This window comes from Staphylococcus sp. GDX8P114P-2, assembly GCF_017892945.1.
GTDB lineage: Bacteria > Bacillota > Bacilli > Staphylococcales > Staphylococcaceae > Staphylococcus > Staphylococcus arlettae.
On the sequence record NZ_JAESMB010000018.1, the window covers coordinates 173015 to 220976 of the forward strand.

A 47962-nucleotide genomic window follows, 5' to 3' on the forward strand; every position below is an offset into this window, starting at 1 on the left:
CATGTATACAAAAGAACTATCAGAAAATTTAAATGTATGTTTTAATTGTGACCATCATATTGCACTAACTGCATATAAAAGAATAGATGCAATTTCGGATGAAGGCACATTTACGGAATTTGACAAAGGTATGACCTCTGCAAATCCGCTTGATTTTCCAAGCTATGAAGAAAAATTGCAAAAAGACCAGCAAAAAACAGAATTAAATGAAGCAGTTGTTACCGGAACAGCTGAATTAGATGGTATGCCATTTGGCGTTGCAGTGATGGACGCAAGATTTAGAATGGGCAGTATGGGATCAGTAGTTGGTGAAAAAATATGCCGAATTATTGAATATTGTACTGAACATCGTATGCCATTTATTTTGTTCTCTGCAAGCGGCGGAGCAAGAATGCAAGAAGGTATCATTTCTTTAATGCAAATGGGTAAAACAAGTGTATCCTTAAAACGTCATTCAGAAGCTGGATTGTTATACATTTCTTATATTACTAATCCAACAACTGGTGGTGTGTCGGCGAGTTTTGCATCTGTTGGTGACATTAATATAGGAGAACCTAAAGCACTCATTGGATTCGCAGGTAGACGAGTAATTGAACAAACGATTAATGAAAAATTACCGGATGATTTCCAAACAGCAGAATTTTTATTAGAGCACGGTCAATTAGATAAAGTGGTGCATCGAAAAGAAATGAAAGATACACTTACCACGATATTAAAAATGCATCAAGAGGTGAAAACGAATGCTTGATTTTGAAAAGCCACTTTTTGAAATTAGAAATAAGATAGATTCATTAAAGGAATCGCAAGAGAAAAACGATGTCGACTTATCTGAAGAAATCGAAATGTTGGAAGCATCACTTGAGCGAGAAACAGAAAAAGTATATACAAATTTGAAGCCTTGGGATCGTGTGCAGTTAGCACGTTTACAAGAACGCCCGACATCTTTAGATTATATACCTTTAATCTTTGATTCATTTATCGAGTTACATGGTGATCGTAATTTTAGAGATGACCCAGCCATGATAGGTGGTATAGGTTATTTAAACGGGCAAGCAGTAACAATTGTTGGTCAACAACGTGGGAAAGACACAAAAGATAATATTTATCGCAACTTTGGCATGGCTCATCCAGAAGGTTATCGAAAAGCATTACGCTTAATGAAGCAAGCAGAAAAGTTCAATAGACCAATTATAACTTTTATCGATACAAAAGGAGCTTATCCTGGTAAAGCTGCAGAAGAACGTGGTCAAAGTGAATCTATTGCTAAAAATTTAGTTGAAATGGCAGCATTAACAGTTCCAGTAATATCAATTGTCATTGGTGAAGGTGGTAGTGGAGGTGCTTTAGGATTAGGTATTTCTAATCGAGTGCTCATGCTTGAAAACAGTACGTACTCCGTTATTTCACCAGAGGGTGCTTCAGCATTATTATGGAAAGATAGCAACTTAGCTAAAATTGCAGCAGAGACAATGAAAATTACTGCCAAAGATTTACAAGAGTTAAATATTGCTGATGATGTTGTGGCAGAACCACTTGGTGGTGCACATCATGATGTATCAACGCAAGCAGCAAATATTAAAGCTAAATTTGAAAATCATTTAGCTGCATTAAGTAACTTAGATGAACAAGCTTTAGTGCAAGATCGCTATGAAAAATTTAGAAATATTGGTTCGTTTAATGAATAGAATATTGTATACTAAAACGCTCTATGCACTGTCATAGAGCGTTTTAGTGCGAAGAAAGCGTTTTATTAAAAAGATAGCGCTTTAATTGTAAAAATTTTAAATTTATTGTTTCAAAATTTTAAATTAATGGTAAAGTGTATAAGGGTCAATTTGATTAATTTAAAAATGAATTTTATATTTGTTTTTAAAACGCTTCCTTCTGTTTTGGACAACGGTATTGTAACTAAAACGTTTACATTGATTGATACACCTTATTTTAATGGCGACTTATGTGAAATTATGGTATTTTTAAAGTAAGAAATTAAGTTAGAAAGGTATGTCGTCATGAAAAAAATTGCGGTTTTAACAAGTGGTGGAGATTCACCCGGGATGAACGCGGCAGTTAGAGCTGTTGTGCGTAAAGCGATATATAATAACATCGAAGTTTATGGAGTTTACCAAGGTTATCAAGGTTTAATTAACGATGATATTCATAAACTAGAATTAGGTTCAGTCGGGGATACAATCCAGCGCGGAGGCACTTTCTTGTACTCAGCCCGCTGTCCAGAATTTAAAGAACCTGAAGTACGTCAAAAGGGTATTGCTAATTTACGTAAACACGGTATTGAAGGTCTAGTAGTAATTGGTGGAGACGGAAGTTACCGAGGTGCACAACGTATAAGTGAGGAATGCACTGAAATTCAAACAGTAGGAATTCCAGGTACAATTGACAATGATATCAATGGCACAGATTTTACTATTGGTTTTGATACAGCGTTAAACACAATTATTGAATCAGTAGATAAAATTCGTGATACAGCATCTAGTCACGCGCGAACATTTATTATTGAAGTTATGGGACGAGATTGTGGAGATCTAGCACTGTGGGCAGGTTTGTCAGTTGGTGCAGAAACAATTATCGTGCCAGAAGTTGAAACAGATATTAAAGAAGTAGCAGAACGTATCGACCATGGTATAAAACGTGGTAAAAAGCATTCCATTGTTATGGTTGCGGAAGGTTGTATGACTGGTGAAGCATGTGCGCAAGAATTATCTAAATATGTTAATGTGGATGCACGTGTTTCTGTATTAGGACATATCCAACGTGGTGGAAGCCCAACTGGGCAAGATAGAGTATTGGCATCACGTTTAGGTGGTCATGCAATTGATTTACTTATGCAAGGAGAAACAGCAAGAGGCGTAGGTATTAGAGATAACGTACTAAGAAGTACTCCGTTTGATGAGATTTTCAGAGCGGACGAACATCAATTTGACTATAATATTTATGAACTAACAAAAGAATTATCTATTTAACTATTTGGGAGGCATTTACAATGAGAAAAACAAAAATTGTTTGTACTATTGGACCAGCATCTGAATCAGAAGAGATGTTAGAAAAACTAATGAAAGCAGGAATGAACGTTGCAAGACTGAACTTTTCACATGGTGATCACGCAGAGCATCAAGCTAGAATCGATTCAATTCGCAGAGTATCAAAACGTTTAGGTAAAACTGTAGCAATTTTATTAGACACAAAAGGTCCTGAAATCCGTACACACAACATGAAGAATGGTGGCATCGAATTAGAAAAAGGTACTGAAGTTATTGTTAGTATGACTGAAGTAGAAGGTACACCAGAAAAATTCTCAGTAACGTATGATAATCTTATTAATGATGTCGACGAAGGTTCATATATTCTATTAGATGATGGTTTAATTGAATTACAGGTAAAACAAATTAATAAAGATCAAAATGAAGTAGTTTGTGATGTGTTAAACACTGGCGAACTTAAAAATAAAAAAGGCGTTAACTTACCAGGTGTTAAAGTTAATTTACCAGGTATTACAGACAAAGATGCAGAAGACATTGTATTCGGTATCCAACAAGAAGTTGACTTTATCGCTGCAAGTTTTGTGCGCCGTCCAAGTGATGTATTAGATATCCGTAAATTACTTGAAGATAATAACAATGAAACAATCAGCATTATTCCAAAAATTGAAAACCAAGAAGGTATCGATAATATCGAAGCGATTCTTGAAGTTTCTGATGGTTTAATGGTTGCACGTGGTGATATGGGTGTTGAAATTCCACCTGAATCAGTACCAATGGTGCAAAAAGACTTAATTAGAAAATGTAATAAATTAGGTAAACCAGTTATTACTGCAACGCAAATGTTAGATTCAATGCAACGTAACCCACGTGCTACAAGAGCAGAAGCTAGTGACGTAGCAAATGCTATCTATGATGGTACAGATGCAGTAATGTTATCTGGAGAAACTGCAGCTGGTTCTTATCCAGAAGAAGCTGTTAAAACAATGAGAAATATTGCGGTTTCAGCTGAAGCAGCACAAGACTACAAAAAATTACTTTCTGACCGTACCAAATTAGTACAAACGTCATTAGTTAATGCTATCGGTGTTTCTGTGGCACACACTGCTTTAAACTTAAATGTAAAAGCAATTGTTGCTGCAACTGAAAGTGGTTCAACAGCACGTACAATTTCTAAATATCGTCCTAAATCAGACATTATTGCTGTAACTCCAAAAGGATCTACAGCTCGTCAGTGTGCTTTAGTATGGGGCGTTTATCCTGTAGTTAAAGAAGGACGTAAAACAACTGATGCATTATTAAATAATGCAGTTGCTACTGCAGTTGAAACTGAACGCGTAAATAATGGTGACTTAATTATTATTACTGCAGGTGTACCAACTGGTGAACAAGGTACTACTAATATGATGAAATTACACTTAATAGGCGATGAAATTGCAAGTGGTCAAGGTATTGGTAGAAACTCAGTAGTTGGACATACATTGGTAGTTAATAGTGCAAGTGATTTAGAAGGTAAAGATTTGTCTGATAAAATCATTGTAACGAAATCTGTAGATGAAACATTAGTACCTTATATAGAGAATGCTATTGGTTTAATTACAGAAGAAAATGGTATTACTTCACCTAGTGCGATTATTGGTTTAGAAAAAGGAATCCCAACAATTGTAGGTGTTGACAATGCAACTACTGAAATTCAAGATGATGCATTTGTTACTGTAGATGCGAACCAAGGTAAACTTTTTGAAGGTTACGCAAACGTACTATAATTAACAATTAATTAAGAGAAAAATTGAGTTGAAAGCTCATACTGAAAAACGACTAATCCGTTTAAATGCGGATTAGTCGTTTTTTTATTAAATATTATATTTATGTTGAAAATTGTCTTGTTGCACATGTACATAGACTTATTAATTAAAGTAGGGACTGTACAAAAACCCCCTATACTTAGACCAAACATAAGATCTAAGTATAGGGGACAAATTATAATTTATTTTGCAGATTGATTTAGCATTCGTTTGTAACGTAAATACATTAATGCAAGTATGATAAACCAAATTGGTGTTAAGAATACGGCTATTCTAGTATCAACATTGACAAATAATAGGCAAAATACAAGGAAAAAGAACAGTAATATTGCATAGCCCATATATTTACCACCTTTTAATTTATATTGTGCTGTTTTATGTTGTTCTGGGTTGTGACGATGATAATTAATATAAGCGATAGTAATCAATGCCCATACAACAATAAATAGTACGGTTGAAACGGTTGTTACATAAGTAAATACTGTTGTTGCATTTGGAACAATATAATTCAATAACGCTGCAATTAGTAATAACGCTGAAGAAACAATAATTGCGATGTGTGGAACACCGTTTTTATTCGTCTTAGTGAAAATAGGTGGTGCTTGTTCTTGATTAGATAGACCGAATAACATACGACTATTTGAAAATATTCCACTATTACAAGATGAAGCTGCAGCTGTTAAGACAACAAAATTAATAATACCCGCTGCGAAAGGAATACCTACGATAGCAAATAATCTAACGAATGGACTTTCTTCAGGATTAACTTGCGCCCAAGGAATAATTGACATGATGACAGCTAATGCTCCTACATAAAAGACTAAAATTCGTAATGGAACACTGTTGATCGCTTTGGGTATTGTTTTAGTTGGATCCTTTGTTTCACCTGCAGTCACACCAATTAACTCTATTCCAACAAATGAGAATACCGCCATTTGGAAAGACATCATAAAACCGCTAATACCTTTAGGGAAAATCCCGTTATTATAAAGGTTTGTCAGCGATGCATGTCCGAATTCTGTTTTATAAGCCATAACAATCATCACTATACCAACAATAATTAATGCAATAATGGTCACAATTTTGATAATGGCAAACCAAAATTCAAGTTCACCGAATAAACGAGCGCTTAATAAGTTGAAAACCATTAACACAAGGACACAGAATAAAGCACTCACCCAGTTCGGTATTTCAGGAAACCAGAAACTTACATATTGAGCAACTGCAGTAACTTCAGCCATTCCAGTAATAATCCAGCATAGCCAATATGTCCATCCAGTGACGAACCCAGCAAAAGGTCCTATGTATTCATTCGTAACATCAGCAAAAGATTTAAAGCCGGTATTTGAAACTAAAATTTCGCCTAAGCCTCTCATAAACATGAAAAGCATGAAACCAATAATAATATAAGTCAATAAAATTGATGGACCGGTTAATGCTATGGTTTGACCTGCGCCAAGAAACAAGCCTGTACCTATCGCTCCCCCGATAGCAATAAGTTGGACATGTCGGCTATTTAATTCTCTATTTAGTTGTTGTGCCATAGTTTAAACTCCCTTAGTTTATTTGTGTTTATAATTATGCTACTCAAAAGCGAATAATACAACTGTTTTTATAAGTATGTAGCAATTACATTTTAGTAAATCATTTTTTATTGTTATCAAAGATGATAACTATTTAAAAACCTATAAAAATTGAAGAAACCAGTAATTACTATTAAAATGGAGATATAGCAATCTACTATTTTGTGGAAAGTTGAAGATGTAAGTATGTAAAACTAATTTCTTATGAAATTACTCAAGTATACAAACATGGGTATTCACAAATTGTATTTGATTGGATATAATAATGTTTGTAAGCCATTTCATAATGAAATAGAAAAGGGGAATTTTAATATGGCAAACATACAAAGAGGCTTGGAAGGGGTACTTGCTGCCGAAACAAAAGTAAGTTCAATCATTGATAGTCAATTAACATATGCGGGCTATGACATCGATGATTTAGCTAATCATGCCGAATTTGAAGAAGTTGTATTCTTATTATGGCACTATAGGTTACCAAATAAAGAAGAGCTTAGTGAACTAAAATCTAAATTATTTGAATATATGACATTAAATCCTAGAGTGTATAATCATTTCCAAGAGTACGCGACTGATGATGTACATCCTATGACAGCTTTAAGAACTTCTGTTTCATATATTGCGCATTTTGATGAGCATGCTGAAGAGGAAGATGAAAGCCAAACAATGGAGCGTGCGATTCGAATTCAAGCAAAAATTGCTTCTTTAGTCACAGCTTTTGCAAGAGTACGAGAAGGAAAAGAACCTGTAAAACCAAGTGAAGACTTAAATTATGCGGGCAATTTCCTATACATGTTAAGAGGAGAACTTCCAACTGATATCGAAGTTGAAGCATTTAACAAAGCGTTAGTTTTACACGCGGATCATGAATTTAATGCTTCTACATTTACAGCAAGATGTGCTGTATCATCATTATCAGATATGTATTCTGGTATCGTTGCTGCAGTAGGATCATTAAAAGGACCATTACACGGTGGGGCAAATGAACGTGTAATGAGTATGTTATCTGAAGTAAAATCAGTGGATGAAGTTGATTCATATATTGATAAAAAGATTCAAAACAAAGAAAAAATAATGGGCTTCGGTCATCGTGTATATAAAGATGGCGACCCAAGAGCGAAATTCCTTAAAGAAATGAGTAAAAAAATCACTTCTGAAACAGGCCAAAGTGAATTGTTTGATATTTCTGTGAAAATCGCCGATAAAATGAAACAAGAAAAGAACTTAATTGCTAATGTTGATTTTTATAGTGCGACAGTGTACCACAGTTTAAATATCGATCATGATTTATTTACACCAATATTTGCGGTAAGCAGAACATCAGGCTGGATTGCACACATTCTTGAACAGTATCAAGATAATAGAATCATGCGTCCACGTGCACAATATATTGGAGAAACAAACAGAACATACTTACCGATAGAAGAACGATAATAAAAATAAATTATACACACTAAATTTGGAGGTTTTTTGACATGGCAGGAGACAAAATTGTAAAAAATAACGACGGGTTATCAGTACCTAACCAACCAATCATTCCATATATCATAGGTGACGGTATTGGACCAGACATTTGGAAAGCGGCAAGTCGTGTTATTGATGCAGCCGTTGAGAAAGCATACAATGGCGAAAAACAAATCGAATGGAAAGAAGTATTAGCTGGTCAAAAAGCTTATGATGAAACAGGTGAATGGTTACCTAAAGAAACGTTAGATACTATTAACGAATACTTAATTGCTATTAAAGGGCCATTAACTACACCAATTGGTGGTGGGATTCGCTCTCTTAATGTAGCATTACGTCAAGAATTAGATCTATTTACTTGTTTACGTCCAGTACGTTGGTTTAAAGGTGTACCATCACCTGTTAAACGTCCTGAAGATACAGATATGGTTATTTTCCGTGAAAATACTGAAGATATTTATGCTGGTATTGAATTTAAAGAAGGTACTCCTGAAGTTAAAAAACTTGTAGATTTCTTACAAAATGAAATGGGTGCTACTAATATTCGTTTCCCAGAAACATCAGGTCTTGGTGTTAAACCAGTTTCAAAAGAAGGTACAGAACGTTTAGTTAGAGCTGCTATTCAGTATGCTTTAGACAATAACCGTAAATCAGTTACTTTAGTTCATAAAGGTAATATCATGAAATTTACAGAAGGTGCTTTCAAACAATGGGGTTATGATGTTGCACATAATGAATTTGCTGATAAAGTATTTACTTGGCAACAATATGACCAAATCGTTGAAGATGAAGGCAAAGATAAAGCAAATGCAGCTCAAGAAGAAGCTGAAAAAGCTGGTAAGATTATTATTAAAGATTCAATTGCTGATATTTTCTTACAACAAATCCTAACACGTCCTGCAGATCATGACGTAGTAGCTACAATGAACCTTAATGGTGATTATGTATCAGATGCATTAGCTGCACAAGTAGGCGGAATTGGTATTGCACCTGGTGCAAACATTAACTATGAAACTGGACATGCTATTTTCGAAGCAACACACGGTACAGCACCAAAATATGCAGATTTAAATAAAGTAAATCCATCATCTGAATTATTAAGTGCAGTATTAATGTTAGAACATTTAGGTTGGCAAGAAGCAGCAGATAAGATTACAGATTCAATTGAAAAAACAATTGCATCTAAAGTTGTAACATACGACTTTGCACGTTTAATGGACGGAGCTAAAGAAGTATCAACTTCTGCTTTTGCTGATGAATTAATTAGTAATTTAGATTAATATAATTTTATTTACAAGCCCAACTAAGTAGTTATTATTTAGTTGGGCTTTTTAATGACTTTCTTTATGTAGTTAGGTGATAAATAACCATATCAGTTTAAAAAATTTAAAATAATGTTAAGATATTATTAAGAATTGTTTGAGCTACTACTTCTAGGGAATTATGAAAATAGTAATAAAGCACATACTGTGAGTGTTGCATGGAAATCACGATTATTGTATATATATTGCGAATCATATATTTTGTAAAATTTGTGTAAAAATATTATAATGTGTGTTATTTTTATTAAATTTTAAGTTATAATTAAATTGTAAACATAAATATGGAGGTACACTATGTCACAAAAAGTACTTGTAGTAGATGATGAACAATCAATCGTAACGTTACTGAAATATAATTTAGAACAAGCAGGATACATAGTAGAAGTAGCATATGATGGAGAAGAAGCATTAGAAAAAGTTAGCAACACCAATCCAGATTTAATTGTCTTAGATGTTATGCTACCTAAAAAAGATGGTATTGAAGTGTGTAAATCAATACGAACTGACAAAAATTTAGTACCTATTTTAATGTTAACAGCAAAAGATGATGAATTTGATCGTGTATTAGGTTTAGAGCTCGGTGCAGATGATTATATGACAAAGCCATTTTCACCTAGAGAAGTTGTTGCTAGAGTGAAAGCAATCTTACGTCGTTCTGCAATGATTGCCGAAGCTGAACCGGCTGGTATTGATGAGGATGACATAATTATTGGGTCTATTAGAATAAAACCAGAATATTTTGAAGTTTATCGAAATGATGAATTACTTGAATTAACACCAAAAGAATTTGAATTACTCTTATATTTAATTGAACGTCAAGGCAGAGTAATTACACGTGAGCATATGTTGAATTCTGTTTGGAATTACGAATTTGCTGGAGATTCAAGAATTGTAGATGTACATATTAGCCACTTAAGAGATAAGTTAGAAGAGAACCCTAAACAACCAAAGTTAATCAAAACAGTGCGTGGTTTGGGTTATAAAATGGAAAGACCTAAGGTTTAATGCTTAAATTTCACCAACGGCTATTGTTATTATTATGTACGATTACAATTGTGAGTTTTATTGCTTTAGGAGCAATTATTTCTCATGTGATTTATTCTACTGTTGCAGTAGGACAAGAAGGAGATATGGAAAAGAAAGCACGTCACTTTGTACATTTGTATAAAAACGATAAACAACATGAATTAGAAGCACTTGCTGAAAACGAAAATTTGACTATTAAAATTATGAATAGTAAAAAGTCATTATTTTCGCATCAAGATGACGTCAAAATTAATCAAGCAATTTTAAATGAAGCCAACCCAACAAATTTAATTTATGACGAAGTAAATAGTGACCGAAGATTTACTTTTAAGAGTGATGTGGATGATTATCGTGTATTAATTAGTGGCGTCAATAACGAAATTATTGAATTGCAAATTCAATTGTGGAAGTATATATCGCTCATTGGCTTGTTTGTATTAATTATTATATTTCTAGTCGTGCGCAGTATTGATCGAACTTATATTAGACCAATTAATGAAGTGACGTATGCTACTAATCTGCTTGCAGATGGTTATTACCATGTCCGTGTACCAGAAAGTAATGTGAAAGAAACGCGAGAATTATTTGTTACTACAAATGAATTAGCACGTAAGTTGCAGCGTTTAAATCATAAACAAAAATTACAGTCCAATCGTTTAAAAACTACAGTAGAAAATATTCCAAGCTCTATTTTAATGATTGATAAATATGGTGAAATAGTTGTTGCTAATAAAACGTATTATGAGGTATTTACACCTGAAGAAACTGCAGAACATAAAAGTTATGTAGAGTTTATTGATCCAGCAATACATGAGCTGATTACTGAAGCTTTTAAAGTTGAAAAACCAATTTACGAACAAGTGAAGTTAAATATAGGACAAGTGCATGAAAAATATTTCGATGCAGCGTGTGTTCCAATTTTATCTCGGACTAAAAAGAATTTATATGGCATGGTTATCGTATTACATGACATTACAAATTTGAAGAAATTAGAAAATTTACGACGAGAATTTGTAGCTAATGTGTCTCACGAATTGAAAACACCTATTACTTCTATTAAAGGATTTGCTGAGACGTTATTGGACGGTGCGAAAAATGATCCGCAATCATTAGATGATTTCTTGAAAATTATTTTGAAAGAATCAGATCGAATTGAAACATTAGTTTTTGATTTGTTGGATTTGTCGCATGTTGAGCAACAAACTGAATTGGAAACTGAGTATATTAGTTTGACTGACATTGTAGAAACAACGATTGAAAATGTTTATACTATTGCCGAGCAGAAAAACATTAATATAATCAGAGAAATTACACCTGATATTATAATTGATGCGAATGAAGGAAAAATTGCCCAAGTAGTATTAAACTTGTTATCTAATGCAATTAGCTATTCTACAGTAGATAGTGATATTATAGTACGCGTCTATAAAGATGGACATAAGAGTATATTAGAAGTAGAAGACTTTGGTATGGGCATTAGTGAAGAAGATCAAAAACATATATTTGAGCGGTTCTATCGTGTCGACAAAGCACGAAGTAGAGATTCTGGTGGTACAGGTCTAGGACTATCAATTACGAAACATATTATAGAAGCACATAATGGACGTATTAGTGTGAATAGTCAATTGAATGAAGGATCGACGTTTAAAGTAGTGTTTTTTGATGTGCAATAATTAAATAAGAAAGTTATTAAAATGTGGGAGTAAAACGTGAAATCAAATTGTGACTTTGGTTTCTGTCTTACTCCTGCTTTTTATATAAATTCATATAACGAATCAGTACGGTATCAATTAAGAATATGATAAAATGTATATCAAAACAGTTCTGGAGGTTAATATGGTGAAAAAGTTAATTTTAATAGATGGTAATAGTTTAAGCTTCCGTGCTTTTTATGCATTACCATTATTACAAAATAAAGCTGGCATCCATACAAATGCAGTGTATGGCTTTGCAATGTTATTAGAGAAAATCATAAAAGATGAAGCACCGACACACTTTTTAGTGGCTTTTGATGCAGGTAAAACAACTTTCAGACATGAAACTTATGGAGAATATAAAGGTGGTAGACAAAAAACACCACCAGAATTAAGTGAACAATTTCCTTATGTTAGACAACTTTTAGATGCATATGGTATAACACGTTATGAATTAGACAACTATGAAGCTGATGATATTATCGGTACGTTGAGTAAGGAAGCAAATGATGCAGATTTCGAAACTATTATTGTTACTGGTGATAGAGATTTAACACAATTGGCAACAGATAAAGTAACGATTTATTATACTAAAAAAGGGATAACTGATGTTGATCATTATACTCCAGAGTTTATAGCTGAGAAATATAATGGTTTATCACCTGAGCAAATTGTTGATATGAAAGGTTTAATGGGCGATACATCAGATAATATTCCTGGTGTTGCAGGTGTAGGCGAGAAAACAGCGATAAAATTATTATCGCAATTTACAACTGTCGAAAACTTATATGACCATATAGATGAAGTTTCTGGTAAAAAGTTAAAAGAAAAGCTAGAACTAAGTAAAGACGATGCGTTAATGAGTAAGAAACTAGCAACGATAAATTGTAATAGTCCTCTCAAAGTCTCACTGAATGATACAGCTATGCCACAAGAACAAGATGAAAGTGAAAAAATAGAATTGTTTAAAAAACTTGAATTTAAACAATTACTAGAACAATTAGATGTTGATAGTGGTCAGAGCCAAGAAGAGCAATTAGAGTTAGAGGTAATGACAGATTTTTCAGCAGTTAATTTTTCTCAATTATCAGAGGCGACAATTCATATTGAATTGGAAGATAGCAATTATTTAAAAGATGCTATTTTGAAATTCGGTTTGTATGATGGCGTAAATCATGTTGTGATAGATGCTACAACACTAAGTCAGCACAGTGAGTTAGTAGCATGGCTCGAAAATGAAGAGACTAAAAAAATAGTTTACGATGCTAAAAAAACATACGTTGCTGCCCATAGATTAGACATAAATATTAAAAACATTGTGTTCGATGCGATGTTAGCATCTTATATTATTGACCCATCAAGAGCGATAGATGATGTTCAATCAGTAGTGTCACATTACAATCAACACTTTGTACCATCAAGTGTATCGATTTATGGAAAAGGCAAAAAACGCCAAGTGCCAGAAAGTGAAACGTTAAATGATTATGTCGCAGCTATTATACATGCTGTTTATCAAGCAACGTCACACATGCAAGCACAATTAGAAGAATTTAATCAAGTTGCGCTATTACAAGATATGGAATTACCATTAGCACGCATCTTAAGTAACATGGAAGAGACAGGTATATACACAGATGGACAAGCATTAAAAGAAATGGAAATAGAAATACAACAGAAATTAGATACACTTATTGCCAATATACATGATGCGGCAGGAGAGTCATTTAATATTAACTCACCTAAACAACTTGGAGTTGTGTTATTTGAAACATTAGAATTACCTGTCATTAAAAAAACTAAAACAGGTTATTCAACTGCTGTTGATGTCTTGGAACAATTACAAGGTGAACATCCTATCATAGATTATATTTTAGAGTATCGTCAGTTATCTAAATTACAATCGACGTATGTTGAAGGCTTGCAAAAAGTTATTAGCGAAGATAATCGTATTCACTCTAGATTCAATCAAACATTAGCACAAACAGGTCGTTTGTCCTCAGTAGATCCAAACTTACAAAATATTCCAGTACGATTAGAAGAAGGGCGACGTATTAGAAAAGCGTTTAGACCTACATCAAAAGATAACGTAATTTTGTCTGCGGATTATTCACAAATTGAATTAAGAGTGTTAGCGCATATCACGCAAGATGATAGTATGATTCAAGCTTTTAAAAATAATGAAGATATTCATACTGCAACAGCGGTTAAAGTTTTTGATGTATCACCAGATGAAGTTGATAGTTTGATGCGCCGACAAGCAAAAGCAGTAAATTTTGGTATTGTGTACGGCATTAGTGATTACGGTCTAAGTCAAAGTCTCGGTATTACTAGAAAGCAAGCAAAACAATTTATAGATGATTATTTAGATAGTTTTCCTGGAGTTAAACAATATATGCAAGATATAGTAAAAGATGCTAAAGCTCAAGGATATGTAGAAACACTATTGCATCGTAGACGTTACATTCCAGATATTACTAGCCGTAACTTTAACTTGCGTAGTTTTGCAGAAAGAACGGCAATGAATACACCAATTCAAGGCAGTGCAGCTGATATTATTAAATTAGCTATGGTGAATTATGATCAAGCCATTCAAGATCAAACATTTAACGCAACATTATTATTACAAGTTCACGATGAATTAATATTTGAACTACCACGTGATGAAGTAGAAGAATTTAGTAAATTTATAGAAGATATTATGGATAATGCATTATCACTTGATGTACCACTTTTAGTAGAAACAAGTTACGGTGATACATGGTATGATGCAAAATAGAAAGAAGGAATAATATGCCAGAACTTCCAGAAGTTGAACACGTCAAACGTGGCATACAACCCTATGTCGTAGGTGAAAAGATAAACCGCGTCATATTTTCATCTAAAGTTATCGAAGGTAAAAAGCAACAGCGTGAAACAATTATTAAAGGTATGGCTTTAGATACGTTCCAAACCTTTACGGAAGGTTATGTCATCGATGCTATCGAACGACGCAGTAAATACATTGTATTTCATTTAGAAAAAGATGGCGCGACGCGTATTTTGATTAGTCATTTAGGTATGGCTGGTGGATTCTTTATTGTAAATCATGTAGATGATATACCAGTCGAAAATTATCGTAAGCATTGGCACGTAATCTTTGAATTGAGTAATGGGAAACAATTAGTTTATTCGGATATTCGACGATTTGGAGAAATACGTAATGTTCCATCCTTCGAAGCATACCCGTCATTTTTACAAATTGCGCCAGAGCCTTTTGATCATGACGCGTTAAATTATTATTTAGCGTGTTTTGATCACAAACGTTATTATGATAAACCTATTAAACAAATGATTTTAGATCACCGTGTCATCTCTGGTTGTGGTAATATATATGCTTGTGAAGCGCTATTTCGTGCAGGTATTCATCCAGCTAGAAAGACTCAAGATTTAAATCATCAAGAACGAGAAATGCTGTTTTTATATGTTCGAGAAGTACTTGAAGAGGGTATTAAAAATGGTGGAACAAGCATTTCAGATTATCGTCATGCTGATGGTAATACTGGTACAATGCAACTACATTTAAATGTATATAAACAAAAGACATGTAAGGTGTGTAATTCGATGATTGCTACCCAAGTTATTGCGACGAGAAATAGTCATTTCTGTCCAACATGTCAAAAATAAAGGAAGCGTGAGAAAGATGCCGAAAGTTATAGGACTAACAGGTGGGATTGCAACCGGAAAATCAACTGTAGCTGAATTATTAGAAATCCATGGTTTTAAAATCGTTGATGCAGATGTTGCCTCTCGAAAAGCTGTTGCTAAAGGTAGTGAAGGTTTAGCCCAAGTTAAAGCAGCATTTGGTGATGAGGCTATTGCTGAGAACGGGGAAATGGATAGACAGTATGTTGGCGATATTGTGTTTAATTACCCTGAAAAAAGATTGGAACTTAACGAAATTGTACATCCTATTGTTAGAACAATTATGGATGAAGAAAAAGATCAATTTTTAGCAGAGGGGTACAATGTCATTATGGATATTCCTTTACTTTATGAAAATGACTTACAAGAAACTGTTGATGAAGTATGGTTAGTTTATACATCAGAAAGTATCCAAATAGATCGATTAATGGAAAGAAATGATATGTCACTAGAAGATGCTAAAGCACGTGTGCTAAGTCAAATTTCCATTGATAAAAAACGACGTATGGCTGATCATGTCATCGATAATCGAGATTCTAAGCTCGAACTTAAACAAAATTTAGAGCAGTTATTAATTGAAGAAGGTTATTTAGATAGCAGTGAGTCATAAATTAAAAAATCACTATGGGAAAATGTTATTTCTGTAGTGATTTTTTATTTTTTTGTTTAGAAAACGCTTTCAATTAGCAATATTTATGTTATACTAATCACATAAAGTATAACACATAGGTGAGGAGTGCTTCTTATGACAACGAATATTGCAATTAATGGAATGGGCAGAATAGGTCGAATGGCCTTAAGAATTGCTTTGAAAAATAAAAATTTAAATGTGGTAGCAATTAATGCGAGCTATCCACCTGAAACAATAGCGCATTTAATTAATTATGATACAACTCATGGTACATATGATTTAAAAGTAGAACCAACGGATCACGGCATTAAAGTAGATGAGCATGAAATTAAATTACTTGCTGACCGTAATCCTGAAAATCTACCATGGAAGTTGTTAGATATCGATATTGTTATTGAAGCTACTGGTAAATTTAATCACGGTGATAAAGCAAGTGCACATTTAACTGCTGGGGCTAAAAAGGTGTTATTGACAGGTCCATCAAAAGGTGGAGATGTTCAAATGATCGTTAAAGGCGTGAATAATAACGATCTTGATATTGAACAATATGATATTTTCAGTAATGCTTCTTGTACAACGAATTGCATTGGCCCTGTGGCGAAAGTACTTAATGATAAATTTGGTATTGTAAATGGTCTAATGACAACTGTACATGCAATTACTAATGATCAAAATAATATTGATAACCCACATAAAGATTTAAGAAGAGCACGTTCCTGTAATGAAAGCATAATACCTACATCAACTGGCGCTGCCAAAGCATTAAAAGAAGTAATGCCAGAATTAGATGGTAAATTGCATGGTATGGCTTTAAGAGTACCAACTAAAAATGTATCGTTAGTAGATTTGGTCGTTGATTTAGAAACTGATGTTACAGTAGATGACATAAATCAAGCATTTAAAGAAAACGACTTGCAAGGTGTATTAGCTACAGAAGATGCACCATTAGTGTCAGTTGATTTTAATACAAATCCACATTCAGCTGTTATCGATACTCAAAGCACTTTAGTAATGGGGGATAAAAAAGTTAAGGTGATTGCTTGGTACGACAATGAGTGGGGTTATTCAAATCGTGTCGTTGAAATAGCAGCTCAAATTGGTGAATCATTGAAAGAAAATTCGAAGGTAGTTTCAAGTTAATTCGTAAATATTAGATAAAGATAAAAATAAATGCCAAACCCAGAAGGGATTGGCATTTATTTTTATTTGCTAGTATAAACTAGATAATAATAAGGATTCTTTTGTATCATATTATTTTATAGTATAATAAGGCGTAATCTACAAAAGAGGGTGAAAGTACCATGAAATGTCCGAAATGTAGCGCGACGCATTCCCGTGTTGTTGATTCTAGACATGCGGATGAAGTAAATGCGATTCGCCGAAGAAGAGAATGTGAACAATGTGGTACAAGATATACCACATTTGAACATATAGAAAAACGTCCACTTATAGTGGTGAAAAAAGATGGCACACGTGAACAGTTTCTACGTGAAAAAATTTTAAATGGTTTAGTACGGTCGTGCGAAAAAAGACCAGTGCGATACGAACAATTAGAAGAGATAACAAATAGTGTTGAATGGCAATTACGTGATATAGGACAAGCTGAAGTTTCGTCGAGAGAAATCGGTGAATATGTGATGAATTTATTGATGCATGTAGATCAAGTTTCCTATGTTAGATTTGCATCAGTATATAAAGAGTTTAAAGATGTCGATCAATTATTGCAATCTATGCAAGGTATCTTATCTGAAAATAAACGGAGTGATTCATAAATGGGGTTACAATCTGCTAAATTTGGGCTGAGACCACAAGATGATTTTCAAGTTAAACGAGACTTTCAGCTAACAAACCATAATTTAGCTATTTTAAATCGTTTATTTACGCCATTAGTTGGCTCAAGTGCAATTGGGCTTTTGCATTATTTAAACCAATTTGTTGAGTCAACATCTAATCAAGTAAACACACATTACATTATTATGAGTGAATTGAAAATTAATTTAAAAGAGTTTAGACAACAAATGGATATTTTAGAGGGCATTGGTTTAGTAAAAAGCTTTGTAAAACATGAAGATAACACTTCATCATTTGTTTATAAATTAGTGCAACCACCTACTGCCCGTCAATTTTTCAGTGATCCAATGTTATCTATCTTTTTGTATAATGAAGTCAGTAAGCAACGTTACCATCAACTAAAATCAGATTTTGAAACATCTACTGCTATAGATTTAACTGAATTCCAAGAAATCACACGCAAGTATACTGATGTGTTCAAATTGCCTAAAGGTAATTTAGTAGAAGATGTAAGTCAAATGCCACAAGAATCTACATATAAAGGTCTGGATTTATCGGCAGTGAATTTTGATTTTGAAACGTTGTACGACCTTCTTCAAACACATTTCATTAGCGAAGAAATAATAACTCAAGAAGCTAAACATTTAATTATTCAATTAGCTACATTATATGGTTTAACACCTGAAGCTATGAAACGTATTATCTTAAAGTCAATTACAAGTGCACAACAGTTATCATTCGAAGATATAAGAAAATATGCGCGCACGTATTATTTAATGGAACATGAACAACATTTACCTTCGCTACAACAAAAAGATCAAATTACAGCGCCGAAACCATCAGCAGAACAAAATGATGATGATAAAAATTGGTTACAACAATTAGAAAATACGAGTCCAATAGAAATGTTAGCATCTTGGTCTAGTTCTGAACCAACTACACAACAAAAAGTAATGGTGGAAGAGTTGGTAGAACGAGAAAAAATGTCATTTGGAGTAATTAACATCTTATTACAATTTGTTATGTTAAAAGAAGATATGAAATTACCTAAAGCATATATATTGGAGATAGCTTCAAATTGGAAAAAATTAGGAATTAGTACTGCAGAACAAGCATATCAACACGCACTAAAAGTAAATCAACCTAAACCAGAGACACGCGTTGCCTCATCACAATCACGATACAAAAAGCACCAATTAGCTTCTAAAGAAATGACTCCAAAATGGTTGTTGGAGCGAGAACAACAAGCATCGACTGAAAGTGATGATAATAATAAAAAGGTAGATAATGATAATAATGAAGAGGAAGATCAAGAAAGAGCTGCTTTCTTACAACATTTAAAAGAGAGATGGGGGGAAGATGACGAATGAAACGTTTCGATCAAATAATGGGTGACTCTAATCAGTTGTTTAAACGTATTGCAAAAATTAAACATGATGTAGTAAATGATCATGATGTTAAACAATTTTTAGAACAACATCAGGCTGAATTAACCAATGCGATGATTGATGAGGATTTAAATGTGCTACAAGAATATAAGGACCAACAAAAGCACTATGATGGTCATAGTTTTAACGACTGCCCGAACTTCGTTAAAGGTCACGTTCCAAAATTGTATATAGAGAATCAACATATTAAAATTCGTTATTTGCCTTGTCCTTGTAAAGTTAAACATGACGAAGAAAAATACAACGCTCAGTTAATTACTTCACATCATATGCAACGTGATACATTAAATGCAAAATTAAAAGATATTTATTTAAAAGGTAAACGATTAGAAGTCGCACGTGCAGCAGATGATATTTGTAACGCGATTGCAAATCAAGATGCTAATATCAAGGGCATGTATTTACATGGTGAATTTGGGACAGGTAAATCATTTATTTTGGGGGCAATTGCCAACCAACTTAAAACGAAAAAAATACCATCAACTATTATTTATTTGCCTGAATTTATTCGCACTCTGAAAAGTGGTTTTAAAGATGGCACATTTGAAACAAAGCTAGCTAAAGTGCGAGAAGCTAATATTTTAATGTTAGACGACATAGGTGCTGAAGAAATTACACCGTGGGTACGTGATGAAATTATTGGACCGATTTTACATTATCGTATGGTCCAAGAGTTACCAACGTTCTTTAGTTCTAATTATAACTTCAAAGAATTACAACATCATTTATCAGTGACCCGTGATGGTACAGAACTTACAAAAGCTGCTCGTATCATGGAGCGAATTAAGACATTAGCTACACCTTACTATTTAGATGGCGAGAATTATAGAGATGTTTGAAATTTACAGTAAATGTTGTATAATGTAAGTAAATCTAAATCAAAATAATACAAAATGAGGACATGATAATTAAATCACTAATATACAGCAAGTCATTAGTTGATGAGAATATGACTATTATATTTAGTTATTACTCCCTCCTAGATAGTGTTTGTAATGAACACTCGGCTCAAGACCGTTATCTTATGTAGAGTTAACATATTGTTGTCAGACATATATGTTGAATTAGGGTGGTACCACGAAGACCTCGTCCCTTATTGGGATGGGGTCTTTTTCTATTGTTTTATTTTGATTAAGAACTTGAATTTTTAATGGAGGGTAAATAAACATGGATCAAATAAATATTCAATTTCCAGATGGTAATAATAAAGCGTTTGATAAAGGAACAACAACTGAAGACATCGCACAATCAATTAGTCCAGGACTTAGAAAAAAAGCTGTAGCGGGTAAATTCAATAATACATTAGTGGATTTAACGCGTCCGTTAGAAACTGATGGTGACATTGAAATAGTGACACCTGGTAGTGAAGAAGCGTTAGAAGTGCTACGCCATTCAACAGCTCACTTAATGGCACAAGCACTTAAACGACTATACGGAGATGTGAAATTTGGTGTAGGTCCTGTAATAGATGGTGGATTCTACTACGATTTTGATATGGAACAATCTATATCTTCGGATGACTTCGAACAAATTGAAAAAACAATGAAACAAATTGTTAATGAAAACTTCCCGATTGAACGTAAAGTCGTTTCACGCCAAGAAGCTCAAACGTTTTTCGCAGATGATCCATATAAACTAGAATTAATTGATGCGATTCCAGAAGATGAATCAGTAACATTATATAGTCAAGGTGAATTTACTGATTTATGTCGTGGTGTACATGTACCATCAACTGCAAAAATTAAAGAATTCAAATTGCTATCAACTGCTGGTGCGTATTGGCGTGGTGACAGCAACAACAAAATGTTGCAACGTATTTATGGTACAGCCTTTTTCGATAAAAAAGATTTAAAAGCACATTTACAAATGCTAGAAGAGCGTAAAGAACGTGACCATCGTCGAATTGGTAAGGATTTAGAACTTTTCTCAAACAATCCATTAGTAGGTGCTGGTTTACCATTATGGTTACCAAATGGCGCAACTATTCGTCGTGAAATTGAACGTTATATTGTCGACAAAGAAGTAAGTATGGGTTATGACCATGTCTATACACCAGTGATGGCGAATGTTGACTTATATAAAACATCTGGCCACTGGGACCACTATCAAGAAGATATGTTCCCAACGATGAAATTAGATGAGCAAGAAGAAATGGTTTTAAGACCAATGAACTGTCCACACCATATGATGATTTATGCCAACAAACCGCATTCTTATCGTGAATTACCTATACGTATTGCAGAATTAGGTACAATGCATCGTTATGAATCTAGTGGTGCGGTTTCAGGTTTACAACGTGTGCGTGGTATGACTTTAAATGATGCACATATCTTTGTGAGACCTGACCAAATCAAAGAGGAATTTAAACGAGTAGTAAATTTAATTATGGAAGTTTATGAAGATTTCGGCTTTGAAAATTATAACTTTAGATTAAGCTATAGAGATCCAGCCGATAAAGAAAAGTATTTTGACGATGATGAAATGTGGAATACTGCGGAAAATATGTTGAAAGAAGCAGTGGATGAATTAGGATTAGATTATGTTGAAGCTATAGGTGAAGCTGCATTCTACGGTCCTAAATTAGACGTTCAAGTTCAAACTGCAATGGGCAAAGAAGAAACTCTATCAACTGCACAATTAGACTTCTTACTACCACAAAAATTTGATTTAACATATATTGGTAATGACGGTGAACAACATAGACCAGTAGTTATTCATAGAGGTGTAGTATCAACAATGGAACGCTTTGTTGCTTTCCTAACTGAAGAAACAAAAGGCGCATTCCCAACATGGTTAGCACCTAAGCAAGTTGAAATCATTCCAGTCAATGTAGACTTACATTATGATTATGCACGAAGCTTACAAGATGAGCTAAAATCACAAGGTGTAAGAGTAGAGATTGATGATCGAAATGAAAAAATGGGTTACAAAATTAGAGAAGCACAAATGCAAAAAATTCCATATCAACTCGTAGTTGGAGACAAAGAAGTAGAGAATAACGAAGTGAATGTACGCAAATACGGATCACAAGATCAAGAAACTATTGAACGTGATGACTTCATTTGGAGCTTAATTGATGAAATCAGACTTAAAAAAGCAAGATAGTATTGAAACAGTTTGAGAAATCATGTATATTGAGTGTTAGTGAAATAAATGAATAAAAAAATTGAGTTAGAGGTTGCGTTTTTAATTAGTAACTGTTCAAGTGTTTGATGGAACAATTGTTGAGCAAGTGAAAGGTAAAAATGCCGAAATAAATAATAACCATTAGTATTATTTATTGGGCCAGTTATCGAAAGGAACTGGACTGTCACACATGTGAAGTGCTACCTATATATATGATAAAAAAGGTTGCATATCAAATGGGTATGTAACCTTTTTATATTACATGATTCAACAGTTACAATGGGGAATGAACTGGATGTAATGAAGGAGTAATTATAAAGTCATATCAGTGTAAACCTCTAAGCATTTCAGAAAGGAAGCTTATATGGGAAATAATACGAATCAAAATGGCGGTGTACAAAGAGGACTTAAAGATCGTCATATTTCAATGATTGCAATTGGTGGTTGTATCGGTACTGGATTGTTTATGACTTCTGGTGGTGCAATTCATGATGCTGGTGCACTTGGAGCGTTATTAGCATTTGCAATTATCGGTGCAATGGTTTTCTTCTTAATGACATCATTGGGAGAGATGGCTACATATTTACCAGTGTCAGGTTCATTTAGTACCTATGCTACTCGCTTTGTAGATCCATCTTTGGGATTTGCATTAGGTTGGAATTATTGGTTTAACTGGGTTATTACCGTTGCAGCAGATGTGACAATCGCGGCACAAGTTGTTCAATATTGGTCACCATTACAAGGGCTGCCAGCATGGGGATGGAGTTGTCTATTCCTAATTATAATTTTTGGACTTAATGCATTATCTGTTAGAGTATATGGTGAAAGTGAATATTGGTTTGCTTTAATAAAAGTAGTCACTGTAATTATTTTTATTGTCATAGGACTGTTAACAATAGTTGGTATTATGGGCGGCAAATTTGTAGGATTCGAAACATTCACAGCTGGAGAAGGACCAATTTTAGGTGATGGTTTCAGCGGTAGCTTGTTGACTATTCTAGGTGTGTTTTTAGTTGCTGGATTCTCATTCCAAGGAACAGAATTAATTGGGATAACAGCAGGTGAATCAGAAAATCCTGAACGTGCAGTACCAAAAGCGATTAAACAAGTCTTTTGGAGAATTTTATTGTTTTACATTTTAGCTATTTTTGTAATTGGAATGTTGATTCCATACAACAGTGATGCTTTAATGGGTGGCGATACTAGTGTTGCGACTTCTCCGTTTACACTTGTATTCCAAAATGCAGGGTTAGCATTTGCGGCATCATTTATGAATGCAGTTATTTTAACATCTGTATTATCTGCCGGTAATTCCGGTATGTACGCTTCAACACGTATGTTATATTCTATGAGTAAAGATAAACTAGCATTTCCTATTTTTGGCAAAACAAATAAATATGGTGTGCCATACATGTCATTGTTAGTAACAGCACTTATAGTTATTGCTATATTCTTATTACAACATATTAGTGGCGATGCTTATGAATATATCGTGGCAGCGAGTGGTATGACTGGATTTATAGCTTGGGTTGGAATAGCAGTCAGTCATTATCGCTTTAGAAAAGCGTTTGATAAACAAAATTATGATAAATCTAAATTAAAATATAAAGCGAAACTCTTCCCATTTGGGCCAATATTCGCAGGCGTTTTATGTGTGCTTGTTATTGTAGGACAGGATGTTGATTTCATTAAAACAGGTGATTTTAATTTAAATCGTTTTGTCATCACATACATGGGTATTCCAGTATTTTTAGCATTCTTTATTTATCACAAATTACGCTATAAAACAAAAATGATTCCATTAGATAAAGTAAACTTAAGCCAAGATGTTGATATGAAATCAACTGAAAATAAATAATAAAAACTATTGACTATTGTCGTGGTTACTGGTAATATTAGTAACGTTGAATACGAAACGTACCAAGAAGAAGCTCCCGCTTCTCACCTGTAGCGACGCAACAAGCTGTTGGCAGGTCAATAATACATGCAAAGACATGTGTGAAGCAGAGCGGGTATCTTGTATACTCGCTCTGTTTTTGCTTGGGATAATTTCGTAAAAATCTTGGAGGTGTCAACCATAGCTAAAGATCAGACTCAAGTTAATGAAAAGATTCGCGCAAAAGAATTACGATTAATCGGTCAAGATGGTGAACAAATTGGTGTTAAAGCCAAAAATGAAGCACTTGAAATGGCTGATAGAGTTGGTTTAGATGTAGTCGTAGTTGCTCCTAACGCTAAACCACCTGTTGCAAGAATTATGGATTACGGAAAGTATAAATTCGAACAACAGAAAAAAGAAAAAGAAATGAAAAAGAAACAAAAAACGATTAATGTAAAAGAAATTCGTTTAAGCCCAACTATTGAAGAACATGACTTCCAAACTAAATTAAAGAATGGTCGTAAGTTCTTATCAAAAGGCGACAAATGTAAAGTTTCTATTCGTTTTAGAGGTCGTGCAATTACGCATAAAGAAATTGGTCAACGTCAATTAGAAAAATTTGCAGAAGAATGTAAAGATATTGCTACTGTTGAGCAAAGACCTAAAATGGAAGGGCGTCAAATGTTTATCATGTTAACGCCAATTGCTGAAAAATAATTTTTGAAAACACAGGAGGAATTGTATCATGCCTAAAATGAAAACACACCGTGGAGCTGCTAAACGTGTTAAAAGAACTGGTTCAGGTCAATTAAAACGTTCAAGAGCTTTCACATCTCACTTATTTGCAAACAAAAATACAAAACAAAAACGCCAATTACGTAAAGCTAGATTAGTACACAAATCAGATATGAAACGTGTAAAACAATTATTAGCGTATAAAAAATAATCGAGCGATTTTAGAGTGAAATTTGACATTAAAAAGATCTAACACAATTTTGAGGAGGAATTTATTATGCCACGAGTAAAAGGTGGAACAGTAACAAGAGCTCGTCGTAAAAAGACGATCAAATTAGCAAAAGGTTACTTTGGTTCAAAACGTACGTTATACAAAGTAGCTAAACAACAAGTAATGAAATCAGGACAATATGCATTCCGGGACCGTCGTCAAAGAAAACGTGATTTCCGTAAATTATGGATTACACGTATTAACGCTGCTGCACGTCAACACGACATTAGTTATTCAAAATTAATGAACGGCTTGAAAAAAGCTGAAATCGACGTTAACCGTAAAATGTTATCTGAAATCGCAATTTCAGACGACAAAGCTTTCGGTGAATTAGTTGCTAAAGCAAAAGAAGCTTTAAAATAATATTTACTAAAAAAGAGATGTGGTATGACTGCATCTCTTTTTTATTTTGAGATGTATCAGAGTTTTGATAAAATAACTGTGAAGTCGTATCTTAAGGAGATTATCATGTCAAAGTTTGATGAAATGATTACAGTAGTACCAAGAACTATATTATTTAATAATGAAAAAAATCAATTTAATGGTTTTCTGTCTAACAATGGCCAAAAAGGCTCAAAAATTTTTGAGACATTGTCACAATATGAAGTGAAACGTCGTGGAGATATGGAAGAAGATCCAACGTACAAACAGTTAATATCGTATTGTTTGTTGCAAAATGAAGAGGGTCAAATTTTGGTTTATGATCGCTTGAGTGGTGGAGGCGAATCACGGTTGCATGGACAATCTTCTATAGGTGTCGGTGGTCATATGAATGATATCGTAGGAGCTGCATCAATAAATGAAGTTTTACGTATCAATGCACAACGTGAGTTAGAAGAAGAAATTGGTTTATCTGAACAAAAAACACAAAATTTACAATACATAGGTTTTATTAATGACGATACAAATGAAGTGGGAGAAGTTCATTTAGGAGTCGTGTTTAAAATAACCGTAGATTCAAAAGATGTTGAAGTTAAGGAGACGGATACATTAAAAATCAAGTGGGTAGAACAAGGTAGTATTGAAAATTATGATGATTTTGAAACTTGGAGTGCATTGATTTTAGAAGCATTACAGTAGAGGTGGATTACATGTCTGATATCATTCCTTTTCCTCGGTCAAAAGATAAATTAATTCGTGATATTAAAATAGCTTATAATCAAGATGATTTAGAGGAAATGTATTCTTTGTTTGATAATTATGAGGAGCATTTTGAATTAGACGAAACATTGTCATTATTGAAGTGTTCAATGTTATATCGTATGAATCATTTTTTAGAATTAAGAGAAGAAGCAATTATATTATTAAAGCAAGGTTTTACGAATTATGATGAATTAGTCATATATTATGTGGAAAGTTTAAATGGCTTAGGTCAATATTTTGAAGCCATCGAGGTCATTGACCAAATCATAGATGAAGTACAAAATCATAAAACACGCATGGAATTATTACCTCTCAAGTCTTATGCACTAAGCCAATTGGAGCAACATAATGCGCAAGTAGCTTCACAATTACAACAATTTGATACTTTAGAGATACGTGACCAAATTAACACTATTTTAACATTGATAGACAATAGTCAATATAGTTATAAAGATACAGTAGCCAGTTTATTGAACAACACTGATATTCGGAATAATGTTATTTCTATAATGTTAGAATATTTACGTTTTGCACAATATGAAGAAGTAGTGCATATTAGCAAATTCAATCAAAATTTATCACTAGTTCCTAAAGACTTACCAGGCTTAGAACACACAACCATGAAACAACAAGTAATACCTGAAGTTGTAAAGTGTTTAGATGATGAAGGTACACAATTACTTGAAGAGGCATTACATGTTATGAATAATCATGCAATATTACTCTACCCAATTGACATCCAAACAATTGGTTCTGTTCCACAGTGGATTAAGGCATATGAAAACTACTTTAAATCCATGTTAGGTATTGTACAACCGCAATCAATAGATGAGGTAAGTGAATTTATTCAACGGTTAGATCAACTAGAGTGATTTAATAGAATTCGGGTAGACAATAACCGTTAACATATTTATGCTAAATTATATAATTAAAATAAAATGCAAAGAACGAAGTTCAACATTTGTGTAGGCACAACACGTGTGATATACTAATGTAGTTGAAAAAATAAAATAGGATAATCATGGAGGTTTTTATACATGACAGCAACTTGGGAAAAAAAAGAAGGTAACGAAGGTGTATTATCAGTTACCGTTCCAGCAGAAAAATTAGACAAAGCTTTAGATCAAGCTTTTAAAAAGATAGTAAAACAAATCAACGTACCTGGTTTCCGTAAAGGAAAAGTACCTCGTCAAATTTTTGAACAACGTTTTGGCGTAGAAGCTTTATATCAAGATGCAGCTGATATTTTATTACCAGAAGCATATGGTGAAGCAATTGACGAAACTGGTATTAAACCAGTAGATCAACCTGAAATTGATGTAACACAAATTGAAAAAGGTAGCGACTTCAAATTCGATGCAACAGTTGTTGTAGAACCAGAAGTTCAATTAGGAGACTATAAAGGTCTAGAAATTGAAAAACAATCTACTGAATTAACTGAAGAAGAAATTCAAGAATCAATTGACCATCAATTAGGTCATTTATCAGAAATGGTTGTTAAAGAAGATGCAGCTATTGAAAATGGCGATACTGTAAACATCGATTTTGATGGTTATGTTGATGGTGAGCAATTCGAAGGTGGCCAAGCTGACGGCTATGACTTAGAAATTGGTTCAGGAATGTTTATTCCAGGATTTGAAGAACAATTAGTTGGTGTGAAAGCTGGAGAAGAAAAAGACGTTACCGTTACATTCCCAGAAGAATATCATGCTGAAGAGTTAGCTGGTAAAGAAGCAACTTTCAAAACTAAAGTTAACGAAGTGAAATACAAAGAAGTTCCAGAATTAACTGATGAAATTGCAAATGAATTAGATTCAGAAGCTAACACAGTTGCAGAATACAAAGAAAACACTCGTAAACGTTTAGCTGAACAAAAAGAAACTGACGCTAAAAATGCACAAAAAGAAGAAGCAATTAACAAAGCTGCGAATAATACAACAGTAGATATTCCAGAAGCTATGGTTAATACAGAGCTAGATCGTATGGTTCAAGAATTCGGTCAACGTATGCAACAACAAGGTCTAAATCTTGAAACTTATTTCCAAATTTCTGGTCAAGACGAATCTCAATTAAGAGAACAAATGAAAGACGATGCTGAAGAACGTGTTAAAACAAACTTAACACTTACTGCTATCGCTGAAGCTGAAAATGTAGAAGTTTCAGATGAAGATATCGATAAAGAATTAGAAAAAATGAGTGAACAATTTAATATCTCAGTTGAAGATATTAAACAAACACTTGGCAATACAGATATCGTAAAAAATGATGTACGTATTCAAAAAGTTATTGACTTATTAGTTGACGAAGCTAAATTAGTAGAACCAACTAAAGAAGACGAAGAAGCATAATACAAGTTTAATAAGTTGAGCAGATTATTAGTTGTATAATATGTAAAGCTGTATAATACAAAATTGTTGAGTAGCAGATGCATTAATTATGATGTATCTGCTTCACTATTATGTGCAAATAACTTGTAGTTTTAACTGTTTGCATATTAAAATGCTATCTAGTATAGTCTTTAGGGAATAGGGGTGTAAATAGAATGTTCAAGTTCAATGAAGATGAAGAAAATTTAAAATGTTCTTTCTGTGGCAAAGATCAAGATCAAGTGAAGAAATTAGTTGCAGGAAGTGGCGTATATATTTGTAATGAGTGTATTGAATTATGTTCAGAAATAGTTCAAGAAGAATTAGCTCAAGCTGAACCAGAAGGTTTAACTGAATTACCAACTCCAAAAGAAATTATGGATCAATTAAATGATTATGTAATTGGTCAAGAAAAAGCTAAAAAATCATTAGCGGTGGCTGTATATAATCACTATAAACGTATCCAACAGTTAGGTCCTAACGAAGATGAAGTAGAGTTACAAAAAAGTAATGTTGCTTTAATCGGACCTACAGGTAGTGGTAAAACACTATTAGCACAAACTTTAGCAAAAACATTAAATGTACCTTTTGCGATTGCAGATGCAACAAGTTTAACAGAAGCAGGGTATGTTGGTGATGATGTAGAAAACATCTTATTACGTTTAATCCAAGCAGCAGATTTCGATATTGATAAAGCTGAAAAAGGAATTATCTATGTCGATGAAATCGATAAAATCGCGCGTAAATCAGAAAATACATCGATTACAAGAGATGTGTCAGGTGAAGGCGTTCAACAAGCATTGTTGAAAATACTTGAAGGTACTACTGCTAGTGTTCCGCCACAAGGTGGCCGTAAACATCCAAACCAAGAATTAATCCAAATTGATACTTCTAATATTTTGTTTGTACTTGGTGGTGCATTCGATGGTATTGATGAAGTTATTAAACGTAGATTAGGTGAAAAGGTTATTGGCTTTGCAAGTAGTGAAGCTTCTAAATATGATGAAGATGCAATTCTTGAACAAATTAGACCAGAAGATTTACAAGCTTATGGTTTAATTCCAGAATTCATTGGTCGTGTCCCAATTGTAGCTAACTTAGAAACATTAGATGTTGAAGCGTTGAAAAATATCTTAACTCAACCAAAAAATGCATTAGTAAAACAATATGTTAAAATGCTTGAATTGGATGATGTTGAGTTAGAATTTACCGACGAAGCATTAGCTGCGATTAGTAACAAAGCTATAGAACGTAAAACAGGTGCTCGTGGTTTACGCTCTATTATTGAAGAAGCATTGATAGACATCATGTATGATGTGCCATCTACTGACGGCGTTGTTAAGGTTAAAATTACTGAAGAGACTATCAATGAAGAAAAAGAGCCTGAATTGTACGACAAAGAAGGCAATTTAATTAATAATGAACAAACATCAGCATAAGCGCTATATAGTCTAATGATGATGTTATATAGAAGTGAGAATAGGAACTCAAATGATTTTTATTTGATTCCTGTCTCACTTCTTTTTTATTTTGTGAACATGTTATGATTAATTGTGATAAGCCATCGCATTCTGAGATGTTCTATACTATAATTAAATGGTTAAATTAGATGAAAGTGGGTCAATTATGAATATTAATCCAAATGAAATAGAAATACTGATTAGTGCAGTAAAATCAGAGCAATATCCTGAAACAGGACTAAGTGAAGTAGCATTAAGTGGACGCTCTAATGTTGGAAAATCATCATTTATTAACAGTATGATTGGTCGCAAAAATATGGCACGCACATCACAACAACCTGGTAAAACACAAACACTCAACTTTTATAATATTGATAATCAATTGGTTTTTGTAGATGTACCAGGGTATGGTTATGCTAAAGTAAGTAAAAAGCAACGTGAAGCTTTTGGTAAAATGATAGAACAATATATAACTGAACGTGATAGTTTGAAACTGGTAATTCAACTTGTTGATTTACGACACAATCCTACTGAAGATGATATTTTAATGTATAACTTTTTAAAATATTACGAGTTGCCAACGTTGGTAATTGCTACGAAAGAAGACAAAATTGCCAAAGGCAAAGTACAAAAGCATTTAGATAACATTCAACAAAAATTAGAGATGGAACCCGAAGATCAAATAATAAGCTATTCAGCAGTGAAAAATAATAAGCAAAAAATTATTTGGAATACTATTGCTTCTTATTTATAATCATTATTAAAAGATACTTAAAATTATGAAATAATGGCCGTTAGGGCAGTAATTATGACAAATATTTGAATTTACTTTATAATTCTTCTAATTTAAAGGCGCAACATACTTAACTCACAAATTAGATGTGTTATAATTTAATTATTGGATTATGTATGGAGGGCGTTATAGATGCATTTTATTGCAATTAGTGTAAATCATCGTACTGCCGATGTAGCATTAAGAGAAAAAGTTGCTTTTAAAGAAGATGCCATACGTTTAGCAAATGTTGATTTATTTGAAACTAAATCTATTTTAGAAAATGTAATCTTATCAACTTGTAATCGTACGGAAGTGTATGCTATTGTCGACCAAATTCACACAGGACGTTATTATATACAACGTTTTTTAGCACGTGCTTTTGGTTTTGATGTAGAAGAAATTAAAACAATGACAGAGGTACATGTCGAGGATGATGCTGTGAATCATCTTATGCGTGTAGTTTCTGGCTTAGATTCGATAGTATTAGGGGAAACACAAATTTTAGGACAATTAAGAGATGCGTTTTTTAAAGCCCAAGAAGAAGATACAACAGGAACAATATTTAACCATTTATTTAAACAGGCAATCACATTTGCTAAAAAAGCACACAATGAAACAGATATTGCTGACAATGCAGTAAGTGTGTCATATGCTGCGGTTGAATTAGCAAAAAAAGTATTCGGAAAATTAACTCATAAAAAAGCACTAATCGTTGGTGCTGGAGAAATGAGTGAATTGTCACTACTTAATTTAATAGGTGCTGATGTTAGCGATATTACAATTTTCAATAGAACTGAAAGTAAAGCACAACGTTTAGCTGAAAAACATCAAGTTGCGAGTGCACCAATTTCAGATTTAGCTGCACATTTAAGTTCGGCAGATATTGTGATTAGCTCTACAAGTGCAGAGTCATATGTTATTACTAATCAAATGCTAGAACAGATTGAAGCCCCAAGAAAAGCGGATTCATTAGTGCTTATTGATATTGCTGTACCAAGAGATATTGAACCGAATATTACTGCGTTACCAGATGTTTTTAATTATGATGTGGATGACCTAAAAGGTTTAGTTGATGCCAATCTCAGAGAACGTCAATTAGCTGCAGATGCAATTGCCGAACGTATACCACAAGAGATTACTAATCATAATGACTGGGTTAACATGCTAGGAGTAGTTCCAGTGATTCGTGCCTTAAGAGAGAAAGCAATGACTATTCAATCAGAAACAATGGATAGTATTGATCGCAAATTACCAGGATTGTCTGAACATGAACGCAAAGTGGTATCTAAGCATACTAAAAGTATCATTAATCAAATGTTAAAAGATCCTATTAAACAAGCTAAAGAAATTAGTACTGATAAGAAAAGTAATGAAAAATTAGAGCTATTCCAAAACATTTTTGATATTGAAGCTGAACATCCTTACGAAGAGCAAAGAAGAAAATCAGCAGAAAAATTAAGTCACATTCTTAGTTTTGAATAGACGAAAAAAATGGTGATAGTATGCAAGATGCTTTATTTATAAGGTTTCATGAACTTATTTTGCTGATATATTTAATTAGTATTGCTTGTTATTTTTATGACTTTTTTAATAAAAATTTCAAAATAAGGAATACGGGCTTTATTACTTTAGGGATTGTTTGGGTATTACAAACAATCTCTTTATCTATCTATGTCAACCAGACTCAACAATTACCGTTAACAAATATATTTGATATATTGTTTTTAATAACTTGGTTGATTATAGCGATATCATTAGTGATTAGCGTTATAAAGCCAATAAATTTTTCCATATTTTTATTTAACTTAATAGGTTTTATCTTAATAGCATTAAACACATTTCAACCTACTGACCAATTGGAAAAAGGTCAAAAATTAACAATAATGAATGAATTATTAATTGTGCATATCGGTTTTGCAACGATAAGTTATGCCTTTTTTGCTTTGTCATTTGTAAACTGTATTTTATACTTATTACAATACAATAATTTAAAACACAAACGTTTTAATCAAAAATATTTTAGATTAGGCAGTGTAGCTACATTAGAACGCATAGTGTTTTATTGTTCATTAACAGGCTTCATATTATTAATTATCAGTTTAATCTTGGGTGTGCAATGGGGATTGAATACTATAGGTTATTCCATATTATATGATTCCAAAGTATTGTTTTCATTCATTATAGCCATTTTTTATGCACTTTATCTATTCTTCAGAATTAGACAATTAATAATGAAACACAAACTTATTTATTTTAATGTTATAGTATTCGTATTATGCATGATTAATCTATTATTTGGCTCAAGTGTTTCTAGTTTTCATTAACTCGGTAAATCAGTAAAATTAAGATAGTGAAATAAGAAAAGGTGGTACGTAATATGCGTAAATTAATTGTTGGATCACGTAGAAGTAAACTTGCAATGACGCAGAGTCAGCAGTTTATAGACAAATTAAAAGCGATTGATCCGACGCTTGATATAGAAATTAAAGAAATTGTCACTAAAGGTGATAAAATTGTGGACAAGCAATTATCCAAAGTTGGTGGCAAAGGGTTATTTGTTAAGGAAATTCAAAATGAATTGTTTAATAAAGATATAGATATGGCTATTCATTCTTTAAAAGATGTGCCAAGCGTTATACCTGAAGGGCTAACTTTAGGATGTATTCCTGACAGAGAAATTCCTTTTGATGCATATATCGCCAAAAACCACGTTAAATTACAAGATTTACCAGCAGGTAGTATTGTCGGTACAAGTTCTTTACGTCGTAGTGCACAGATATTAGCACATTATCCAGAGCTAACTATTAAGTGGATACGAGGTAATATCGATACACGTTTAAATAAATTATATAACGAAGATTTTGATGCTATCTTGTTAGCAGCTGCTGGATTAAAACGTATGGGATGGTCAGATGACATTGTAACGACATATCTTGATAAAGACACGCTAATTCCCGCTATAGGTCAAGGTGCATTAGGTATCGAATGTCGTGCGGATGATACTGAATTATTGGAGTTATTACAACAAGTACACAACCAAGAAGTGGCAGATTGTGTAACTGCAGAGCGTACGTTTTTAAAAGCAATGGACGGTAGTTGTCAGGTACCTATAGGCGGATATGCGTCAATAAATGAGCAAAATGAAATTGAATTTACCGGTTTAATTATGTCACCAGATGGTAAAGAACGCTATGAACATACGGTCAGTGGTACAGATCCTGTAGCGTTAGGTGAACAAGTAAGTGAAGTGTTAAATGAACAAGGTGCTTATGAAATAATCAAAGCATTAAACGAAAATCAATAATCGTTTGAGGTGAAACTATGAAACCAGTTATTGTGATGACGCAAAGTAATCCATATACAAATCAACAAGCAACTATTATCCATAAACCTTTTATTAAGATAATTCCTTTGCAATTTGATTTGACGGTACTTTCGTCACACTATGACTGGCTTATTTTTTCTTCCAAAAATGCGGTGAAATATTTTTATCCATATTTATCACAAGTAGCAGTTGATAATATAGCTGTTATTGGTGAAAAAACGGCCGATTATTGTCGGTCTTTGAATATCACTGTGGATTTTTGCCCTGAAGACTATTCTCAAGAAGGCTTTCTGGAGCGTTTTCCATTAACTAAAAATGATCAAATTTTGTTGCCATCAAGTGGTTTTGCTCGCCAGTTATTGCAACAAGAATTAAATCAACGCGGTGCAAATGTCACAAAGGTTGACTTATATAAACCTGTTTCGCATACTGAAAATATCAGTGAAGTCAAACAGTTGATTGCACAGGGAGAAGTAGATGCAGTGACTTTTGCGAGTTCTTCAGCTGTTAAATTTTATTTTCAAGATCCTGTTCCTCGTTCAAAAGTTGCTTATTATGTAATAGGACAACAAACTTATCATACAATTAAGCAATATGACGTTACAGCAAAAATTGCGTCTAAACAAACGTTAACAGCATTAGTACAAAAAGTATTAGAAAGTAGGGAGTAATATGCAATTTGATAGACATAGAAGACTTCGTTCTTCAAAAACGATGAGAAATTTAGTCAGTGAAACACATGTGAGAAAAGAGGATTTAATTTATCCCATATTTGTTGTTGAACGAGAAAATGTCAAAGAAGAAATCGTATCAATGCCTGGTGTGTTTCAATTGAGTTTAAATTTAGTTGAATCAGAAATAAAAGAAGCTTATGATCTTGGTGTCAGAGCATTTATGTTCTTCGGTGTACCTAATGAAAAAGATGAAGTCGGCTCTGGTGCGTATGATCACAATGGCATTGTCCAAGAAGCGACTAAAAAAGCAAAATCATTATATAGCGATATTCTTATCGTAGCGGATACTTGTTTATGTGAATATACTGATCACGGTCATTGTGGTGTCATTGATCCTGTTACGCATGATGTGGATAATGACCAATCATTGCCACTATTAGTTAAAACAGCAATTTCACAAGTTGAAGCAGGTGCAGATATTATTGCTCCAAGTAATATGATGGATGGATTTGTTACAGCAATTCGCAAAGGATTAGATGAATCGGGTTACTACAATATTCCAATTATGAGTTACGGTATTAAATATGCATCAAGTTTCTTTGGTCCATTCCGTGATGCAGCGGAGTCAACACCTGAATTTGGAGATCGTAAAACGTATCAAATGGATCCAGCAAATCGTCGTGAAGCACTGCGTGAGCTAGATAGTGACTTAGCTGAAGGTGCAGATATGATGATTGTAAAACCTGCATTAAGCTTTTTAGATATTATCCGTGATGTGCGTAATACAACGAATGTTCCCGTTGTTGCATATAATGTTAGTGGTGAATATAGTATGACTAAAGCTGCTGCTTTAAATGGATGGATTGATGAGCAAGCAGTTGTAATGGAACAAATGATTTCAATGAAACGCGCAGGTGCTGACTTAATTATTACGTATTTTGCCAAAGACATTTGCCGTTATTTAGATGAACAATAAGGAGGAATTACCATATGCGTTATGAAAAATCAGAACAAGCCATGTCAGTAGCCGAAGATTTAATGCCAGGAGGCGTCAATAGTCCAGTACGAGCATTTAAATCTGTGGATACACCTGCAATTTTTATGGAGCGTGGTGAAGGTTCAAAAATATACGATATTGATGGTAATGAATACATCGATTATGTATTGAGTTGGGGACCGTTAATTCTAGGTCATAAAAATAAACAAGTCATTGATAAATTACATGAAGCAGTAGATCAAGGTACTAGTTTTGGTGCTTCTACGTTACAAGAAAATAAATTAGCACAATTAGTCATTGATCGTGTACCTTCAATTGAAAAGGTTCGTATGGTATCTTCTGGTACTGAAGCAACATTAGATACATTACGTTTAGCACGTGGATATACTGGACGTAATAAAATTGTTAAGTTTGAAGGTTGCTATCATGGTCATAGTGATTCATTACTCATTAAAGCTGGATCGGGTGTTGCTACTTTAGGATTGCCTGATTCTCCTGGTGTACCTGAAGGCACAGCCAAAAATACAATTACAGTTCCTTATAATGATTTAGAAGCGATTCGTGTAGCTTTTGAACAATTTGGTGATGATATAGCAGGTGTGATCGTCGAACCTGTTGCCGGTAATATGGGAGTCGTACCACCAATAGAAGGATTTTTACAAGGTTTGAGAGACATTACCACTGAATACGGTTCATTACTTATTTTTGATGAAGTAATGACAGGATTTAGAGTTGGTTATAATTGTGCGCAAGGTTATTTCAATGTTATACCGGATTTAACTTGCCTAGGTAAAGTAATTGGCGGTGGATTGCCAGTAGGAGCATTTGGTGGCAAAAAAGAAATTATGGATTACATTGCTCCGATGGGAGACATCTATCAAGCAGGAACACTTTCAGGTAATCCACTGGCAATGACAAGTGGTTATGAAACATTAAGCCAATTAACACCAGAATCATATGAATATTTTAATCATTTAGGTGATATGTTAGAAGCAGGTTTAACAGAAGTGTTTGAAAAACATAATGTACCAATTACGGTGAATAGAGCAGGCTCTATGATTGGTTATTTCTTAAACGCCGGACCTGTCACAAATTTTGAACAAGCAAATCAAAGTGATTTAGAGTTATTTAGTGCTATGTATAGAGAGATGGCGAAAGAAGGCATTTTCTTACCACCATCTCAATTTGAAGGAACATTTTTATCTATGGCACATAGTGAAGATGATATTAAATTTACAATTCAAGCATTTGATAATGCATTAAGTCGAATCGTTACTAAATAGCATTAAGTCAATTTTGTAGAAAATAGAATCAATTATATATTTAAGGAGTAAGTTCAGAATTATGAGTGATTCTGGTCTTACTCCTTTTTGCTGCAAGAAAATTCAGAGTTTTTAAATAATTATTTTTTATCACTTATTGATAAATTGATAACTTTTACTTATGGGTTTTTAGAAGTAATTCAAAATATAATATGGTCTTTAACGTAATTATTTTAATTATTACTATGATATAATTGAATTAAATAAGTGATTGTTAAACAGTGTTTAGTGAAATTGAAAAAGAATTGTTTTTTATGAAAGTTGTGAATATGTATGAATATAAAATTAAGAAATAATATTATCGTATTGATTTTAGCAATTACTTTTAGTTTGATTCTTCATGCAGCCAATATTTTACTGCCGTTTATGTTTGGTCCTATTCTTGCAGGTGTAGTGAGTATTAAATTTTTACGATTAGATGTGCAATGGCCTTTTTGGATTAGTCAGCTAGGTTTAATATTACTAGGTGTTCAAATAGGCTCTACTTTTACTGAAACAGTCATCTTTGATATCAAAAATGATTGGATGATTATTGTTACAATTACCGTACTTTTACTCGTGTTAGCCTTATTGATTGCGTATTTCTTTAAAAAAATTGCTAACGTCAATACTGAAACTGCAATTTTAAGTGTTATACCAGGTGCCTTGAGTCAAATGCTCATAATGGCAGAGGAAAATAAAAAGGCAAATATTATGGTTGTAAGTCTAACACAAACATCTCGAATTATATTTGTAGTAATTCTTGTACCATTTATTTCATACTTTTTTAAAGAACCAGTGACAACAGGCGCTAATGGTGCACAAGAAGTGCAACAAAAGCTTACTGAAACATTAACCTTTTCTAATGTTTTGGTGTTACTCATCGCTATTGCTGTAGTATATGTAATAATGAGTAAAATTAATTTTCCAACCAAGCAAATGTTAGCACCGATTTTAGTGTTAATTTGTTGGAATTTAATTACTGGTATAACATTCACGTTGGATAATCCAATAATTGCAGCAGCACAAGTAATGTATATGATTCGTATCGGTATTCAAATAGCAAAATTAATGGATCAAATGAAAGGTCGAATAGCATTAGCTATAGCATTACAAAATGTTCTGCTAATTATTTCATCATTTGTTATGGTTTATTTATTTACATTCGTGTCAAACCATTCTATTAATGACTTGTTTTTAGGAGCAGCACCTGGTGGAATGAGTCAAATTGTATTAGTTGCAATTGAAACCGGTGCAGATGTTGCGATGATTTCAAGTTATCATATCTTTAGAATATTCTTTATTTTATTCTTAATTGCACCCTTGATCAATCAATTCTTAAAGTATCTCGAGTATAAAAACAAACATAGCTGAATGATAGAATAATTAATTGTGTGACAAACACAGAAAAGAGCGTGGCAATACGGATAGTATGCCACGCTCTTTTTTGATTCATACATAAACAAGCCCTTTATCATACAAAAATATAATAAATTAGCGGAATCCTTTACCTTTGTAGTACTTTGGATTATTAGGACATTCTTCTAAGTGGGCATTATACAGCCCGGCTGCTTCTAAAAATGAATAAACCGTTACTGGTCCTAAAAATTTAAAACCATATTTTTTAAACGTTTTTGATAATTCGGTAGCACGTTCATCTACCGTTTTACGATCTCCAGGTTGTTTATAGTGCAAATCGATAGGTTGATTATCAACGTATGACCATAAGAAGTCACTAAAGCTACCAAAATCACGTTCTATTTCTATATAACCTTTAGCTTGGCCTATAATTGCTTCTATTTTTTTGCGATGATGAACAATATTTGGAAATGTCATAAGTTTATCTACATCATTATTAGTCATTTGTGCAATTTTATGGGGATCAAAATTATAAAAGGCAGCTTCATAGGCTTCTTTTTTCTTTAAAATAGTGAGCCATGATAGTCCGGCATGCTGAGACTCTAAAGCTAATAATTTAAAAAGTTTTTTACTATCGTAAATTGGATGTCCCCATGCTTCATCATGATATTGCAAGTACAGTGCATCTTTAGTACCAAATGCACATTCATTCATAATTTTCACTCCATTTCATTGACTTATTATTGTTTCCATTATACTATAATTAAGTAAAGAAAAAATGTCTATTGGGAAGAGTAGATGCTTCAGAATTTATAGAGAGTGCATGGTTGGTGAGAATGCATAGTTCGTAGTATTGAAGGTAGCCCACTATGAACTTTAACTGAAGGTCATCATTGATGACAGATAGGTTAAAGCGTGTTTGAGCGTTAATCATTAATTAAGTGCGTAAAATTTATGGATAATAAATTTTGCGAATTTAGGTGGTACCACGGTTAATCCGTCCTATTTTGATAGGGCGGTTTTTTTATTTTTAAGGAGGAAAAAGAATGGAAATGAAACCTAAGTATAATCCCAATGAAGTAGAAGCAGGACGTTATGACCATTGGGTTAAAAACGGTTATTTTAAAGCGAGTGAAGATGATACAAAAGAAACATATACAATAGTTATCCCACCTCCAAATGTAACAGGGAAATTGCATTTAGGGCATGCTTGGGATACAACGTTACAAGATATTATTACGCGTATGAAACGTATGCAAGGTTACGATACTTTATATTTACCAGGAATGGACCATGCTGGTATAGCAACACAAGCTAAAGTAGAAGCTAAACTTAATGAACAAGGTATTTCTCGACATGATTTAGGCAGAGAGAAATTTATCGATCAGGTTTGGGATTGGAAAGAAGAATATGCTGGATTTATTAGACAGCAATGGGCAAAACTCGGTTTAGGCTTAGATTATTCAAGAGAACGTTTCACATTAGATGATGGTTTAAGTAAAGCCGTGAAAAAAGTCTTTGTTGATATGTATAACAAAGGTTTAATTTATCGTGGTGAATACATCATTAACTGGGATCCAATTGCTAAAACAGCATTATCTGATATTGAAGTTATCCATGAAGACGTTCAAGGTAAGTTTTATCATTTTAAATATCCTTATGCTGACGGAGATGGCTACATTGAAATAGCGACGACGCGACCAGAAACAATGCTTGGAGACACTGCTATTGTAGTAAACCCAAATGACGATCGCTATAAAGATGTAATAGGCAAACATGTTATTTTACCAATTGTTGGTCGCGAGTTACCTATTTTAGCAGATGATTATGTAGATATAGAATTTGGTAGTGGTGCAATGAAAGTAACTCCTGCACATGACCCAAATGACTTTGAAATTGGTAATCGTCATGATTTAGAACGCATCGTTGTTATGGATGAAGCCGGTGTGATGAACGATAAAGCAGACAAATATGAAGGTTTAGACCGCTTTGATTGTCGTGAACAATTAGTTAAAGATTTACAGGCTGAAGATTTAGTCATTAAAATTGAAGAACACGAACATTCTGTAGGTCATTCAGAACGTTCAGGTGCTGTTGTTGAGCCTTATTTATCTACGCAATGGTTTGTAAAAATGAAACCACTTGCTGAGCAAGCACTAAATAATCAAGAAACAGACAATCGTATTGATTTTGTACCAGCCCGTTTTGAAAAAACATTTAATCGCTGGATGGAAGATATTAGAGATTGGACAATATCTCGTCAATTATGGTGGGGACACCAAATTCCAGCATGGTACCATAAAGAAACAGGTGAACTATTTGTATCTGAAGAGCCACCAGCAGATAGTGAAAATTGGATTCAGGATGAAGATGTATTGGATACTTGGTTCTCAAGTGCATTGTGGCCTTTCTCTACATTAGGGTGGCCAGATGTGGAGGCTAAAGATTTCCAACGCTATTTCCCGACAAATGCTTTAGTCACTGGCTATGACATTATCTTCTTCTGGGTAGCGCGTATGATTTTCCAAGGTCTTGAATTTACAGGCGAAAGACCATTCAATGACGTGCTATTACACGGTTTAGTACGTGCTGAAGATGGGCGTAAAATGAGTAAATCATTAGGAAATGGCGTCGATCCAATGGACGTTATTGATGAATATGGTGCAGATAGTTTACGCTATTTCTTAGCAACAGGTTCGTCACCAGGACATGATTTACGTTACTCTACTGAAAAAGTAGAATCCGTTTGGAACTTCATTAATAAGATTTGGAATGCCGCACGTTTCAGCATTATGAATATCGGAGAAGATTTTACAGTAGAGCAAGTAGATTTATCTGGTAATTTATCATTAGCAGATAAATGGATTTTGACTCGCTTAAATGAAACGATTGAAAATGTAACACACTTAAGTGAAAAATATGAATTTGGTGAAGTTGGTAGAGCATTATATAGTTTCATTTGGGATGATTTCTGTGATTGGTATATTGAAATGAGTAAGATTCCTATGAATGGTGATGATGAAAGTCAAAAACAAACTACTCGTTCTGTATTGACGTATGTATTAGACAATACTATGAGAATGTTACATCCATTCATGCCTTTTGTAACGGAACAAATTTGGCAAAACTTACCACATGTTGGTGAGACGATTGTCCAAGCATCATGGCCAACTGTAACGGAAGCTCATGTGTATAATGACAGTAAAGAAACAATGGAACATTTAGTAGAGATAATAAAATCAGTACGTCAATCTCGACTTGAAGTTGACACACCATTATCAAAAGCAATTCCAATCTTTATTCAAGCTAAAGATGAAAACATCAAAGCGACTTTAGAAGAAAATGCATCATATTTAGATCGTTTCTGTCATCCAAGTGAATTAACGATTGAGCTAGATATTGCCATACCTGAAAAAGCGATGACGTCAGTAACTTCTGCTGGGGATGTTGTATTGCCATTAGAAGGCTTAATTGATATGGATAAAGAAATTGCTAGATTAGAAAAAGAATTAGAAAAATGGCAAAAAGAATTAGACCGTGTTAATAAGAAATTGGCGAACGAAAACTTTGTAAGTAAAGCACCTGAGAAAGTTATAAATGAAGAACGAGATAAAAAACAAACTTACCAAGAAAAATATGATGGTGTAAAATTAAGAATACAACAATTAAAAGCATAGGAGTCTTAACCATGAATTACCTAGATAGCTTATATTGGATACACGAACGGAATAAGTTTGGAATCAAACCAGGCGTAAAACGTATGGAATGGATGTTAGCCCAATTAAACAATCCACAAAACCATATTAAAGGCATTCATGTTGGTGGTACTAATGGTAAAGGGTCTACAGTCGCTTATATCCGTTCTGCACTTGTTGAGAACGGGTATGAGGTAGGCACATTTACTTCACCATTTATCGAAACATTTAATGAACGCATTAGTTTGAATGGTATGCCAATAAGCGATGATGAAATTGTAAAACTAGTAAATATTGTGAAACCTGTCAGTGAAGCTTTAGAAGTAGAAACTGACCTGGGCACTGCTACTGAATTTGAAATTATAACAACAATGATGTTTGTTTATTTTGGTCAACTACATCCTGTTGACATTGTTGTTGTAGAAGCGGGATTAGGCGTGAAAAATGATTCGACTAATGTTTTCAAACCACTACTATCCATTTTAACGAGCATTGGACTAGATCATGTTGATATTTTAGGTGATACATTTGCAGATATTGCTAGAGATAAAGGTGCAATAATCAAACCAAATACACCTGTTATTTATGCAGTTAAAAATGAAGAAGCAATTAAAATTATACGTGATTATGCTGAAGAGGCAGACGCTAAGGCAATTGAATTGGATCGCGACATTACTATTGTGTCAGAAGAAGATGAATTTACTTACAGATATAAAGATTATGAATTAGAAACATTAGTGCTAAATATGTTAGGTGAACACCAAAAAGAAAATGCTTCACTTGCCATTACCGCTTTAATTGAATTGAATGAAGCAGAAGTTGTAGATTTAGATTTTAATAAAATGATTGATGGTATCGAATCGGTAAGCTGGAGTGGACGCATTGAACAAGTTAAAGAGCAGCCCTTGATGATTGTAGATGGGGCGCATAACAACGAAAGCGTGCAAGCATTAGTGGAAACGATGAAAAACTACTATCACAGAGAGCATATGGATATTTTATTTTCGGCAGTTAAAAACAAACCGATTAATGAAATGTTAGATCAACTAAAACCTATAGCAAATAATTTATATATTACTGAATTTGATTTTCCTAAAGCATTACCAAAAGAAACTATAAGTGAAGAAGTTAACTATGAACATAAAGAACTTGTTGATGATTACGTATCATTTATAGAAAATTATGACGGCGATGGTTTGATAATTACAGGTAGTTTATATTTTATAAGCGAAGTAAAAGCTAAAGTTAGCTTTTAATAAGATGAACCCAAGACTTATTGATAGTCTTGGGTTTTTCAATGTGGTATAAGTGTTATTCAACATATAAAAACACTAGTGTTGCAGAATGTCGACAAAGTTCTTAAATTTGTTGGCAGTTTTTGTGCACGCTTTCCGCGGGCACTGCCTTAGCCTGTAGTCTGCGGCGAGCGCTATTCCCGCAGGAGTCGGCTCAAAGCACTGCCAATATTACACAACAAATATTATAATATATAAATTAAACAGAAGTGTTGTTAAATAAAACAAATGATAAATGAGAACAATAAAAATTATTTCCATCTCTGTATGAGTTCCTAATAATCATTTATTTTGTAAATCGATGTGATAATTTGATTTAGATTTTGTTTCAAACTGTCAGAAAAGTTCTCAAATTTGTTGGCATTTTTGTGCACGCTTTCCGCGGGCACTGCCTTAACCTGTAGTCTGCGGCGAGTGCTATTCCCGCAAGAGTCGGCTCAAAGCATTTCCAATCTTTAGAAAAGCGTTAGGAGTACTAATATTTAAAGTCTGTGTACTGAGATACGACAAAAGTTTCTGTGACTAGTATGCTAATTTGTATTGTCATGAATCTTAAAAATTTAGTGTAAAAGGAGCAATTATGTCTGAAAGACCACTACTATTTTGAAAAACTATGTAAATAAAAATAAACAAACCCATCGCAAATTAATGCGAAAGGTTTGTTTACGACATGAAACACTTGTGTTTTAATATGAATATTCAATTGAGTCAAATAATTGTTTGTAATTCTGTTTAGCACTTTCAAAAGTTAATTCAGGTTTTGTGTGAACATTTTGTAATGGCTGTTCGATAATAAGTTTCATATATTTTGTTAATTCAGATATATTGTCCTGCTCTACAAGGTAACCATTTTTACCATGGTCAATAATTTCAGAAGGGCCATATCGTACATCATATGAAATGACTGGACAACCTACATTGATACTTTCCATAACAGATAATCCGAAGCCTTCAAACGAACTTGTTAATAATGAGGCTTTAGATTTTTGAAATTCCAATAATGGATTATTTGTAAATTCATTAATTTCAACATTATCTTGTAGCTCTAATTCCTCTATTAATTGTTCGACTTTCTGCTGTTGTCCAAATTCATCTCTACCATATATAGATAGTTTAGTAGTAAATCCATATTTTAAGAAATTATGATACGCGTATAAAATATGATTGATTTGTTTCTCTGCAGCTATTCGACCTATAAAAACAAAACGATCTAACTGCTCTACATTATCAGTAGATTGATGTGGTTTTATAAAATGTGGAATTATTGAAATTTTATCAGGATCAATGTTAGTAACATTGAGTATATCTGATTTTTGTTTTTCTGTTAGTAGTAAATATTGGGTAACCTTATGTGGATTTTCTAAAGCCATTTTATAAGATTGGTTTATTGTTTTATTGTCATCTAAATGGCTACTATGAACTACGAGTATATTTTTAGTTTTATTTTGTTGATTTAATAATGGTTTATCTAATAATCGTGCATCACAAAAGACAACATCATTATCGTTAAGTTTATTTTCAAAATAGTGTTGAAATAATTGTTTATACGTTTTGAAAGTTAAGTGTGGTCTGCCTTGTTTATACGTTTGTATGTAAATTAGTCTATTTTTTTCATTATCTTCGAACATCTTTGTACAATAAATATTTCCCTCTTTGTCAAAGAACTCTTCATAGATTCGTTTTTTACTATTAGGTGAGTAATGTAATTTTTTATGTAATACACCATAATTATTGTATTGCCAACGTTGAATTCTTTTTTTACTTATAGGTGACATAAAATCTTCAAATTCAAGTATGTTAGTATCTGCTTTAAATTTTCTATAAAGAACATAAGTATTATCGCTGCTATAATAACGCACTATATGTTTGGACTTAATCACTTCATGAGATAGTCCTTCAATATTAACTGGAGTTTCTATAAATGTTGGAGGGGTACCATCGTTATGCTCTGAACATGTGAGTAACTTGTAGTCAGCCAACCAATCATAGATATTATCATAACGTATATTTTCAGTTACTTTACCTTCTTCTAAAAACTTGCTGTACACATCATTATAATTAGCATTATAATTTGTAGTTAATATAGTAGTAGGTATATTTAAAGCTTGATCTAAAAACTTACTTCTTTCTAATAATGATTTCGTTCTTCCACCGTGTATCGGTGGTAATATTGATGTAACTGTGTATATCATTTGAAACCCCCTGTACCGTAACACAACTCTTAATCTAAAAAATATTACAATAAACAATGTAAAAAATACTTAGTATTATTTTTCGATTCTCCCACGAGTTATGCTTCTTTTTCTTTGCTACTAAAATATCGATTGCAATAACTGTAAAGTCTGATTTTGTAATAATTTTATTGCTATGTTTTATACTAAAAAATTGTGTAATGAGTGTTTGTCAATTAAAGTTATATAATAAAAATTACAATAATTCACAAATATCTACTAATTATTACCAGAATATTTACAAAGATTATATTGAAAATTATTTTAGGTTCATATTTTTATTATAGCAAACGATATAATAAACTGATATAGAAATAACACAATAATTTTATAAAATTATTCGATGATATAAATTTTAGTTGCATAATTTGAATTAGGAAAAATGTGTTGGAAAAATAATAATATGAGCCATAAATACTTATAGTTTTATTCAGATAATTAAATAACTAAAAATTACATGTAAGACTTGAATCTAGCTAAAAATAATAGTGTGAAATAGTGTTTTAAACGTTACTTCGTGGATAAATGAGTAGTGTAAATTATTAGAACTTTGTATTACTAACACACTTATTGATTAAATGAGAATTTAGTATTAGAGGGGAGTTGATGGTGCTATAATTTAAGTGGGAGTGTGATACATGATTATCAATGTTATTTTTTGTTCTGTTTTATTTAGCTTTTTGTATCAAATTTCAACGTTTTCAACGCTTTCTATTCGGCGTCTGTTCAAGCGTTCTCAATGTGATTTATGCCAAAAAGTACTACCATTGTATCGCCTAATTCCAGTCGTCAGTTATATTTTACAATGTGGACGCACACATTGTTGCAAACAGCCACTACATTATAGTTATTTCGTAGGGGAATTGACTGCAGTGGTTATAGGTATCTGTTTGTATCATTTTGATGTGATTTTAGACGATACTACTTTTCTATTACTTGTCCTTGTGTTACTCACTTTAGCTATTAATGACCTCGTAACTTTATCTATTCCACTACATATAATTGTTATTGCAGTAATTTGTGGTGTAGTATTAGCACCTTTTTATTTACCTCAGTTTTTTATCATTACTTTCGTATTACATTGCTTCTTTTTATTATTTAAGGATGCCATCGGGTACGGTGATATTCTCGTATTTTCATATTTAAGTTTATTTGTCCCAGCACCTCATCTATTACACATTTTCATGATTACATTTATCTTAGCTGGTATAATTGGTTTGCTTCATTGGCTTATTCATCGAAATGTTCAAGCCAAATTACCCCTCATACCTTTTATCTTTCTTGCACTAGTCATTACTTCTTTTAATATTATTCCATTTTAGGAGTTGAACTATATTGAAAATTAAAGATCTTGCAACTTCAGAAAAACCACGTGAGCGCTTGTTATATAAAGGAGCTGAACATTTATCTAATGCGGAATTATTAGCTATATTATTAAATACTGGGAGAAAGGGATTTTCTAGTATAGATATAGCACATGAAATCTTAAGTACTGTCGATAGTATTCATTATTTAAAAAAGTTAACTATTAGTGATTTGCAAAATATAAAGGGAATAGGTACATATAAAGCTATTGTATTAAAAGCTGCTTTCGAATTAGGAGAAAGAATGCATTCAGGTAGCATTGAAAGCCAAATCAAAATAACAAGTCCTCAAGATGTGGCAACATTTTTGATGGGAGAAATGCAACATTTAACACAAGAAATATTTGTAGCATTATTTTTAAATTCTAAAAATATAGTAATTAAAAAACAGACCATTTTTAAAGGGACGCTTACAAGCGCTATTGTACATCCGAGAGAATTGTTCAATGCGGCAATTCAGTGGGCAAGTAATGCAATTATTGTAGTCCATAATCATCCATCAGGGGATGCATTAAACATAGTATCCTAAAC

Annotated in this window: 38 protein-coding genes, 1 pseudogene, 1 riboswitch and 2 other annotated features (1 of these 42 only partly in view); of the genes and pseudogenes, 36 read left to right on the forward strand and 3 right to left on the reverse strand. The window is 33.1% G+C overall.

Annotated features, from left to right (window positions below; all coding sequences use genetic code 11):
- The 4 genes from accD to pyk all read left to right on the forward strand — a co-directional run.
- Window positions 1-748 carry the 3' portion of an acetyl-CoA carboxylase, carboxyltransferase subunit beta gene (gene accD / locus KA845_RS11315; RefSeq protein WP_002510243.1) on the forward strand. The gene continues 119 nt to the left of window position 1, outside the view, so the window shows 748 of its 867 coding nt (coding positions 120-867); the start codon falls outside the window, past its left edge; its stop codon occupies window positions 746-748.
- Window positions 741-1685, forward strand: coding sequence for an acetyl-CoA carboxylase carboxyltransferase subunit alpha (locus KA845_RS11320; RefSeq protein ID WP_103387819.1), 945 nt, complete (start codon window positions 741-743; stop codon window positions 1683-1685). The genes accD and KA845_RS11320 overlap by 8 nt, the downstream gene beginning before the upstream one ends.
- A 324-nt stretch (window positions 1686-2009) precedes the next feature.
- Entirely contained in the window at window positions 2010-2978 is a 969-nt protein-coding gene (gene pfkA / locus KA845_RS11325; protein ID WP_103387820.1) for a 6-phosphofructokinase, read from the forward strand.
- A 20-nt stretch (window positions 2979-2998) separates the two neighbouring features.
- Window positions 2999-4759, forward strand: coding sequence for a pyruvate kinase (gene pyk / locus KA845_RS11330; protein WP_002510246.1), 1761 nt, complete (start codon window positions 2999-3001; stop codon window positions 4757-4759).
- Between the two features lie 221 nt (window positions 4760-4980).
- On the opposite strand, the gene KA845_RS11335 is transcribed toward pyk, so the two are convergent.
- Window positions 4981-6342, reverse strand: a complete 1362-nt coding sequence (locus KA845_RS11335) for an amino acid permease (RefSeq protein WP_002510247.1) — start codon at window positions 6340-6342, stop codon at window positions 4981-4983.
- Window positions 6343-6693: 351 nt separating this feature from the next.
- Between KA845_RS11335 and KA845_RS11340 the strand changes: the two genes are divergently transcribed.
- From KA845_RS11340 to KA845_RS11475, 28 genes are all read left to right on the forward strand, one after another.
- Complete coding sequence (locus KA845_RS11340; RefSeq protein WP_103387821.1) at window positions 6694-7812, forward strand: citrate synthase; 1119 nt, start codon at window positions 6694-6696, stop codon at window positions 7810-7812.
- A 41-nt stretch (window positions 7813-7853) separates the two neighbouring features.
- Complete coding sequence (icd, locus tag KA845_RS11345; protein ID WP_002510249.1) at window positions 7854-9122, forward strand: NADP-dependent isocitrate dehydrogenase; 1269 nt, start codon at window positions 7854-7856, stop codon at window positions 9120-9122.
- Between the two features lie 336 nt (window positions 9123-9458).
- A complete protein-coding gene (locus tag KA845_RS11350) occupies window positions 9459-10169 on the forward strand; it encodes a response regulator transcription factor (protein ID WP_002510250.1) in 711 nt (236 codons plus the stop codon).
- A complete protein-coding gene (gene pnpS, locus KA845_RS11355) occupies window positions 10169-11863 on the forward strand; it encodes a two-component system histidine kinase PnpS (RefSeq protein ID WP_103387822.1) in 1695 nt (564 codons plus the stop codon). Before KA845_RS11350 ends, pnpS begins: the two co-directional genes overlap by 1 nt.
- Before the next feature lie 166 nt (window positions 11864-12029).
- Window positions 12030-14660, forward strand: a complete 2631-nt coding sequence (gene polA / locus KA845_RS11360) for a DNA polymerase I (protein WP_031266816.1) — start codon at window positions 12030-12032, stop codon at window positions 14658-14660.
- Window positions 14661-14674: 14 nt separating this feature from the next.
- Entirely contained in the window at window positions 14675-15547 is an 873-nt protein-coding gene (gene mutM, locus KA845_RS11365) for a bifunctional DNA-formamidopyrimidine glycosylase/DNA-(apurinic or apyrimidinic site) lyase (RefSeq protein ID WP_002510253.1), read from the forward strand.
- 16 nt (window positions 15548-15563) lie between these two features.
- The gene (gene coaE, locus KA845_RS11370) at window positions 15564-16175 is read left to right on the forward strand and encodes a dephospho-CoA kinase (RefSeq protein WP_002510254.1); all 612 of its coding nucleotides are present in this window, start codon (window positions 15564-15566) and stop codon (window positions 16173-16175) included.
- 135 nt (window positions 16176-16310) lie between these two features.
- Window positions 16311-17336, forward strand: coding sequence for a type I glyceraldehyde-3-phosphate dehydrogenase (gap, locus tag KA845_RS11375; protein ID WP_103387823.1), 1026 nt, complete (start codon window positions 16311-16313; stop codon window positions 17334-17336).
- Window positions 17337-17497: 161 nt separating this feature from the next.
- Window positions 17498-17968, forward strand: a complete 471-nt coding sequence (nrdR, locus tag KA845_RS11380; RefSeq protein WP_002510256.1) for a transcriptional regulator NrdR — start codon at window positions 17498-17500, stop codon at window positions 17966-17968.
- A complete protein-coding gene (locus tag KA845_RS11385; protein WP_002510257.1) occupies window positions 17969-19357 on the forward strand; it encodes a replicative helicase loading/DNA remodeling protein DnaB in 1389 nt (462 codons plus the stop codon).
- The gene (dnaI, locus tag KA845_RS11390) at window positions 19354-20274 is read left to right on the forward strand and encodes a primosomal protein DnaI (RefSeq protein ID WP_210128100.1); all 921 of its coding nucleotides are present in this window, start codon (window positions 19354-19356) and stop codon (window positions 20272-20274) included. The genes KA845_RS11385 and dnaI overlap by 4 nt, the downstream gene beginning before the upstream one ends.
- A 328-nt stretch (window positions 20275-20602) precedes the next feature.
- The gene (thrS, locus tag KA845_RS11395; RefSeq protein ID WP_103387825.1) at window positions 20603-22540 is read left to right on the forward strand and encodes a threonine--tRNA ligase; all 1938 of its coding nucleotides are present in this window, start codon (window positions 20603-20605) and stop codon (window positions 22538-22540) included.
- Between the two features lie 59 nt (window positions 22541-22599).
- Window positions 22600-22772, forward strand: a riboswitch (Lysine riboswitch).
- A gap of 153 nt (window positions 22773-22925) precedes the next feature.
- On the forward strand, window positions 22926-24419 hold the full coding sequence (locus KA845_RS11400) for an amino acid permease (RefSeq protein ID WP_002510260.1): 1494 nt from the start codon (window positions 22926-22928) through the stop codon (window positions 24417-24419).
- 58 nt (window positions 24420-24477) lie between these two features.
- Window positions 24478-24604 (forward strand) — a sequence feature (ribosomal protein L20 leader region).
- A gap of 25 nt (window positions 24605-24629) precedes the next feature.
- Entirely contained in the window at window positions 24630-25157 is a 528-nt protein-coding gene (infC, locus tag KA845_RS11405) for a translation initiation factor IF-3 (RefSeq protein ID WP_002510261.1), read from the forward strand.
- A 28-nt stretch (window positions 25158-25185) separates the two neighbouring features.
- The gene (rpmI, locus tag KA845_RS11410; protein WP_002510262.1) at window positions 25186-25386 is read left to right on the forward strand and encodes a 50S ribosomal protein L35; all 201 of its coding nucleotides are present in this window, start codon (window positions 25186-25188) and stop codon (window positions 25384-25386) included.
- 66 nt (window positions 25387-25452) lie between these two features.
- Window positions 25453-25809, forward strand: a complete 357-nt coding sequence (gene rplT / locus KA845_RS11415) for a 50S ribosomal protein L20 (protein WP_002510263.1) — start codon at window positions 25453-25455, stop codon at window positions 25807-25809.
- Between the two features lie 105 nt (window positions 25810-25914).
- Window positions 25915-26526 (forward strand): NUDIX domain-containing protein, encoded by a 612-nt coding sequence (locus KA845_RS11420; RefSeq protein ID WP_107376923.1) that lies wholly within the window; start codon window positions 25915-25917, stop codon window positions 26524-26526.
- A gap of 11 nt (window positions 26527-26537) precedes the next feature.
- A complete protein-coding gene (locus KA845_RS11425; RefSeq protein ID WP_103387827.1) occupies window positions 26538-27461 on the forward strand; it encodes a hypothetical protein in 924 nt (307 codons plus the stop codon).
- Between the two features lie 165 nt (window positions 27462-27626).
- Window positions 27627-28937, forward strand: coding sequence for a trigger factor (gene tig, locus KA845_RS11430; protein ID WP_210128102.1), 1311 nt, complete (start codon window positions 27627-27629; stop codon window positions 28935-28937).
- A gap of 194 nt (window positions 28938-29131) precedes the next feature.
- A complete protein-coding gene (clpX, locus tag KA845_RS11435) occupies window positions 29132-30394 on the forward strand; it encodes an ATP-dependent Clp protease ATP-binding subunit ClpX (RefSeq protein WP_002510267.1) in 1263 nt (420 codons plus the stop codon).
- A gap of 187 nt (window positions 30395-30581) precedes the next feature.
- Window positions 30582-31169, forward strand: coding sequence for a ribosome biogenesis GTP-binding protein YihA/YsxC (gene yihA, locus KA845_RS11440; RefSeq protein ID WP_002510268.1), 588 nt, complete (start codon window positions 30582-30584; stop codon window positions 31167-31169).
- Between the two features lie 171 nt (window positions 31170-31340).
- On the forward strand, window positions 31341-32672 hold the full coding sequence (hemA, locus tag KA845_RS11445; RefSeq protein ID WP_002510269.1) for a glutamyl-tRNA reductase: 1332 nt from the start codon (window positions 31341-31343) through the stop codon (window positions 32670-32672).
- A 20-nt stretch (window positions 32673-32692) separates the two neighbouring features.
- Window positions 32693-33514: a cytochrome c biogenesis protein CcsA gene (gene ccsA / locus KA845_RS11450; RefSeq protein ID WP_002510270.1), complete on the forward strand. Its 822-nt coding sequence runs from the start codon at window positions 32693-32695 to the stop codon at window positions 33512-33514.
- Between the two features lie 53 nt (window positions 33515-33567).
- Window positions 33568-34494: a hydroxymethylbilane synthase gene (gene hemC / locus KA845_RS11455; RefSeq protein ID WP_210128104.1), complete on the forward strand. Its 927-nt coding sequence runs from the start codon at window positions 33568-33570 to the stop codon at window positions 34492-34494.
- 17 nt (window positions 34495-34511) lie between these two features.
- Window positions 34512-35186 carry a uroporphyrinogen-III synthase gene (locus KA845_RS11460; protein ID WP_002510272.1) on the forward strand — a complete coding sequence of 225 codons (675 nt, stop codon included), beginning with the start codon at window positions 34512-34514 and terminating at the stop codon, window positions 35184-35186.
- Window position 35187: 1 nt separating this feature from the next.
- Window positions 35188-36165 carry a porphobilinogen synthase gene (gene hemB / locus KA845_RS11465; protein ID WP_002510273.1) on the forward strand — a complete coding sequence of 326 codons (978 nt, stop codon included), beginning with the start codon at window positions 35188-35190 and terminating at the stop codon, window positions 36163-36165.
- Window positions 36166-36179: 14 nt separating this feature from the next.
- Window positions 36180-37469, forward strand: coding sequence for a glutamate-1-semialdehyde 2,1-aminomutase (gene hemL, locus KA845_RS11470; protein ID WP_103387829.1), 1290 nt, complete (start codon window positions 36180-36182; stop codon window positions 37467-37469).
- Window positions 37470-37781: 312 nt separating this feature from the next.
- Window positions 37782-38861, forward strand: coding sequence for an AbrB family transcriptional regulator (locus tag KA845_RS11475; RefSeq protein WP_002510275.1), 1080 nt, complete (start codon window positions 37782-37784; stop codon window positions 38859-38861).
- Window positions 38862-38981: 120 nt separating this feature from the next.
- Here the strand turns inward: KA845_RS11475 and KA845_RS11480 are convergent, their stop codons facing one another.
- Window positions 38982-39560 (reverse strand): DNA-3-methyladenine glycosylase I, encoded by a 579-nt coding sequence (locus KA845_RS11480; protein ID WP_002510276.1) that lies wholly within the window; start codon window positions 39558-39560, stop codon window positions 38982-38984.
- Between the two features lie 58 nt (window positions 39561-39618).
- Window positions 39619-39854: a binding site (T-box leader), on the forward strand.
- A gap of 38 nt (window positions 39855-39892) precedes the next feature.
- On the opposite strand from KA845_RS11480, the gene KA845_RS11485 reads away from it, so the two are divergent.
- Window positions 39893-42523, forward strand: coding sequence for a valine--tRNA ligase (locus KA845_RS11485; protein WP_210128106.1), 2631 nt, complete (start codon window positions 39893-39895; stop codon window positions 42521-42523).
- 11 nt (window positions 42524-42534) lie between these two features.
- A complete protein-coding gene (locus KA845_RS11490) occupies window positions 42535-43797 on the forward strand; it encodes a bifunctional folylpolyglutamate synthase/dihydrofolate synthase (protein ID WP_002510278.1) in 1263 nt (420 codons plus the stop codon).
- A 725-nt stretch (window positions 43798-44522) separates the two neighbouring features.
- On the opposite strand, the gene KA845_RS11495 is transcribed toward KA845_RS11490, so the two are convergent.
- Window positions 44523-46028 (reverse strand): glycosyltransferase, encoded by a 1506-nt coding sequence (locus KA845_RS11495; protein ID WP_107377666.1) that lies wholly within the window; start codon window positions 46026-46028, stop codon window positions 44523-44525.
- 677 nt (window positions 46029-46705) lie between these two features.
- On the opposite strand from KA845_RS11495, the gene KA845_RS11500 reads away from it, so the two are divergent.
- Window positions 46706-47389, forward strand: coding sequence for a prepilin peptidase (locus KA845_RS11500; RefSeq protein WP_031266636.1), 684 nt, complete (start codon window positions 46706-46708; stop codon window positions 47387-47389).
- Window positions 47390-47402: 13 nt separating this feature from the next.
- Window positions 47403-47939: pseudogene (gene radC / locus KA845_RS11505) on the forward strand (RadC family protein); the annotation flags it as partial.
- Window positions 47940-47962: the final 23 nt, after the last annotated feature.

Bases quoted from the DNA above. Each gene is read 5' to 3' on its own strand.
- KA845_RS11485 (WP_210128106.1), top strand. From the start codon at position 39,893: ATGGAAATGAAACCTAAGTATAATCCCAATGAAGTAGAAGCAGGACGT.
- hemL (WP_103387829.1), top strand. From the start codon at position 36,180: ATGCGTTATGAAAAATCAGAACAAGCCATGTCAGTAGCCGAAGATTTA.
- KA845_RS11425 (WP_103387827.1), top strand. From the start codon at position 26,538: ATGTCTGATATCATTCCTTTTCCTCGGTCAAAAGATAAATTAATTCGT.
- tig (WP_210128102.1), top strand. From the start codon at position 27,627: ATGACAGCAACTTGGGAAAAAAAAGAAGGTAACGAAGGTGTATTATCA.
- thrS (WP_103387825.1), top strand. From the start codon at position 20,603: ATGGATCAAATAAATATTCAATTTCCAGATGGTAATAATAAAGCGTTT.
- KA845_RS11420 (WP_107376923.1), top strand. From the start codon at position 25,915: ATGTCAAAGTTTGATGAAATGATTACAGTAGTACCAAGAACTATATTA.
- KA845_RS11475 (WP_002510275.1), top strand. From the start codon at position 37,782: ATGAATATAAAATTAAGAAATAATATTATCGTATTGATTTTAGCAATT.
- coaE (WP_002510254.1), top strand. From the start codon at position 15,564: ATGCCGAAAGTTATAGGACTAACAGGTGGGATTGCAACCGGAAAATCA.
- mutM (WP_002510253.1), top strand. From the start codon at position 14,675: ATGCCAGAACTTCCAGAAGTTGAACACGTCAAACGTGGCATACAACCC.
- clpX (WP_002510267.1), top strand. From the start codon at position 29,132: ATGTTCAAGTTCAATGAAGATGAAGAAAATTTAAAATGTTCTTTCTGT.
- KA845_RS11400 (WP_002510260.1), top strand. From the start codon at position 22,926: ATGGGAAATAATACGAATCAAAATGGCGGTGTACAAAGAGGACTTAAA.
- pnpS (WP_103387822.1), top strand. From the start codon at position 10,169: ATGCTTAAATTTCACCAACGGCTATTGTTATTATTATGTACGATTACA.
- ccsA (WP_002510270.1), top strand. From the start codon at position 32,693: ATGCAAGATGCTTTATTTATAAGGTTTCATGAACTTATTTTGCTGATA.
- rplT (WP_002510263.1), top strand. From the start codon at position 25,453: ATGCCACGAGTAAAAGGTGGAACAGTAACAAGAGCTCGTCGTAAAAAG.
- KA845_RS11480 (WP_002510276.1), bottom strand. From the start codon at position 39,560: ATGAATGAATGTGCATTTGGTACTAAAGATGCACTGTACTTGCAATAT.
- KA845_RS11350 (WP_002510250.1), top strand. From the start codon at position 9,459: ATGTCACAAAAAGTACTTGTAGTAGATGATGAACAATCAATCGTAACG.
- KA845_RS11385 (WP_002510257.1), top strand. From the start codon at position 17,969: ATGGGGTTACAATCTGCTAAATTTGGGCTGAGACCACAAGATGATTTT.
- pyk (WP_002510246.1), top strand. From the start codon at position 2,999: ATGAGAAAAACAAAAATTGTTTGTACTATTGGACCAGCATCTGAATCA.
- hemB (WP_002510273.1), top strand. From the start codon at position 35,188: ATGCAATTTGATAGACATAGAAGACTTCGTTCTTCAAAAACGATGAGA.
- KA845_RS11320 (WP_103387819.1), top strand. From the start codon at position 741: ATGCTTGATTTTGAAAAGCCACTTTTTGAAATTAGAAATAAGATAGAT.
- gap (WP_103387823.1), top strand. From the start codon at position 16,311: ATGACAACGAATATTGCAATTAATGGAATGGGCAGAATAGGTCGAATG.
- hemA (WP_002510269.1), top strand. From the start codon at position 31,341: ATGCATTTTATTGCAATTAGTGTAAATCATCGTACTGCCGATGTAGCA.
- KA845_RS11495 (WP_107377666.1), bottom strand. From the start codon at position 46,028: ATGATATACACAGTTACATCAATATTACCACCGATACACGGTGGAAGA.
- rpmI (WP_002510262.1), top strand. From the start codon at position 25,186: ATGCCTAAAATGAAAACACACCGTGGAGCTGCTAAACGTGTTAAAAGA.
- dnaI (WP_210128100.1), top strand. From the start codon at position 19,354: ATGAAACGTTTCGATCAAATAATGGGTGACTCTAATCAGTTGTTTAAA.
- KA845_RS11460 (WP_002510272.1), top strand. From the start codon at position 34,512: ATGAAACCAGTTATTGTGATGACGCAAAGTAATCCATATACAAATCAA.
- yihA (WP_002510268.1), top strand. From the start codon at position 30,582: ATGAATATTAATCCAAATGAAATAGAAATACTGATTAGTGCAGTAAAA.
- hemC (WP_210128104.1), top strand. From the start codon at position 33,568: ATGCGTAAATTAATTGTTGGATCACGTAGAAGTAAACTTGCAATGACG.
- KA845_RS11340 (WP_103387821.1), top strand. From the start codon at position 6,694: ATGGCAAACATACAAAGAGGCTTGGAAGGGGTACTTGCTGCCGAAACA.
- KA845_RS11490 (WP_002510278.1), top strand. From the start codon at position 42,535: ATGAATTACCTAGATAGCTTATATTGGATACACGAACGGAATAAGTTT.
- icd (WP_002510249.1), top strand. From the start codon at position 7,854: ATGGCAGGAGACAAAATTGTAAAAAATAACGACGGGTTATCAGTACCT.
- KA845_RS11500 (WP_031266636.1), top strand. From the start codon at position 46,706: ATGATTATCAATGTTATTTTTTGTTCTGTTTTATTTAGCTTTTTGTAT.
- nrdR (WP_002510256.1), top strand. From the start codon at position 17,498: ATGAAATGTCCGAAATGTAGCGCGACGCATTCCCGTGTTGTTGATTCT.
- pfkA (WP_103387820.1), top strand. From the start codon at position 2,010: ATGAAAAAAATTGCGGTTTTAACAAGTGGTGGAGATTCACCCGGGATG.
- KA845_RS11335 (WP_002510247.1), bottom strand. From the start codon at position 6,342: ATGGCACAACAACTAAATAGAGAATTAAATAGCCGACATGTCCAACTT.